52 protein-coding genes and 1 pseudogene are annotated in these 43,344 nt (G+C 31.6%); 51 read left to right on the top strand and 2 right to left on the bottom strand.

Going from position 1 to position 43,344, the window contains the following annotated elements:
- From J2Z80_RS12115 to trpS, 13 genes and pseudogenes are all read left to right on the top strand, one after another.
- Positions 1 to 241 (top strand): annotated as a pseudogene (locus tag J2Z80_RS12115) (hypothetical protein); the annotation flags it as partial.
- A gap of 31 nt (positions 242 to 272) precedes the next feature.
- Positions 273 to 659: an ATP-binding cassette domain-containing protein gene (locus J2Z80_RS12110; protein WP_245301306.1), complete on the top strand. Its 387-nt coding sequence runs from the start codon at positions 273 to 275 to the stop codon at positions 657 to 659.
- A 27-nt stretch (positions 660 to 686) separates the two neighbouring features.
- Positions 687 to 1,433: an endonuclease/exonuclease/phosphatase family protein gene (locus tag J2Z80_RS12105; RefSeq protein ID WP_209454619.1), complete on the top strand. Its 747-nt coding sequence runs from the start codon at positions 687 to 689 to the stop codon at positions 1,431 to 1,433.
- A 200-nt stretch (positions 1,434 to 1,633) separates the two neighbouring features.
- Positions 1,634 to 1,987: a YlxM family DNA-binding protein gene (ylxM, locus tag J2Z80_RS12100; RefSeq protein WP_209454618.1), complete on the top strand. Its 354-nt coding sequence runs from the start codon at positions 1,634 to 1,636 to the stop codon at positions 1,985 to 1,987.
- A 27-nt stretch (positions 1,988 to 2,014) separates the two neighbouring features.
- Positions 2,015 to 3,355, top strand: coding sequence for a signal recognition particle protein (gene ffh / locus J2Z80_RS12095; protein ID WP_209454617.1), 1,341 nt, complete (start codon positions 2,015 to 2,017; stop codon positions 3,353 to 3,355).
- A gap of 29 nt (positions 3,356 to 3,384) precedes the next feature.
- Positions 3,385 to 3,642, top strand: coding sequence for a 30S ribosomal protein S16 (gene rpsP, locus J2Z80_RS12090; protein WP_209454616.1), 258 nt, complete (start codon positions 3,385 to 3,387; stop codon positions 3,640 to 3,642).
- Between the two features lie 27 nt (positions 3,643 to 3,669).
- Positions 3,670 to 3,897 carry a KH domain-containing protein gene (locus J2Z80_RS12085; RefSeq protein ID WP_013297952.1) on the top strand — a complete coding sequence of 76 codons (228 nt, stop codon included), beginning with the start codon at positions 3,670 to 3,672 and terminating at the stop codon, positions 3,895 to 3,897.
- A gap of 9 nt (positions 3,898 to 3,906) precedes the next feature.
- Entirely contained in the window at positions 3,907 to 4,407 is a 501-nt protein-coding gene (rimM, locus tag J2Z80_RS12080) for a ribosome maturation factor RimM (RefSeq protein ID WP_209454615.1), read from the top strand.
- The gene (trmD, locus tag J2Z80_RS12075) at positions 4,407 to 5,135 is read left to right on the top strand and encodes a tRNA (guanosine(37)-N1)-methyltransferase TrmD (RefSeq protein WP_209454614.1); all 729 of its coding nucleotides are present in this window, start codon (positions 4,407 to 4,409) and stop codon (positions 5,133 to 5,135) included. The genes rimM and trmD overlap by 1 nt, the downstream gene beginning before the upstream one ends.
- 14 nt (positions 5,136 to 5,149) lie before the next feature.
- Entirely contained in the window at positions 5,150 to 5,488 is a 339-nt protein-coding gene (gene rplS / locus J2Z80_RS12070) for a 50S ribosomal protein L19 (protein ID WP_209454613.1), read from the top strand.
- A gap of 43 nt (positions 5,489 to 5,531) precedes the next feature.
- Positions 5,532 to 6,368, top strand: a complete 837-nt coding sequence (gene ylqF / locus J2Z80_RS12065) for a ribosome biogenesis GTPase YlqF (RefSeq protein WP_209454612.1) — start codon at positions 5,532 to 5,534, stop codon at positions 6,366 to 6,368.
- Between the two features lie 10 nt (positions 6,369 to 6,378).
- Complete coding sequence (locus tag J2Z80_RS12060; RefSeq protein ID WP_209454611.1) at positions 6,379 to 7,911, top strand: YifB family Mg chelatase-like AAA ATPase; 1,533 nt, start codon at positions 6,379 to 6,381, stop codon at positions 7,909 to 7,911.
- A gap of 18 nt (positions 7,912 to 7,929) precedes the next feature.
- The gene (gene trpS / locus J2Z80_RS12055; RefSeq protein ID WP_209454610.1) at positions 7,930 to 8,913 is read left to right on the top strand and encodes a tryptophan--tRNA ligase; all 984 of its coding nucleotides are present in this window, start codon (positions 7,930 to 7,932) and stop codon (positions 8,911 to 8,913) included.
- On the opposite strand, the gene J2Z80_RS12050 is transcribed toward trpS, so the two are convergent.
- Together J2Z80_RS12050 and rnhB are read right to left on the bottom strand one after the other, a co-directional pair.
- The gene (locus J2Z80_RS12050; protein WP_209454609.1) at positions 8,903 to 9,271 is read right to left on the bottom strand and encodes a YraN family protein; all 369 of its coding nucleotides are present in this window, start codon (positions 9,269 to 9,271) and stop codon (positions 8,903 to 8,905) included. The two genes, trpS and J2Z80_RS12050, sit on opposite strands and share 11 nt — an antisense overlap.
- On the bottom strand, positions 9,268 to 10,005 hold the full coding sequence (gene rnhB / locus J2Z80_RS12045; RefSeq protein WP_209454621.1) for a ribonuclease HII: 738 nt from the start codon (positions 10,003 to 10,005) through the stop codon (positions 9,268 to 9,270). Before rnhB ends, J2Z80_RS12050 begins: the two co-directional genes overlap by 4 nt.
- Positions 10,006 to 10,117: 112 nt before the next feature.
- Between rnhB and dprA the strand changes: the two genes are divergently transcribed.
- The 38 genes from dprA (at position 10,118) to J2Z80_RS11855 (ending at position 43,129) form a co-directional block, all read left to right on the top strand.
- Positions 10,118 to 11,206, top strand: a complete 1,089-nt coding sequence (dprA, locus tag J2Z80_RS12040) for a DNA-processing protein DprA (RefSeq protein WP_209454608.1) — start codon at positions 10,118 to 10,120, stop codon at positions 11,204 to 11,206.
- 45 nt (positions 11,207 to 11,251) lie between these two features.
- Positions 11,252 to 13,312, top strand: a complete 2,061-nt coding sequence (gene topA, locus J2Z80_RS12035) for a type I DNA topoisomerase (RefSeq protein ID WP_209454607.1) — start codon at positions 11,252 to 11,254, stop codon at positions 13,310 to 13,312.
- 84 nt (positions 13,313 to 13,396) lie between these two features.
- Positions 13,397 to 13,927, top strand: coding sequence for an ATP-dependent protease subunit HslV (gene hslV, locus J2Z80_RS12030; RefSeq protein ID WP_209454606.1), 531 nt, complete (start codon positions 13,397 to 13,399; stop codon positions 13,925 to 13,927).
- A 13-nt stretch (positions 13,928 to 13,940) separates the two neighbouring features.
- Positions 13,941 to 15,326 (top strand): ATP-dependent protease ATPase subunit HslU, encoded by a 1,386-nt coding sequence (hslU, locus tag J2Z80_RS12025; protein ID WP_209454605.1) that lies wholly within the window; start codon positions 13,941 to 13,943, stop codon positions 15,324 to 15,326.
- Positions 15,327 to 15,340: 14 nt separating this feature from the next.
- A complete protein-coding gene (gene codY, locus J2Z80_RS12020) occupies positions 15,341 to 16,099 on the top strand; it encodes a GTP-sensing pleiotropic transcriptional regulator CodY (RefSeq protein WP_209454604.1) in 759 nt (252 codons plus the stop codon).
- A gap of 223 nt (positions 16,100 to 16,322) precedes the next feature.
- On the top strand, positions 16,323 to 16,733 hold the full coding sequence (gene flgB / locus J2Z80_RS12015; RefSeq protein WP_132775130.1) for a flagellar basal body rod protein FlgB: 411 nt from the start codon (positions 16,323 to 16,325) through the stop codon (positions 16,731 to 16,733).
- A gap of 2 nt (positions 16,734 to 16,735) precedes the next feature.
- Positions 16,736 to 17,185 (top strand): flagellar basal body rod protein FlgC, encoded by a 450-nt coding sequence (gene flgC / locus J2Z80_RS12010; protein ID WP_209454603.1) that lies wholly within the window; start codon positions 16,736 to 16,738, stop codon positions 17,183 to 17,185.
- 10 nt (positions 17,186 to 17,195) lie between these two features.
- A complete protein-coding gene (gene fliE, locus J2Z80_RS12005; protein ID WP_192402001.1) occupies positions 17,196 to 17,483 on the top strand; it encodes a flagellar hook-basal body complex protein FliE in 288 nt (95 codons plus the stop codon).
- Between the two features lie 24 nt (positions 17,484 to 17,507).
- Positions 17,508 to 19,028, top strand: a complete 1,521-nt coding sequence (gene fliF, locus J2Z80_RS12000) for a flagellar basal-body MS-ring/collar protein FliF (protein ID WP_209454602.1) — start codon at positions 17,508 to 17,510, stop codon at positions 19,026 to 19,028.
- 16 nt (positions 19,029 to 19,044) lie between these two features.
- The gene (gene fliG / locus J2Z80_RS11995) at positions 19,045 to 20,052 is read left to right on the top strand and encodes a flagellar motor switch protein FliG (protein WP_209454601.1); all 1,008 of its coding nucleotides are present in this window, start codon (positions 19,045 to 19,047) and stop codon (positions 20,050 to 20,052) included.
- On the top strand, positions 20,045 to 20,812 hold the full coding sequence (locus tag J2Z80_RS11990; RefSeq protein ID WP_209454600.1) for a FliH/SctL family protein: 768 nt from the start codon (positions 20,045 to 20,047) through the stop codon (positions 20,810 to 20,812). Before fliG ends, J2Z80_RS11990 begins: the two co-directional genes overlap by 8 nt.
- A complete protein-coding gene (fliI, locus tag J2Z80_RS11985) occupies positions 20,802 to 22,118 on the top strand; it encodes a flagellar protein export ATPase FliI (protein ID WP_209454599.1) in 1,317 nt (438 codons plus the stop codon). Before J2Z80_RS11990 ends, fliI begins: the two co-directional genes overlap by 11 nt.
- A gap of 4 nt (positions 22,119 to 22,122) precedes the next feature.
- On the top strand, positions 22,123 to 22,575 hold the full coding sequence (gene fliJ / locus J2Z80_RS11980) for a flagellar export protein FliJ (protein ID WP_209454598.1): 453 nt from the start codon (positions 22,123 to 22,125) through the stop codon (positions 22,573 to 22,575).
- 3 nt (positions 22,576 to 22,578) lie between these two features.
- Positions 22,579 to 23,160 carry a MotE family protein gene (locus J2Z80_RS11975; protein WP_209454597.1) on the top strand — a complete coding sequence of 194 codons (582 nt, stop codon included), beginning with the start codon at positions 22,579 to 22,581 and terminating at the stop codon, positions 23,158 to 23,160.
- A gap of 15 nt (positions 23,161 to 23,175) precedes the next feature.
- Complete coding sequence (locus J2Z80_RS11970) at positions 23,176 to 24,498, top strand: flagellar hook-length control protein FliK (RefSeq protein ID WP_209454596.1); 1,323 nt, start codon at positions 23,176 to 23,178, stop codon at positions 24,496 to 24,498.
- Positions 24,499 to 24,511: 13 nt separating this feature from the next.
- Positions 24,512 to 24,919: a flagellar hook capping FlgD N-terminal domain-containing protein gene (locus tag J2Z80_RS11965; protein WP_209454595.1), complete on the top strand. Its 408-nt coding sequence runs from the start codon at positions 24,512 to 24,514 to the stop codon at positions 24,917 to 24,919.
- A gap of 30 nt (positions 24,920 to 24,949) precedes the next feature.
- Positions 24,950 to 26,212 (top strand): flagellar basal-body rod protein FlgF, encoded by a 1,263-nt coding sequence (flgF, locus tag J2Z80_RS11960; RefSeq protein WP_209454594.1) that lies wholly within the window; start codon positions 24,950 to 24,952, stop codon positions 26,210 to 26,212.
- A 37-nt stretch (positions 26,213 to 26,249) separates the two neighbouring features.
- Positions 26,250 to 26,435 (top strand): flagellar FlbD family protein, encoded by a 186-nt coding sequence (locus J2Z80_RS11955; protein WP_132775122.1) that lies wholly within the window; start codon positions 26,250 to 26,252, stop codon positions 26,433 to 26,435.
- 70 nt (positions 26,436 to 26,505) lie between these two features.
- Positions 26,506 to 26,904: a flagellar basal body-associated FliL family protein gene (locus J2Z80_RS11950; RefSeq protein ID WP_209454593.1), complete on the top strand. Its 399-nt coding sequence runs from the start codon at positions 26,506 to 26,508 to the stop codon at positions 26,902 to 26,904.
- A 14-nt stretch (positions 26,905 to 26,918) separates the two neighbouring features.
- Entirely contained in the window at positions 26,919 to 27,908 is a 990-nt protein-coding gene (gene fliM / locus J2Z80_RS11945; RefSeq protein ID WP_209454592.1) for a flagellar motor switch protein FliM, read from the top strand.
- Positions 27,901 to 29,016 carry a flagellar motor switch phosphatase FliY gene (gene fliY, locus J2Z80_RS11940; RefSeq protein WP_209454591.1) on the top strand — a complete coding sequence of 372 codons (1,116 nt, stop codon included), beginning with the start codon at positions 27,901 to 27,903 and terminating at the stop codon, positions 29,014 to 29,016. Before fliM ends, fliY begins: the two co-directional genes overlap by 8 nt.
- Positions 29,017 to 29,034: 18 nt before the next feature.
- On the top strand, positions 29,035 to 29,394 hold the full coding sequence (locus J2Z80_RS11935) for a response regulator (RefSeq protein ID WP_013297923.1): 360 nt from the start codon (positions 29,035 to 29,037) through the stop codon (positions 29,392 to 29,394).
- 9 nt (positions 29,395 to 29,403) lie between these two features.
- Complete coding sequence (locus J2Z80_RS11930) at positions 29,404 to 29,787, top strand: flagellar biosynthetic protein FliO (protein ID WP_209454590.1); 384 nt, start codon at positions 29,404 to 29,406, stop codon at positions 29,785 to 29,787.
- Positions 29,765 to 30,511, top strand: a complete 747-nt coding sequence (gene fliP, locus J2Z80_RS11925; RefSeq protein ID WP_245301305.1) for a flagellar type III secretion system pore protein FliP — start codon at positions 29,765 to 29,767, stop codon at positions 30,509 to 30,511. Before J2Z80_RS11930 ends, fliP begins: the two co-directional genes overlap by 23 nt.
- 11 nt (positions 30,512 to 30,522) lie before the next feature.
- Entirely contained in the window at positions 30,523 to 30,792 is a 270-nt protein-coding gene (gene fliQ, locus J2Z80_RS11920) for a flagellar biosynthesis protein FliQ (protein ID WP_209454589.1), read from the top strand.
- 5 nt (positions 30,793 to 30,797) lie between these two features.
- On the top strand, positions 30,798 to 31,580 hold the full coding sequence (gene fliR / locus J2Z80_RS11915; protein WP_209454588.1) for a flagellar biosynthetic protein FliR: 783 nt from the start codon (positions 30,798 to 30,800) through the stop codon (positions 31,578 to 31,580).
- A gap of 6 nt (positions 31,581 to 31,586) precedes the next feature.
- On the top strand, positions 31,587 to 32,660 hold the full coding sequence (gene flhB / locus J2Z80_RS11910; protein WP_209454587.1) for a flagellar biosynthesis protein FlhB: 1,074 nt from the start codon (positions 31,587 to 31,589) through the stop codon (positions 32,658 to 32,660).
- A 10-nt stretch (positions 32,661 to 32,670) separates the two neighbouring features.
- Complete coding sequence (gene flhA / locus J2Z80_RS11905; RefSeq protein ID WP_209454586.1) at positions 32,671 to 34,692, top strand: flagellar biosynthesis protein FlhA; 2,022 nt, start codon at positions 32,671 to 32,673, stop codon at positions 34,690 to 34,692.
- Positions 34,682 to 35,695: a flagellar biosynthesis protein FlhF gene (locus J2Z80_RS11900; protein WP_209454585.1), complete on the top strand. Its 1,014-nt coding sequence runs from the start codon at positions 34,682 to 34,684 to the stop codon at positions 35,693 to 35,695. The genes flhA and J2Z80_RS11900 overlap by 11 nt, the downstream gene beginning before the upstream one ends.
- A gap of 1 nt (position 35,696) precedes the next feature.
- Positions 35,697 to 36,575, top strand: coding sequence for a MinD/ParA family ATP-binding protein (locus J2Z80_RS11895; protein ID WP_209454584.1), 879 nt, complete (start codon positions 35,697 to 35,699; stop codon positions 36,573 to 36,575).
- A complete protein-coding gene (locus J2Z80_RS11890; RefSeq protein ID WP_209454583.1) occupies positions 36,544 to 37,173 on the top strand; it encodes a flagellar brake protein in 630 nt (209 codons plus the stop codon). Before J2Z80_RS11895 ends, J2Z80_RS11890 begins: the two co-directional genes overlap by 32 nt.
- Before the next feature lie 21 nt (positions 37,174 to 37,194).
- A complete protein-coding gene (locus J2Z80_RS11885; RefSeq protein ID WP_209454582.1) occupies positions 37,195 to 39,153 on the top strand; it encodes a chemotaxis protein CheA in 1,959 nt (652 codons plus the stop codon).
- 15 nt (positions 39,154 to 39,168) lie between these two features.
- Positions 39,169 to 39,603, top strand: a complete 435-nt coding sequence (locus tag J2Z80_RS11880) for a chemotaxis protein CheW (protein ID WP_209454581.1) — start codon at positions 39,169 to 39,171, stop codon at positions 39,601 to 39,603.
- Positions 39,600 to 40,214, top strand: a complete 615-nt coding sequence (locus tag J2Z80_RS11875; RefSeq protein WP_209454580.1) for a chemotaxis protein CheC — start codon at positions 39,600 to 39,602, stop codon at positions 40,212 to 40,214. Before J2Z80_RS11880 ends, J2Z80_RS11875 begins: the two co-directional genes overlap by 4 nt.
- Positions 40,207 to 40,695 (top strand): chemotaxis protein CheD, encoded by a 489-nt coding sequence (locus J2Z80_RS11870; RefSeq protein ID WP_209454579.1) that lies wholly within the window; start codon positions 40,207 to 40,209, stop codon positions 40,693 to 40,695. Before J2Z80_RS11875 ends, J2Z80_RS11870 begins: the two co-directional genes overlap by 8 nt.
- A 22-nt stretch (positions 40,696 to 40,717) precedes the next feature.
- On the top strand, positions 40,718 to 41,452 hold the full coding sequence (locus J2Z80_RS11865; protein WP_209454578.1) for a sigma-70 family RNA polymerase sigma factor: 735 nt from the start codon (positions 40,718 to 40,720) through the stop codon (positions 41,450 to 41,452).
- Between the two features lie 25 nt (positions 41,453 to 41,477).
- Positions 41,478 to 42,842 (top strand): flagellar assembly protein A, encoded by a 1,365-nt coding sequence (locus J2Z80_RS11860; protein WP_209454577.1) that lies wholly within the window; start codon positions 41,478 to 41,480, stop codon positions 42,840 to 42,842.
- A 14-nt stretch (positions 42,843 to 42,856) separates the two neighbouring features.
- The gene (locus tag J2Z80_RS11855) at positions 42,857 to 43,129 is read left to right on the top strand and encodes a hypothetical protein (protein ID WP_209454576.1); all 273 of its coding nucleotides are present in this window, start codon (positions 42,857 to 42,859) and stop codon (positions 43,127 to 43,129) included.
- The last annotated feature ends 215 nt before the right edge of the window (positions 43,130 to 43,344 follow it).

Below are 43,344 nucleotides of genomic sequence, written 5' to 3'. Positions count from 1 at the left end.
AAATGATTTCAGAATGAAATTTTGGGGGATAAATTTAAAAATATATCTCCTGAAATTCAGTTATATCAGGCAACAGAAGTTGCCGAGAATACTCAGTAAAACAGCGGAGGAAGTGATGAAATTCTTTAAACTCTGTGTAGAAAAATTTGGACAGACTTTGATTATGGTAACTCATAATAAAGATATAGCAGCATCAGCAGATGTATGCATAACAATACAAGATGGCAAGATTCTAAGCTAAATGATGACATTTATAATATATGTATTCTAAAATGAAAAAGAGAGTTTCGATTAATTTGAAAATAAAATTATTGAAGCATATACCAAAATTATCAGGCAGACAAAAGCAAAGGATAGCCATCGCCAGAGCAATCTTAAGTGATTCGAAAATTGTAATTTTCGATGAAGCAACATCTGCTTTGGATAGCTTATCGCAGAAGCATATATCGGAAAATATAGACAAATATTTGAAAGATAAAACTGTTGTTAAAATAGCTCATAGGTTATCGACAATAAAAGATGCAGACACAATATATGTAATTGATAAGTGGAAAGTTGTAGAAAAGGGAAACTTCGAAGAACTGGTGGAAAAAGGAGGGTGTTTTTACAGCTTTATAAAAGAGCAGAATATGGAAGCAGATATCGATTCTATTGCATAAAATTAAAAAAGTATAGGTGGAATAATTATGACAATAAATATTCTTACGTGGAATATTAAGGCTGGACAAAACAAGGATGGCGATTATCCAGATCCGAAAACGGAAAATCTGGATAAAATCGCGGATGAAATTAAAACTTCGGGAGCTTCAATTGTCTGTCTTCAAGAAGTAGATGCATATACTATACGATCTGGCACAAATATTCATCAGGCAGAGTATATTTCTAATAAACTTACCGCAATTACTGGGACGACTTGGAATTATAAATATATTACATCTATTAATATGAATCCAGGTTATTATGGTAATGCAATTATAAGTAGTTGCTCTTTGACAACGGCTTTAAGAGTTTACTTGTCTAAGGTAAATAGTTCAGAAAATCGCAGCTTTCTTCTTGTACGTGTTGATTTTGGCAGTTCTTACTTTTATGTAGGAACTGCCCATCTAGGCTTAAACGGTGATCAAGTGATTCAAGCACAAAAGATTAAAGATGAATTAAATAATAATGGATTTTCAAATGAAAGATTGATTATTGGTTGTGATTTGAACGATGGAGAAAACTCAGATACCTATAATATAATGCTCAATAATGTTTTTTCTATTGTTGATAGCGGACCTGCAGGTATATGCACACTGGAATGCTATAATAATTCTAATAATCCAAAGATTGATTTTTTATTTAACTGTGGAACTTCGATTGATGCAACAAAAAGCAAAGTATTGCAAGTGGATATTTCAGATCACCGCCCAGTGATGGCTTATATAAATGATTAAAAAAATCAAGAAAGATATTTTTAAATCTTTTTTTATGAAAAATATTTGGAAATTAATAAGGACAAAAATAATATACTCCAATTTTGAGTATATTATTTTTTGTATCAGGTTAACCACAATGTAGAATAAAAAACTTGACAAATTCATTTTTCTTGTATAAAATTTATCTGTAAAGGCTAGTACCTTAACAGGTGGTATTTATGAATACAGATTTTGTGGAAATGAATGTTTTATTTGATTTTTACGGTTCGTTACTTACAGGTAAACAGATGGATATATTTAAAATGTATTATATGGAAGACTATTCATTAGGGGAAATATCGCAGGAGCTTAATATTTCAAGGCAAGGTGTTTACGATTCTCTCAAAAGGGCTGAAAGTGTATTAAAATACTATGAAGAAAAGTTGGGTCTTGTCAAGAAATATAATTCTAATATTGCGAAAATTAATAATATAAAACGCATTATAGATGATGCAAAAATAAATATTTCTGATAAGAGTGCTTTAAGGGTATTGGATGAGATACAAAAAGAACTTGATGAGATTGAATTATAAATATAAGATATTTTAGGAGGTTTTTTAATGGCTTTTGAGAGTCTTACTGGAAAGCTTCAGGATATATTTAAAAAGCTTAGAGGCAAGGGGAAGTTAAGTGAAAAAGATGTAAAAGAAGCGATGAAAGAAGTCAAAATAGCACTTCTAGAAGCTGATGTCAATTTTAAAGTTGTTAAAGAATTTATAAATACTGTTACTGAAAAGTCTTTAGGACAAGAAGTAATGGAAAGCCTTACACCTGCGCAGCATGTCATAAAGATTGTCAATGATGAATTGACAGCTTTGATGGGCTCTAAAGAAAGCAAGATTAATTTCAGCGATAAGCCTCCGACAATTATTATGATGGTTGGGTTGCAAGGTTCCGGTAAGACGACGACAAGTGGCAAACTTGCTAATTATTTAAAATCGAAAGGTAAAAATCCCATTCTTGTTGCATGTGATGTATATAGACCGGCAGCCATTAAACAGCTTCAAGTTGTCGGATCATCTATCAATGTACCGGTGTTTTCTATGGGTGACAAAACGACACCTGTTGATATTGCAAAAGGTGCTGTTGATTTTGCCAAAAACAACAATTATAATGTTGTAATAATTGATACGGCTGGAAGGCTTCATATCGATGAAGAGCTTATGGATGAGCTTAAAAATATAAAAGATGCTGTAAATCCAAATGAGATACTTCTGGTTGTGGATGCGATGACTGGCCAAGATGTCGTCAATGTGGCAGAGTCATTTAACGAAAAGCTTGATATAGATGGCGTTATATTGACAAAACTGGATGGCGATACGAGAGGTGGTGCAGCATTATCAGTAAAGGCTGTTACACATAAGCCTATTAAATTTATAGCATCAGGGGAGAAATTAACTGATATAGAAGTATTTCATCCCGACAGAATGGCATCAAGGATTCTGGGCATGGGCGATGTCCTGAGTTTAATTGAAAAAGCTCAGTCTCAAATAGATGAAAAAAAGGCATTAGAGCTTCAAAAAAAGATTTTAGATCAGCAGTTTTCTTTCGATGATTTCCTTGAGCAGTTGCAAGGGCTGAAAAATATGGGTCCGATAGATCAACTGTTTTCTATGATACCTGGTGTAAATATGTCAAAATTAAAGGGTGTAAATGTAAGTGATAAGGATATAAAAAGAATTGAAGCAATAATTCAATCAATGACTAAGGAAGAAAGGCAAAATCCTTCTATCATCAATGGCAGCAGAAAAAAAAGAATAGCTGCTGGTAGTGGCACATCAATTCAACAAGTAAATAGTCTGATAAAGCAGTTTGAACAGACTAAAAAAATGATGAAGCAGTTTACTGATTTAGGCAAAAGCACGAAAATTGGCAAAAGAAGAATGCCATTTTTTAGATAAATATTTTCACATAAGAAGGAGGTGATAAAGTGGCAGTTAGGATTAGGTTAAAAAGAATGGGAGCTAAAAAATCTCCATTTTATAGATTTGTTGTGGCTGATTCAAGGTCTCCACGTGATGGTAGATTTATAGACGAAATTGGCTATTATAATCCAGTATCAAATCCAAAAGAAATAAAAATTGATTCAGAAAAAGCTATAAAATGGTTAAAAGTTGGAGCACAGCCATCTGATACGGTTAGGGCTCTATTCAAAAAAGAAGGTATATTTGATAAAATCAATAATTAAAATCTCTGTTTTAGGAAGGGATAATCTATGGGTGAGTTGGTAAAGTTCATTGCAAAATCTCTTGTTGACAATCCTGATGCAGTGCAGATTAATGAAATCGAAGGAGAGCAGTCGATTATCATAGAGCTAAAAGTTGCACCAGAGGACATGGGAAAAGTTATTGGAAAACAAGGGCGAATTGCAAAAGCCATTAGAACAGTTGTTAAAGCGGCTGCGACAAAGGAAAAGAAGCGGGTTGTTGTAGAAATAATTTAGGTGATTTTCATGGATGATTATTTATCCGTAGGTAAGATAACATCTGCATACGGTGTAAATGGGGAAGTAAAAGTTTTTCCTCTTACAGATCATTTAGATAGATTTTATGATTTGGACTATGTATATATATTTGAGGAAACAGGTAAAGCTTCTTTAAACATCGAATCAGTCAGGTTTATAAAAAATCTTGTGGTTGTGAAATTTAAAGAAATAAATGATAGAAATGAAGCAGAAAAATTAAGAGGCAAGTTGATAAAGATAACAAGAGACAATGCTGTAAAGCTGGATGATGATGAATATTTTATCAAAGACTTGCTAAACATGAAAGTATATACAGATGATCAAAAAGAGCTAGGCATATTAAAGGATGTATTAAAAACCGGTGCAAATGATGTATATGTTGTAAAAACCGATGATAGAGACATTTTGATACCTGCCATAAAAGATGTAATAAAAAAGGTTGACATTAAAGAACGTAAAATGACAGTCCACCTTTTGGAGGGACTATAATGATATTCAATGTTTTGACGATTTTCCCTGATATGTTTGAAGGAATACTTAGGAATAGCATTTTAAAAAAGGCTATTGAAAGAGATTTGATTAAAGTAAATTTGGTTAATATCAGGGACTATTCAAAAGATAAACATAAAAAAACAGATGATTACCCATATGGTGGCGGGTATGGCATGGTTATGATGGTTCAACCAATATACGATGCAATTAGTGCTGTCAAATCATCAAAAGATATACCGGTTTATTATATGGGACCTAAGGGAAAAAAATTTGATCAGAGAAAAGCTGTAGAACTTTCAAAATATAATGAAGTAATACTATTGTGTGGACATTATGAAGGAATTGATGAGAGGGCGTACTCAGTGATAGATGAGGAGATATCTATAGGGGATTTCATCATGACTGGTGGCGAAATAGCTGCAATGGCAGTTATTGATTCTGTATCAAGGTTGATACACGGTGTTTTGCCACAAGACGAAAGCTTTATGGATGAGTCTTTTTATAACGGTTTGCTAGAATATCCTCAGTATACGAGGCCAGAAAATTTTAACGGTATGGAAGTACCTAAAGTGTTACTGTCTGGTAATCATGCGGAAATAGCTAAATGGAGAAGGCAGAAGTCTTTAGAACTTACGTTAAATTTGCGCCCTGATCTCTTGGATAAGAAATATTTAACCAAACAAGATATAGATTATCTTATGCAAATAGGGTATTCAGATATTTGAAAGGAGGGGAAAAAATGAATTTGATTGATATTGTTGAAAAAGAACAATTGAGAGAAGTACCTCAGTTTAATGTAGGAGATACTGTAAGAGTACATTATAAAGTTATTGAAGGTGACAAAGAAAGGATACAGGTCTTTGAAGGTGTTGTAATTAAAAGAAGCGGTGGTTCACTGAGAGAGAATTTTACTGTAAGACGTATTTCTTATGGTGTTGGTGTAGAAAGAACATTTCCACTTCACTCGCCTAGAATTGAAAAGATAGAAGTAGTAAGAAAAGGTAAAGTAAGAAGAGCTAAACTTTATTATGTGAGAGACAGAGTTGGTAAAGCTGCTAAAATTAAAGAGAAAAAGTAAAGGGGGACTTGATTAGTCCCTTTTTCAATATATGGAGGAACTTATGTATCAATGGTATCCAGGCCATATGGCAAAAACGAAGCGTTTAATTGAAGAAAATTTAAAAATAGTCGATATTGTGTATGAATTAGTTGATGCGAGAATTCCTAAAAGTAGCAGAAACCCACTTATAGATGAATTGGTTAAAAATAAAAAGCGAATTATTCTGCTTAATAAATCCGACTTATCTGATTCTGCTGCTAATAAAATGTGGAATGAATATTTTAAAAAGTTAGGTATTGCAAGTCTTAATATAAATTCATTGAATAGCAGCAGTATTAAAGAAATATATGAATTGACTTTAAAAGAATGTAGCAATATAATAGATAGAAAAAGACAAAAAGGGATAAAGGCCAAATTAAGGGCAATGATAGTGGGTATACCTAATGTGGGCAAATCAACACTTATAAATTCACTATCAAAAACAAAAAGTGCAAAGACAGGAAATAAACCAGGGGTGACAAAAGCAAAACAGTGGATACGGACTCCTTATTTTGATTTGTTGGACACGCCTGGGATACTGTGGCCAAAATTTGAAGATGAGCATGTTGGAATCATGTTGGCCTTGACAGCTGCAATTAAAGATGAACTGTTAAACCATGAAGAATTGGCATTTACTTTACTAAAAATTTTAAAACAAGAGTATCCAGATCTTTTGATGCAAAGATATAAGATTCAAAATATTGACATTGATTTGTATGACTTATTAAGAGAAATAGGCAAAATGAGAGGCTGTTTGTCGTCTGGTGGTCATATTGATACTGAGCGTACATCAAAAATTATTGTAGAAGATTTTCGCACAGGCAAACTTGGGAAGATATCTCTTGAAAGGCCTGATTAGGGGGATTTTGATGCTATCTATAACAAAAAGCATGGCAATCATGGGCATCGATGGATATATAGTAGATGTAGAAGTTGATACATCCAATGGACTTCCGTCATTTGATATTGTTGGACTGGGAGATACAGAAATAAAAGAATCAAGAGATAGGGTAAGAGCTGCCATAAAAAATAGCGGTTATGAATTTCCAGTAGAAAAAATCACTGTTAACTTAGCGCCTGCAAACACAAAAAAAGAAGGTACATCATTTGATTTGCCTATTGCTGTAGGTATACTTACCTGTACAGGGCAAGTGAAACCTGTTGGTAGTGATACGGTTTTGCTGGGAGAGCTATCACTTGATGGCTCTTTAAGACCTATAAAAGGTGCTTTACCTATGGCAATGGATGCAAGGTTATATGGAGTAAAAAGGATAATCTTGCCTTGTAACAATGCAAAAGAAGCTGCTGTAACAAAAGAAATTCAGGTGATACCAGTAAAATCATTAAATGATGTAGTTGAATACATTAATGGTACAAAATCAATTGATCAAGTTAGAATAGATGTTGAAGAATACTTTAAAAGAGAAAAGTATGATATAGATTTTTCTGACGTAAAGGGGCAGGAAAATGTAAAAAGAGCTTTTGAAATAGCTGCTGCTGGTGGGCACAATATAATGTTGGTAGGACCTCCAGGCTCAGGAAAGACTATGCTGGCAAGAAGATTTCCAACAATACTACCTGAAATGACTTTAGAAGAGGCTTTAGAGGTGACAAAGATACATAGTATAGCAGGGACACTACCTGAAAATGCATCATTAATAACAAATAGGGTTTTCCGTGCTCCTCACCATACGATTTCAACTGTTTCGTTAATTGGTGGTGGTAGGATTCCAAAACCTGGTGAAGTTTCATTGGCCCATTATGGCGTTTTATTTCTTGATGAATTTCCTGAGTTTAGGAGGGATGCTATAGAAGCACTTAGACAGCCGCTAGAAGATGAGTTTGTAACAATATCAAGAGTAAATGCAACTTTTACATACCCTGCTAAGGTAATTCTAATTATCGCATTAAATCCATGTCCCTGTGGCTATCTAGGTGATTCAACGCACGAGTGTAGGTGCACGCCAAATGAAATAAGGCGCTATCAAAATAAGATTTCAGGTCCACTTCTTGATAGGATTGATTTACATGTTGAAGTGAACCGCGTCGACAAACAGAAGTATTTTGAAGATGATAAAAGCATTGAAACATCAGAAGTAATAAGAGATAGAGTAAAAAAAGCAAGGGAGATACAATTGCAAAGATATCGTGGAAGTGGTATATTTTTCAATTCTCAGTTAAAGAATAATATGGTAAAAAAGTATATAAAGCTTGATGAAAAGACGACTGAGATGATTAAAGATTACTTTGACAAGCTCGGTCTAAGTGCCAGAGCATATAATAAAATAATAAAAGTTGCCAGAACAATTGCGGATCTGGATGGAAGTACTGATGTTAAATATGAACATGTGGCAGAAGCATTTCAATACAGGAATTTAAGCAATAAATATATAAGCAATTAAAACGAAGAGGTGTGATATATGCAGAGAGTTTTTTCAGGTGTACAACCAACAGGTGATATCCATATAGGTAATTACCTCGGTGCAATGAGGCAATTTGTAAAGCTTCAAAATGATTATAGCTGTTTATTTTGCATTGTTGATCTACATGCATTAACCGTTCCGCAGGATCCAGAAACTTTAAGAAAAAAATCTATAGAATTAGCAGGTCTTTATCTTGCTATAGGTCTTGATCCTAAAAAAGTAATCATATTTGTACAATCACATGTTCCAGAACATCCAGAGCTTGCATGGTTGCTTCAATGTATGACTTATTTTGGTGAATTAGGTAGAATGACACAATTTAAAGATAAAAGTAAAGGAAAAGAGGCCGTTTCAGTTGGCTTATTCACATATCCAGATTTGATGGCTGCTGATATATTGTTATATGATACAAATTTTGTGCCTGTCGGCAATGACCAAAAACAGCATTTGGAGCTAACTAGAGATATAGCTATAAGGTTTAATAACAGATTTGGCGAAACTTTTGTAGTGCCAGAGCCGATGATTTTGAAGACAGGTTCAAGAATAATGAGCTTGACTGAACCTGATAAAAAGATGAGCAAAAGCAGTGAAAATCAATACAGCAAAATAAACCTATTAGATGAACCTTCTCAAATCAAGAAAAAGATTATGAGGGCAGTAACTGATTCAGAAAATGTAATAAGATATGACCCGGAAAATAAGCCTGGCTTAAGCAACTTATTAACGTTGTACAGCTCATTTACAGATATAAGCATTGAAGATGCGGAAGCGAGATTTAAAGGACAGGGATATGGTACATTAAAAAAAGAACTGGCAGACGTAATAGTAGAGAGGCTTTCTGAAATTCAGAATAATTACAAGAATTTAGATTTAAATTATATTAACGAAGTTTTAAAAGAAGGAGCTGAAAAAGCCAGCAGTATAGCAAAGGTTACTATAGAAAAAGTCAAAGATAAAATGGGATTATTGCCTATAAAGTAAAAGCATTCTTGATATGGTTTAAGTTATCTAGTTTGAATGTTTTTGGATCGATTAATATTTCAATGACATCAAATCTAGCTAAATAATTTGTGTACTTTTTATTATATGATAAAAAAGTTTCTGCTACTTTTATTATTTTATTTTTTTTGTAGTAATTTACTGCTTCTTTTGGGTAGCCAAATTTTGTAGAAGTTCTAGTCTTAACTTCTACAAAGATGAGGCTATTTTTATTAAGAGCTATTATATCGATCTCTCCAATAGGACATCTAAAATTTTTACTTACAACGGCATATCCAGATTTCAACAGATATTTTTCTGCAATGCTCTCTCCTAGATTACCTAATATTTTGTTATTCATATATTCGATTCTCCTATTATCTTTTTTAAAAATGTTTTTCTATGTATTGGGCACGGACCGTATTTTTTTATCGCTTCAATATGTTCCTTTGTTCCATATCCCTTATTTTTTCCAAAACCATATTGTGGATATAATTCGTCATATTTTTTCATTAAGTTATCTCTTTCTACTTTCGCTATAATAGATGCTGCAGCGATAGAAATACTTTTTATATCACCCTTTATAATAGGCTTTTGCATTATTTCTATATTTGGTATTTTTACAGCATCAATTAATAAGCAGTCAATTTTTACATCAATTTTTGAGATAGCGATTCTCATGGCTTCATAAGTTGAATTCAATATATTGACGCTGTCTATGTATTCATTATTGATTATTCCTATTCCATAAGCGATGGCATTTCTTTTAATAACTTCTGACAATAATTCTCTTTTTTCTTCTCTCAATTTTTTTGAATCATTAATATCCGGTATAAATACGTCTTTAGGAAGTACAACACATCCAGCAACGACAGGTCCAGCTAATGGTCCTCTGCCAACCTCGTCTACACCACCTATTACTTTACAATTTGACTTGTAAAGTTCTCTTTCATATTGTGTCAAATTCTCTATCCTTAACATTTCTTTATTAAACCATTTTAAAGCATTATCATTTAATTTTAAACCATCAATGTTCAAACCGTGATTGTATATATGTTCTTTTAAGTTTTTTATGTTTAATGACTGTTGAGACATTTTATCACCCAACTTATTTTTATTCGACAAAAATATATAAAATACCTTCTTTTATTTTTTGTTTTTTATTATTATAATGATAATGTTTAAATATTTAATTTGGGGTGTAATAATGGATAAAAACAAAATCTACTCTATATGGCTTAGTTCAGTCAACAGTGTAGGTACAAAGACTTATAAGAAGCTGATAGATTACTTTGAAAGCGCAGAAAATGTCTATAAATCTGATAATGAAGAGCTGAAAAATGTCGTTAATAATATCAGGGTGTATAAAAACATATTAGATGCAAAGAAAATAAACCCTTATGCATACGCTGAAAGATTAAATAAAGAAAAAGTAAAAGCTTTATTGATAGATGACAATGAATATCCTAAATTATTAAGAGAGATATATGATGCTCCGCAAGTTTTATATGTAAAAGGTGATATTAGAGAATCTGATGATATATCAATGGCAATAGTTGGCTCTAGAAATGCCACATCATATGGAAGATCAGTATCAGAAAAATTTTCTTATGAATTATCGAAACATGGATTTACAATAGTAAGTGGAATGGCTAGAGGAATTGACAGTCTAGCACATAAAGGAGCAATCAAAGCAGGTGGTAGAACTATAGCTGTACTAGGATGTGGAGTAAATATAGTATATCCAGAAGAAAATAAAAGATTGATGGAATATATAATTTCAAATGGAGCAGTCGTGTCGGAATATCCACTTGATTATCTTCCTATTGCCGGGAATTTTCCTGCAAGAAACAGGATAATAAGCGGATTGTCTTTAGGAGTTGTAGTAGTTGAAGCAGGGGTTAAAAGCGGCTCGCTGATTACTGCAAAATTTGCTTTAGAACAAGGAAGAGACGTATTTGCAGTACCCGGTTTTATTACCAGTGCTTATAGCAAAGGAACAAACGAATTAATCAAACAGGGTGCAAAACTGGTGACGAGTAGCAGTGACATACTTGAGGAATATAATTTTAGAGAAGATATAAAAGTGAGAATAAATGATCAATTGATTAATACACTAAGCAGTGAAGAGAAAAAATTATACATGGCTATTGCAGAATGCCCAAGGGATATAGAAGAATTAGTTGAAATAATGAAATTTCCTGTATCTAAAGTAAATTATCTTTTATCATCATTGTTGTTTAAAGGACTTATAGTTAGATTACCTGGTAACAAATATGAAAAAAGTTTTGATTAATCCTTCAAGTTTGATATAATAAATTAATGTTTTGGAGGTATCGAAATGAAAAAATCATTAGTAATAGTTGAATCACCCTCAAAAGCTAAAACAATACATAAATATTTAGGAAAAAATTATAAAGTTGAAGCCTCTATGGGGCATATAAGGGACTTGCCGAAAAGTCAGCTTGGCATAGATATTGAGAAAAATTTTGAGCCAAAATATATAACGATTCGCGGAAAAGGGCCAATAATAGAAAAATTGAAGAAAGAAGCAAAAAATGTTTCAAAAGTTTATCTTGCAACAGACCCTGATAGGGAAGGAGAAGCTATATCATGGCATCTTGCTAATCTTTTAAATATAGATGTAAATGATAAATGCAGAATAGAGTTTCATGAAATAACAAAAAATGCGATACAAAATGCTATTAAAAATCCTCGAAAGATAAACATGAATTTAGTTGATGCACAACAAGCCAGAAGAATACTTGACAGGCTTGTAGGCTACAATATTAGCCCATTGCTGTGGAAAAAAATAAAAAGAGGTCTAAGCGCTGGAAGAGTTCAATCAGTTGCCACAAGATTAATTTGTGATAGGGAAAAAGAAATAGAAGAATTTAAGCCTGAAGAATATTGGAGCTTATCTGCTTTTTTGTATAAGGAAAAGAAAACGCAGTATTTTGAAGCAAAGTTTTATGGAACAAAAGATGGGAAAATAGATTTAAAAAATGAAAATGATGTAAACAACATTATAAAAAATTTGGCAGATGATTACATCGTAGACAATGTTAAAACAGGCACTAAAAAGAGAAATCCTTCTCCACCATTTATAACAAGTACGATGCAACAAGAAGCTTCTAAAAAGCTTGGATTTACTGCAAAAAAGACGATGATGATTGCGCAACAATTATATGAAGGAGTGGAAATAAAAGGGGAAGGAAGTCTAGGCTTAATAACTTATATGAGAACAGATTCTACAAGAGTATCTGAAGAGGCTAAAAAAGCTGCATATGAATACATACTGCAAAAATATGGGAAAGAATATGCAAATCCTAATGCAACATATACAAAGAAAGGAGGAAATATTCAGGATGCACATGAAGCTATACGGCCTACATACATAAACTTAGATCCGGAACAGATTAAGGATTCATTAAAACCAGATCAGTATAAACTGTACAAATTAATATGGAGCCGGTTTCTAGCAAGCCAGATGTCACAAGCTATATATGATACGATAGCTATGGATATTATTAATAAAAATTATATCTTTAAAACAAGCGGCTCTAAACTAAAATTTGCGGGATTTATGACGGTATATACGGAGGAATCGGATAGTGAAAATGTTGAAGAAAAGACATTGCCATTACTTGAAAAAGGAGATCATTTAAAATTAAAGGAGTTAAAACCAGAACAGCATTTTACACAACCTCCTGCTAGATATACTGAAGCTACTTTGATAAAAGAACTAGAAGAAAAAGGAATAGGAAGGCCCAGCACGTATGCTCCTATAATATCTACACTGCTTGAAAGAGGATATGTAATAAAAGAAAAGAAAAATTTAAAGCCAACTGAATTGGGCTTTATCGTAACAGATGTGATGAAAGAATTTTTCCCAGATATTGTGGATGTGAAATTTACTGCCGAGATGGAAGAACAACTTGATAAAATAGAAGAAGGCATAGAAAAATGGTGTGATGTAATTGATGAATTTTACAATAATTTTAATGATTCCTTAAAGATTGCAGAAGAGCAGATGAAAGACATTGAAATAAAAGATGAAGTAACAGATATAAAATGTGAATTTTGTGGTAGAAATATGGTTATAAAATATGGGCGATATGGTAAATTTTTGGCTTGTCCAGGATTTCCAGAATGCAAAAACACTAAACCGCTATATGAAGAAACAGGAATAATATGCCCTAAATGTGGAGGGAAAATAGTTGTTAAGAAAAGTAAAAGAGGAAAGACATATTATGCTTGCGAAAATTCATCTCAGTGCGGTACTATGTTTTGGGATAAGCCAATAAATGAAATATGCCCTAAGTGTGGAAGCTTGCTTGTAGAGAAATATATAAAAGGAATCAAGACAATTAAATGTAGCAATTGTGATTATGTGAAGTAATTTAAATATATAAAAAATTTTGAAATATTATTGAAACATTATAAATTTTGTGTTAATATTATATTGTTTTTGGGGGGTGAAAACTTGTTTAAAGGTACTACAATTGTAGCTGTTAGAAGAAATAATAAAGTTTCTATAGCTGGTGATGGACAGGTTACATTTGGTGAGAATACAATTTTGAAACATGGAGCAAAAAAGATAAGAAGATTGTACAATGACGAAGTTTTGATAGGTTTTGCAGGTTCTGTTGCTGATGCATTTACGTTGTCTGAAATGTTTGAAGAAAAACTGGAGCAGTATGGTGGTAATCTAAAAAGAGCTGCTGTGGAACTTGCACAGGAATGGAGAAAAGATAAGGTTTTAAAGAAATTAGAAGCACTTTTAATTGCTGCGGATAAAAATGTAACGTTAGTCATATCTGGTAATGGTGAAGTGATTGAGCCAGATAACGATGTGATAGCAATAGGCTCAGGTGGCAATTTTGCAATGTCTGCAGCACTTGCTTTAAGGTATAATACTGATTTATCTGTAGAAGAGATTGCCAGAAAGTCCCTTGAGATAGCATCGCAAATCTGTGTGTATACAAACGATCATATAACAGTAGAAAGTTTATAAGGAGGGACTTATTGTGAAGAATTATACTCCAAAAGAAATTGTAGATGCGCTTGATAAGTATATAGTAGGCCAAGATTTAGCTAAACGTTCTGTAGCTGTTGCACTTAGAAATAGATTTCGCAGAAATTTATTACCTGATGAAATTAAAGACGAAGTTACTCCAAAAAACATTTTGATGATAGGTCCTACAGGTGTAGGTAAGACAGAAATTGCGAGAAGGATCGCAAAACTTATTGAAGCGCCGTTTGTAAAAGTAGAGGCTACTAAATTTACTGAAGTGGGATACGTAGGTCGAGATGTTGAGTCAATGATTAGAGATTTGCTTGAATCAGCCATTCGCATGGTTAAACAAGAAAAAATGCAGAATGTTATGATGCGGGCAAAAGAATTAGCAGAAGAAAAGATAGTAGATTATTTAATAAATGGTAGAAAAAGCAGACGCCAAAAAAATCCTTTTGAATTTTTGTTTAATAATCCAAATGATAATAATGAAGTTCATGATGATGATCAACAAGAAGTCAAACTAAAAAGAGAACAATTAAAAGAAAAGATAAGAAGTGGAGAATTAAATGATACAATCATCGAAATTGAGATAACAGATTCTGCTGCACCAATACTTGAAATGTATTCAAATATAGGCTCTGAAGAGATGAATATCAATTTGCAAGATATGTTTTCTGATATTTTACCTAAAAAGAAAAAATATAAAAAAGTTTCAATTGGGGAAGCTAAAAAGATATTAGAGTCTGAAGAAGCACAAAATTTAATCGATATGGATGAAGTAATCGATGAAGCTATAAAAAGAGCCGAACAAGATGGTATAATTTTTATTGATGAAATTGATAAAATTGCCGCAAGTGGATATACTAATGGACCTGATGTATCAAGAGAAGGGGTTCAAAGAGACATATTGCCAATAGTAGAAGGTAGTACAGTTATGACAAAGTATGGTCCTGTAAAAACTGATTATATACTTTTTATAGCAGCAGGTGCTTTTAATATTGCAAAAGTAAGTGATTTAATACCTGAACTGCAAGGAAGATTCCCAGTTAGAGTAGAGCTAAAGCCGTTGACAAAAGAAGATTTTGTAAGGATCTTAAAAGAACCTAAAAATGCATTAACAAAACAATATGCCGCTCTTTTAAAAACTGAAGGTGTAGACGTAGAATATTCTGATGATGCTATAGACAGAATAGCAGAGATTGCTTATCTTATAAATCAGCAATCAGAAGATATAGGTGCAAGACGTCTACATACAGTGATGGAAAAATTGTTTGAAAAATTATCATTTGAAGCTCCTGAGATAACAGGTAAAAAAGTAATCATCGACAGAAGTTATATAGATGAGCAATTAAAAGATAATTTAAGCAAATTTGATGTTAATAAGTATATACTTTAATGAGGAGGATAATAATGGAATTACTTCTGGAAAAGATTAGAAAGGTAAATAAGGTACTTCAGAAAACCGGTGTTCAGCCAGTTGATTTTAATGAATTGTCTGAGATACTAAAAGATGTTATAAATTGCGATGTTTTTATTGTAAGCAGAAGAGGGAAGCTTTTGGGGCGCAACTTAAATAAATATAGTGGAGAGTTAGATGAGTCAATTATAAAAAGCATGCAGCTTCCTGAAGATTATAATGATGAGCTTTTAAAAGTATCAGAGACTTCTGTAAATCTTACTAAAGAAAGTAAAGCGAAGCTTATAAAAGATGATAATTTATTTGAGACAATTGTTCCCGTATTTGGAGGGGGAAATAGGCTTGGAACGTTAATGCTTTTAAGATATGGAGACAAGTTTACTGATGATGATATTATATTGGCTGAATACGGTGCAACAGTTATAGGTTTAGAAATACTTAGGTCCAAAAATGATGAAATGGAAGAAGATGAAAGAAAACGTACAGTTGTGCAGATGGCTTTAGCAACTCTTTCTTATTCAGAATTAGAGGCTGTTATGCATATTTTTGAAGAATTAGGAGGAAATGAAGGGCTTCTTGTAGCCAGCAAGATAGCTGATAAAGTTGGAATAACAAGATCAGTTATAGTAAATGCTTTAAGAAAATTTGAAAGCGCTGGTGTTATAGAATCAAGATCCCTTGGTATGAAAGGAACACATATTAAGATTCTAAATGACAAATTAATTGAAGAGCTTAAAAAATTAAAACGGTAAGATTAAAAAGTCCTAAAGAAATTTAGGACTTTTTTCTTATGGTCTTTAAATTTGTTGAGTGATATAATATATTTTGACAAAATTTGATAAATACTGACAATATATTTCTTTACAATATATATAATACGCCATTAATGCTAAAATATTCTACATATATGAATAATTTTTGAAGGAAAATGTAATTTTGTGTCGAATATTAGTATTATTGATTGGAGGAGTGTAAATGCTGGGGATAAATTTTAATACAGTAGATCTTATGAGTAAAGCATTAGATGCATCAGAACTGAGAAATGAAGTCATTTCTAATAATATAGCAAATGTCGATACGCCAGGTTTCAAAAGATCAGACGTCAATTTCGAAAGTATTTTAAATGATACAGTAAATTCTAATAAATTAGCTGGTTTTGTAACAGATAAAAATCATATACCTATTAATTCAACGTCACTTGATAATATTGAGCCACAGATTGTGCAAGATAATAGTACTTCAATGAGATTAGATGGTAACAATGTTGATATTGATGTAGAAATGTCGAATTTGGCAAAAAATCAGCTTTATTATAGTGCATTAGCGCAAAGAGTTAGTGGTGAATTAAATTCTATTCTTACAGCAATAAAAGATGGAGGTAATTAATAATGAGCTTCCTAAATTCTATTGATATAAGTGCTACGGGTCTTACAGCCGAAAGATTGAGGATGGATGTCATTTCTCAAAACATTGCAAATGTTGATACAACAAGGACATCTAGTGGTGGACCGTACAGGAGAAAACTTGTTGTATTGAAAGAGATTAATAATCAAAACAGCTTTAGCGATATGCTTAATAAAGCAAAGGGAATACAAGCAACTGGAAATGGTGTTGAAGTTGTATCTATTGTAGATGACAATAATACTCCACTAAATCGTGTGTATGATCCTGGAAATCCTGATGCAGATAATACCGGTTATGTAAATTACCCTAATGTCAATATTGTTTCTGAAATGGTTGATATGATATCAGCAACAAGAGCATATGAGGCCAATGTTACAGCCGTTAATTCTGCAAAGTCAATGATAGAAAAAGCATTAGAAATCGGAAAGGCATAGGTGAGAAACAATGATAAATCCTATTTCACAAATAAACTCAGTAGGAGGCGTTAGCGCTTCTAGCACAACAAACAATTCTACTTCTTTTGGAGATATTCTTAAAACTGCAATTACTGATGTAAATAATTTACAACTCAAATCACAGCAAGATGATCAGATGCTGGTTACTGGCGATATCAACGATATACATAATGTAATGATTGATGCGACAAAAGCAGACATTGCATTGGAGCTTACAATACAAATAAAAAATAAAGTACTTGATGCATATCAGGAGATAATGAGGATGCCGGTTTAATACCTTTTGAGATGAGGTGAATTGATGCCTGCTTTTATAAACAATATAAGAAGCCAAATCAATAATTTTTGGAACAAATTTGATAAAAAACAAAAAATACAGATTGGAATAATATCATTATTATTAATTAGTAGTATAGCATTATTAGTATATATTATTAATAAACCTAACTACGAAGTTTTATACTCTGATTTAAGTGTTAAAGATGCCGGCGCAGTGGTTGATAAGTTAAAAAATGAATTGAAAATTCCATACAAAATCGAAGGAAACGGAAGCACAATATTAGTTCCTGCTCAATATAAAGACGAAGCGCGAATGCAACTTGCAACAGAGGGAATTCCGCAAGATGGTTTTAGTTTTAGCGATGCAATGAATAATTCGTTGGCTACAACGGATCAGGAGAGAAAAGAAAAATACATTTATTTTGTACAAAATGAAATACAGAATACATTAAAGACAATTGATGGTGTCCAAGATGCAAAAGTAAATATAGTAGTTCCAGATGAAAACAATTTTGTATTGTCGAATAATGATAATTCATCAACAGCGGCTGTAATGTTACAGTTAAAGCCGGGTGTTACATTAACAAATCAGCAAATCACTGGAATAACAAACTTTGTATCAAAAAGTGTTGAAGGACTAAAGCCAGACAAAGTAACTATTATTGATGGGAACGGAAAAGTTTTAGTGGCTCAAAATGATAATTCACTTGATGGTGCAAGTTCTCAATACGCTCTTCAGATAAAGGTTCAAAATGATTTGCAGAATAATATTCAATCGCTTTTGGAACAAGTTTTTGGCCCCGGAAATGTAATCGTAAGAGCCAGTGTTAATTTGAATTTTGATAAACAAGTGCAAGACAAAGTAGAATGGCAGCCAGTAATTGATAACAATGGAATCATAAGAAGCACACAGACTATAAAAGAGATAGCTAATGGTTCCAGCAATGGTGCACCGGCTGGTACGGCAACTAATAATCCTCCTGGTAATACAACATACACGACTCAAAACAATGGTAATTCAAATTATAGCAAAACAGATACAACAATAAATTACGAGATTAATCAAATAAAAACTACTCTTACGTCAGCTCAAGGGAAAATACAGAATATATCATTGAGTGTAGTAGTAAACAACAATAATTTAAGCCCTACAATGAAACAGCAGCTTACAGATCTTGTATCAAATGCTGCTGGAGGCAAGAACGTATCTGTTTCCGTCATGGGGATAAAATTTAATAACGATTTATTGAATCAGATGAAAAATACTCAAAAGCAATCATTCCCATACGTATGGTTAATAATATTAGGTGCGTTGCTTTTAGCAGGAGGTGCTTTCTATGTTATGAAAAAGAGAAACAAAGAGACAATTTCTAATGGCAAATTAGAAGAAGCTTTATCGATGGCAGAACCTATAGAAAATATAGAAGATATAGAAATACATACTGATGAAAGAGATGAAAAGAGGAAACAAATAGAAAAATTTATAAAGCAAAAGCCAGATATAGTTGCACAATTAATCAGAACTTGGCTCAACGAAGAATAGGATGGTGGTGTCTACTTTGGCAAGAAGTTCTATCACAGGTAAACAGAAATGTGCTATGCTTTTAATTGCTTTAGGACCAGCTACAGCAGCACAAATATATAAACATTTAAAAGAAGAGGAAATAGAACAGTTAACATTGGAGATTGCTAATATCAGGAACATATCTCCTGAAGAAAAAGATAGGATTTTGGATGACTTTTATAATATGTGTATAGCACAGGAGTATATTATAGAAGGTGGCATAGACTATGCTAAAGAAATTTTAGAGAAAGCATTGGGATCTCAACAGGCTTTAGAAATTATTAATAAGCTTACTTCGACATTGAAGGTTAGACCTTTTGATTTTGTGAGACGTGCAGATCCATCTCAAATATTAAGTTTTATACAAAACGAACATCCGCAGACAATAGCGATGATACTATCATATCTAAAACCTCAACAGGCTGGTGTTATATTATCATCGCTTCCTGAAAATATTCAGTCTGATGTGGCTATGAGAATTGCAAAAATGGAAGCTACATCGCCTGAAATTGTAAAGGAAGTTGAACGAATTTTAGAAAAGAAATTGTCATCTTTAGTCACACAAGATTACACATCAACAGGTGGCATACAGACGATAGTGGATATTTTAAATGCGGTTGATCGCTCTACAGAGAAAAATATTATTGATACACTTGAAACTAAAGACATTGAGCTTGTAGAAGAAATTAAAAAGCGCATGTTTGTATTTGAAGATATTATAACGTTAGATAATCGTTCAATACAGAGAGTCTTGAGAGAAGTAGACAATCACAATATTGCACTGGCACTTAAAGGATCTAACGAAGAAGTTCAAAGGGTTATTTACAGCAACATGTCAAAGAGATTGGCAGACATGATTAAAGAGGACATTCAATACATGGGCCCAGTTAGATTAAAAGATGTTGAAGAAGCACAGCAAAAAGTTGTAAATATCATAAGACGATTAGAAGAAGCAGGGGAAATAGTTATATCTAGAGGCGGAGGCGATGAAATAATTGTATAGGATATTAAAGAATAAGGATTGTATAAATTCATCACCTGTTGTTATTGAAAAGCCTCATATTAAAAAATTAAATAATTTATCAAATGATAAGATTAATGATAATGACTCTATACAATATATAGAATTTAAGAAGAAACTTGAGAAGATTAGCATTATTCAGGATGATATTATTAAATCTGCTAAGGATGAGGCAGAAAAGCTGATAAATAATGCAAAAAATATAGCAGAAGAAATAAAGGAAAATGCAAAGCGAGTTGGTTATAAAGAAGGGTTTGATAGGGGCTATAAAGAAGGCCTAAATAAAGGGATAGATGAAGGCAAAGATAGAACTTCTTCTATACTTAAGGAAGCAAGAGAGATAAAAGAAATGATATTAGATGAGAAAAAAAATTTACAAAAAGAAGTAGAGAGTGATATTGTTTCAACTATAATTTATTGTGTGAAAAAGATAATTGATATAAATATGGAAGAAAATAGAGATTTAGTCATTAACCTTGTGAAAAAGGGATTGGAAAATTACGAAGCCTCAAGTACAGTAACAGTCAGAGTAAGTGAGGAAGATTACGAATTCCTGATTAAAAATAAAGACAAAGTATTAAAAAATTTAAAATTCATTGATGATATTAATATAGTAAGAGATGTATCGTTAGATAAGTTCGATTGTATTATTCAGACTCCGTCAGGAATGATTGACTCAGGTTTAAAGACGCAATTAGAAAGTTTAAAAGATGCACTAAAAGGTGTTTTAAATGATCAGTAATAATTTTTTTGAAAGATATAAGACGGTTTTACGAGACAAAAGCTTTATAAAGTATTATGGAAAAGTAAGTCAGGTTGTTGGTTTGACGATAGAAAGTATTGGTCCAATATCTAATGTTGGAGATGTTTGTGAAATAAAGTCTATAAACGGAAATACAATTTATGCTGAAGTGATGGGATTTAAAGATGATAAAGTTTATTTGATGCCTTTAGGAGATATGGATGGCATAGGGCCTGGAAATAGCGTTATATCTACAGGACAAAAATTAAAGATAGGTGTTGGAGAAGAGTTGCTGGGAAGAGTTATAGATGCATTAGGCAATCCAATTGATGGGAAAGGGCCTATAAAATTTAAGAAACTTGTAAGTACTAATAATGTTCCACCGAATCCCATTGAGAGAAAGAGAATAAGAGAAGTGATGCCTCTTGGCATAAAAGCGATAGATGGTTTGCTTACATGTGGTAAAGGACAGAGAATAGGTATTTTTGCTGGTAGTGGCGTAGGAAAAAGTACTCTACTTGGAATGATAGCCAGGAATGCCAAATCTGATATTAATGTAATTGCTTTAATTGGTGAAAGAGGAAGAGAAGTAAATGAGTTTATTGAGAAAGACTTAGGTGAAGACGGTTTAAAAAGATCGATTTTAGTAGTATCGACATCTGATACACCAGCATTAATGAGGGTTAAAGGTGCAATGACTGCCACATCTATTGCAGAATATTTCAGAGACCAAGGGCTTGATGTTTTATTTATGATGGATTCTGTTACTAGATTTGCTATGGCACAGAGAGAAATAGGGTTGTCTATCGGTGAAGCTCCTGTTTCAAGAGGTTATACACCTTCAGTTTTTTCAGTTCTTCCTAAGTTATTAGAAAGGGCAGGCTCTGCAAAAAATGGCTCTATAACAGCCCTGTATACAGTTTTGGTAGACGGCGATGATTTAAATGAACCAATAACAGATGCTGTCAGAGGCATATTAGATGGACATGTAGTTTTGTCAAGAAAACTTGCAAATAAAGGGCAATATCCTGCAATTGATATTTTAGCAAGTATTAGCAGAGTTATGAATGATATTGTATCAGACGAACACAAAAATTTGTCTTCGAAATTTAAAAGTATATTATCAGTTTATGAGGAATCAGAAGATTTAATTAATATAGGTGCTTATGCAAAGGGGAGTAATCCCAAAATAGATGAAGCAATTTCATTACACGACGATATGATAAATTATATAAAACAGAATACAGACGAAAATTATAACTTTGAAGATGAACTTAATATGCTAAAAAATATTTTAAACAGGTGATAACGTGAAAAAATTTAGATATTCATTGGAAACTGTACTTAATATCAAAGAGCAAAAGCAAAAGATGGAAAAAGAAAAATTGGCACTGTTAATTTCAAAATATGAATTACAAAAAAATAAACTCAATGAAATTCTTATTAAAATAAATGAGACACTTGAGAAAAATGAAATGAATGCTGTGATGGGCATATCTATAATGAATTTAAAACAATTTAATTTATATTTGGAGACATTGTACGAAAAATATAATGAGCAAAATGAAATTTTGAAAGCTTTAGAGAATGAAATCGAGAAAGAAAGACGAAAGCTAAGTGATGTTAGTAAGGAAAAAGAAGCACTTGAAAATTTAAAAGAAAAAAAATATGAAGAGTATAAATATCAGTCATTGTTAGAGCAAAATTCAATTATCGATGAACAAATATCATATAAAGTTGCTAGGTCTACTTTAGGAGGTTAATCGATGGAAAAAGAAGAAACTGGAAATGAGAAAAGACCGCTAAGATTAAGTATAATTATTTTTATTGCAATTTTTATAATTCTAGTTGTTGGCTTGTTATTCTATTTTAATATTGGTGGAATCAGCAGTCATACTTTAAAATATTTAAGCAATATACCGATATTAAAAGGCTTAATACAGGTTAAACCAACAACTAATTATGCTGATGAGCTGAAAAAGTTGACTAGTGAACTTAATACAAAACAAAAAGAATTACAAAATGCGGAAGCGAGTTTAAGTGATAAACAAAAACAGATTGATGCATTGAAATCACAGCTTCAAAAACAGCAAGATGAGATAAATAGTTTAAAAGTGCAGTCAAATGCGAAAAAGACTGATTTAAAGACTTTGGCTACTTATTATGAGAATATGGACCCACAAAATGCAGCAAATATATTGAACCAAATAACGGACAACAATGTTTTAATAGGTATTTTAAGCAATATGAATAAGGACAATGCATCTAAAATACTTGAACAGTTAGATCCCAAAAAAGCTGCAGATATAACGAAGATACTTTATACAAATGCTTCTACTACGCCATAGAAAGGAGATGATCAAGTGATACGAGTTATGAACATTTTAAATGGAATTATGCCATCAAAAAGTAATGATAAATCTATGAACAAAAAAGTCTCAGATTTTAAAAGCTTTATTAAAGTCGTTCAAAATAGAAGTAAAGATGAAAATAAAAGTTTTAATAGCAATGAAAAAGAAACAATAAACATCAAACAATTATCCGATATAATAAATATGATTTTGAATTTAATAAACAATAATTTAACTATCGACAAAGCTATAACTCAATCGAATTTGCAACCATTAGAAGAAAGCATTATAAACCAATTGTGTAGTGCAATTCAGAACAGTCAAACCAAAGATGAAATCAGTATGCAATACTTGGTAAATACGATTACTAAAATATTGAATGAAAAGTTTGGTTTAAATATTGATTCAAAAGATATTTTAAGTTTATTAAAAAATAGCAATATGGAGAATATGACAATTACAGTTGATTCCAATGATGCAGATAAAGACGATAATATCAACTTGAAGTTAAGCGCGAATAGTGATGATTTAAAACAGCAAATTGTAGCTGGCAGTGATAGTAAGAATACAAATACAGAGGCAAACAATAATGAAAAAAATGCAAATATAAATGGCCTAACTGCAAAAACCGACAATAATTTAAAAGATGAAAATTTAAATCAAAAAGGAGACCAGAGTAAAAATCAAAATGATAATAATGGTGAAAATGTTGATAACCTTGTAACTGATAAAAATCAAAATATATCCAAAAAACTCGATAGCAAAATTGATCTGGCAAAAGACAGTAAAATAATTGATTTAAAACCTGACAACATTATTGTTTTAAGTGATAATCAAAATAAGCAACTAACTGTAAACACTGAAAAGATTTTAGATGCTAAAAGTCCTATACAAACAACGGACATAATTGACCAAATTGTGAAAAATGTTAACATAACAAAATCAGATACCGAGTCAAACATAAAGATTCAACTTAAACCTGATTTTTTAGGTAATATGGAGATCGACATAAAATCTGTGAATGGAAGTTTAACGGCAAATATTTTAACCGACAATGAAAAAGTTAAGCATCAAATTGAAGCAAATTTAAATGTACTTAATAGTCAGTTGGAGTCAAAAGGTATAAAAATTGACAGCTTTAATGTATCTATCGATAGAAATATGCAATTTACATCACAGTACAGCGGACAGGAAAATAGCGGCGAAAAATACAAAAATCAAAATAACAATAGAATAAGGATTAATTATGACGATTATGAAACTACAGAGCTGGAATCAGGTAGCTTTTCAATAGTCAATACTGTATCCAACGGTCACGTAGATGTGGTTGTATAAAGGAGGTGATAGAATGGCAATAAATACGAATTACGATAATAGCTACATAAATACATATACTGATGGAACAAAGGTTACAAATCCAAGTTCAGAATTAGGTAAAGATGAATATTTACAGCTTCTTGTCACTCAGCTGGAAAATCAAGATCCGTTAAATCCTATGGACGATAAAGAATTTATTGCGCAGATGGCACAATTTTCAGCTTTAGAGCAGATGCTAAACTTAAATAGCAGCTTTAATGCGGTTAAAGCCTATAGTTTATTGGGTAAAACAATTTCTGCAAATATAGATACAGATGGAAATAGTTCAACTATCACTGGAAAAGTTGATGTAGTTAAATTTGATGGAAGTAATTATTATTTAGAAGTTCAGGGATCATATATCCCATTAGATTCAGTCACTTCCGTGTCAGAACAATAAAATTGAAATATAGAGATAGGAGGAATAATCATGTTAAGGTCAATGTACTCAGCAGTGTCCGGTTTAAAAGCGCATCAAGCTGAAATGGATGTTATAGGCAACAATATTGCTAATGTAAATACTGTTGGTTATAAGGCAAGCAGAATGACATTTAAAGAGATATTCAGTCAAACAATAAAAGGAGCATCAGCACCACAAGATAACGGAGGAGGTACAAATCCTCAGCAAGTTGGTCTTGGTGTTGCTATAGCATCGATAGATACTTTGTTTACAAATGGTGGTGCACAAAGAACAGACAATCCAACAGATTTATCAATAGATGGCAATGGATTTTTTATAGTCAATAATGGTGGTGCAAATTTATATACAAGAGCAGGAAATTTTTTCTTTGACTCAAATGGTGATCTTGTGACACCAGATGGATATAAAGTAATGGGTTGGATTTCTCAAGATGGAAAAACGGTAAATACAGACACTGGCAATTTGTCACCAATAAGCATTAAAAATTGGTCAAGTACATCACCTTCGTCTACTAAATCAATCCAATTAGGTGGAAATCTCAATGCAAGTACAAGTATTGGAAGCTCAGTAAGCTATAATGTCACTATATATGATTCACAAGGCGGAAGCCATGTAGCAACGATTCAATTTACTAAACAAGATAATGCAGGAAATTGGAGCGCTGAAATAACAAACTTTGATGGCAATGACTTGTCATCATCTCCAGTTGCTATAGGGACAATACAATTTGATTCAAATGGATTGATAATAGATCCAGCAGCAAGTATTTTCTCGGTTAATGTATCATCATTACCGATTAGCAATACAAATGCGACTTTAGGAGATGGAACGAATATAACAATAGATCTTTCAAATCTTACCATGTATTCTGATTCAACAAATATACAAGAATTAAGTAAAGATGGAAATGAAGCCGGTTCAATAGAAAGTATAAATATAGACCAGTATGGAGTGGTAAGCGGGATTTACTCAAATGGCAGAAGACAAGTGATTGGTCAAATAGCACTGGCTGATTTCCAAAATACGCAAGGTTTAGAAAAGGTAGGCAATACAATGTTTATAAACACGGTAAATTCTGGCGATCCCATGATTGGCGCTGCAAATACTGGAACTAGAGGCACTATAAATCCTGGAACACTTGAAATGTCAAATGTTGATCTTGCTAATGAATTTGCTAATATGATTACAACACAAAGAGGCTTTGAGGCAAATGCAAAGGTAATAACTACATCTGACGAGATATTGCAAGATCTGGTTAACTTAAAAAGATAATTAAACTAATATTTAATTGATTAAGAAGGTTTTTTAAGTGATAAATGTAACAAAATTAAATGGTGACGAATTTACAGTAAATGCTGATATGATTGAATTTATTGAAGAAACTCCTGATACGGTTATAAGTTTGATTAGCGGCAAGAAGGTAGTTGTAAAGGAAAGAAAAGATGAGATTATTGAAAAAGTCATTGATTATAAACGAAAAATTTTTATTAAATAATTTCAGTCATTTAAAAGGAGAGGCCCAAAATAGTAAGAATTAATTTCTTAAATATAGTAGGGGTGTTGTCATGAAAAATAACATCATAATAATAGTTTTGCTAGTAATAATCATAGCATTTGGTGGTGCATTTTTCTATTTCAATTATAATTCAAAACCGGCTAAAATAGTATATTATAATTATTCTCCGGGAGATGAATTTGTTACAAATTTAAAAGATGATGATAAATTTATCAAAGCAGGTGTTGAACTAGAGGTTTACGACAAAAATGTATTAAATGAATTGAAAGATCAAAATCCAAAAATAAGAGATGCGATACTTCAAATACTAAGAAATAAAACTGCTCAAGACTTGGAAGGTTCAGCTGGACAAGCTAAACTTCAAAACGAAATAAAAAATGAAATTAATAAGATTTTAGGCGCAGATAAAATAACAAATGTTTATTTTGATGATTTTATTGTTCAATAGGAAGGAGAGTTCTCATGGCAGACATATTATCGCAGAATGAGATTGATGAATTATTAAAAGCAATGAATTCTGGTGAGTTTGACATTAAAGATATTAAGGAAAGCCAGCAGGAGACAAAAATTAAACCATATGATTTCAGAAGACCGAATAAATTTTCAAAAGAACAATTGAGAACTCTCCAAATGATATTTGAAAATATGTCAAGAAGTTTTACAACATTTTTATCAGGATATTTAAGAACACTTGTTCAGGTTTCAATAGTATCAGTTGAGCAAATAACATATTACGAGTTTAGCAATTCGTTGAATAATCCTGTCTTTATCGCAGTAATTGATGCAAAACCTTTAGATGGGCCGATTATACTTGAATTTAATAATAATACTACTTTTACTATAATTGATAAAATATTAGGTGGGATTGGAACTGCTGATACTGTAGAGAGAGATTACACCGAAATTGAAATGGGACTTTTAAGCCGAATTACAACACAGCTTTTGCCTTTGATTAAAGACGCTTGGATTAATGTTATAGAACTTAATCCTGAAATAACAAGGATAGAGACAAATTCACAATTTACGCAGATTATCTCTCCTAATGAAACTATTGCATTATGTACAATGTCTTTAAAAATAAACGATAATGAGGGACTGATAAATTTTTGTCTGCCACATATAACGATTGTCCCAATATTACCGCTCCTTACAACTAAAACTTGGTTTTCAAATGCAGAAAAGCATGCGTGCGATATTGGAATTATAAAAGATAGAATAAGCAATACATACATCCCATTAAAGGCAGTTATTGGCACATCAAAGATAACAGTAAGGGATTTATTAAACTTTAATAAAGGCGATATTTTAGAAATAAATAAAAAATACAAAGATCCAATTGAAATAAAAATTAACGATGAAACAAAGTTTTTTGGTGTTCCAGGCATTAAAAATAAAAAATATTGCGTTCAGATAACTGAGATTTGCAGCGAAGGAGATGATGCTGATGAGTGATATATTATCACAAGATGAAATCAACGCATTACTAAAGGGTATGGATAACAACGATAATAATGACAATGATGTGACGCTAACTGAAGAAGAACAAGATGTTTTAGGAGAGATAGGAAATATTAGTTTTGGGACTTCTGCGACGACTTTGTTTACACTTTTGAGAAATAAAGTGACTATTACGACACCTAAAGTAAGCATAGTTAACTGGGAAAATCTGAAAAAGGAATTTAATATACCATATGTAGGTGTTGAAGTAGAATATACGGAGGGAATTAAAGGCAATAATCTCTTAATATTAAAAGAACAAGATGTACTCCGCATTACTGATTTAATGATGGGTGGCGATGGAAATGTTACTGAAGGTGAAATAACGGAATTGCATTTAAGTGCAATTGGTGAAGCTATGAACCAAATGATAGGCTCTGCATCTACTTCATTATCAACTTTAATTGGTGAAAGTATCAATATATCACCTCCCAGGGCTTTTATTGTAGACTTTAATAAGGGTTTACCCGAAAATATTTCTTTTCCAGATGGTTATGTAGTAAAGATTGCATTTAAAATGGTGGTTGGAGAAATAATAGACAGCGAAATTATGCAGTTGATTCCAATTGCATTTGCAAAACGGCTTGTTGATCAAGTTATGTCGAAAAATGTAGAAAATTCTCCTAAGGAATCTTTTCAAGATGTACAAAACGATGATATAATAAATACTGGTACTAAAGGAATAAATAACGAATCTAGCGATGAAATTAAGTCTACAGTTAAACATAAAGATGAAAAAGTTGATGTAAAACCCGTTATCTTTAGGGACTTTGACGACGATGAAGATGAACCTACATCCGCAGAAAAAGAAAATATAAATTTAATTATGGATATCCCTTTAGATGTGACTGTGGAATTAGGCAGGACAAAAAAATTGATTAAAGATATACTTGAACTCAATGAAGGTTCAATAATAGAGCTTGATAAATTGGCAGGTGAGCCTGTAGATATATTAGTTAATGGGAAATTTATTGCCAAGGGAGAGGTTGTCGTTATTGATGAAAACTTTGGTGTGAGAATATTAGATATTGTAAAGCAAAGCAAAAGAATTAATTCATTATAATTTAAGGAGGAATTGATTATGAGCAAAATTATGATAGTAGATGACGCAGCTTTCATGAGAATGATGATAAAGGATATAATCACAAAAAATAATCTCGGCAGTGTTATAGAAGCTGAAGATGGTTCAGTAGCCGTAGAAAAGTACAATCAAGAAAAACCGGATTTGGTATTGATGGACATTACAATGCCAGAAATGGATGGCATCCAAGCAGTAAGACAAATAGTAAAAAAAGATCCTAATGCTAAGATAGTTATGTGCTCAGCCATGGGACAACAGGCTATGGTTATTGAAGCAATACAGGCAGGTGCTAAGGATTTTATAGTAAAGCCATTTCAACCTGACAGAGTAATTGAAGCTGTCAAAAAAATGTTGAAATGAGGAATTTTGATGTCTAGCGATAGCGTGATTTTTCAAACCGTTACATTTCTTTTAATATTTGTATTCGTAGTTTTTTTGGCATATTATGTAACGGTATTTATCAATAAAAAGGCTTTGAATATATATAAAGGAAATAATTTTGACATTGTAGATCATTTAAATTTAGGCAAAGATAAAAATCTGTATATAATCAAAGTTTGCAATGAATACTTGCTATTTAGTGTCACGAACAATTCTATTGTATATATAAAGACTTTAACTGCTGATGATGTCAAAATGAAGGATAAAGGCAGCAGTTTTAAGCAGAGTTTAAATATTTCATTAAACAATTTAAAGAAATTGTCAATCAGAAATCTAGGTGGTAATGAAAATGATAAATATGAAAAAAATTAGTGGGGCTGTATTATTATTAACTTTATTGACAGAAGTTGCATATGCGGCACCGAGTTCTGCTTCACCACTGATTACAATAAATGCACCATCAGGTCCGAATGACATAGCATCGAGTATTCAGATAGTTCTTCTTTTAACTGTATTAACTTTAGCACCTTCAATACTTATAATGATGACTTCTTTTACAAGAATTATTGTTGTCTTATCGTTTTTGAGGAATGCTTTGGGTTTACAACAAATGCCACCTAATCAAGTTTTAATTGGATTGTCCTTATTTTTGACGTTTTTTATAATGGCACCTGTTGGTGCGCAAATAAACAATGATTCAATACAACCATACATGCAGGGAAAAATAACTCCACAAGTAGCCTATGTCAAAGCAAGAGATCCTTTAAAAAATTTTATGTTAAAACAGACTAGAAAAAATGATTTGAATTTATTTATAAATCTGGCTAAAATTAAAGTAAAGAGTGTAAATGATGTACCATTAAGAGTTGTTATTCCCTCGTTTATTATTAGTGAGCTTAAGACGGCGTTTGAAATTGGTTTTATTATATACATACCATTTTTGATTATAGACATGGTTGTTGCCAGTGTATTGATGTCCATGGGAATGTTTATGTTACCACCTGTGCTTATTTCGTTGCCATTTAAACTTTTGCTGTTTATTTTAGTAGATGGATGGAATATATTAGCAAAATCATTGGTAATAGGTTTTAGATAAGGAGGATAATAATGGATCCTGGAGTAGTTCTCGATATTGGAAGGGAAGCATTAATGGTGACAATGATTGTATCCGCACCGCTTTTAATTGTATCGCTATTGGTAGGACTTATTATAAGTATATTTCAGGCGACAACACAGATTCAGGAGCAGACTTTGACATTTGTACCTAAAATTTTAGCTATTTTTGCTTCTATAATGTTATTTGGACCATGGATGCTTACAACATTGATTAATTACACACAAAAATTAATATTGAATATTAACAATTTTATTAAGTAGATAAAATGGAACTAAGTTATTACATTTTAAACAATGTACAATACTTTTTAATAGTCTTTGTGCGAATGCTTGGTATTTTTATACTGACACCACTATTTGGAACAAGATCGTTGCCTCCGATGTTTAAAATTGGCCTTGCCTTTTTTACATCGATAATTATGTTTGATTTAGTGAAGGTAAACATCGATGCAAGTAATTTATATCAATACGTTGTAATTGTGTTTAATGAGTTTTTGGTTGGCTTATTGATTGGCTTAGCTTCCATGGTTTCATTTAGCGCTATTTACTTGGCTGGACAAATAATAGATTATCAATTAGGTTTTAGCATTGTCAATGTTCTTGCTGCAGGTGAAGAGACACAGGTGCCTTTGATTGGAAACTTTGTATACATACTTACGCTTCTATTATTCCTGCTGATAAACGGACACCACAAATTGTTTGTAATGCTGTTTCAAAGCTACAGTATGATACCTGTTGGTACTGCATTTTTGCATTCAGAAAGTATCAATGTTGTTTTTACGAAGATTGTATCAGATATGTTTGTTTTAGGTTTCAGAATCAGTGCACCAATCGTTCTTTCAACATTGCTTACTGATATAACATTAAGCATAATTTCAAGAACGATTCCACAGCTAAATGTATTTATGATTGGCATGCCTGTTAAAATATTTATCGGCATATTCACATTGTTTATAATGTTGCCAATGTATTTAGCCATCATAGATGTTTTATTCAACGGGATGTACTCTGATATATATTTGCTTTTAAAATCTATGGTAAAAGGATGACGCAGATTGAAGTTACAACTTTTTGCCGGTGAAAAGACAGAACCAGCAACACCTAAAAAAAGACAAGATGCTAGAAAAAAAGGACAAGTATTTCAGAGTAGGGAAGTAACGTCAGCAATAATAACAATAGCTGGATTTTTGGTTATATATTTCACTGTGCAAAATAATATTGAAGAGATTATGAATCTCATCAAATACTTATTTCTAAATTATGGAGGCGCTAGCGACAATACATTTACAATTAATGGATTATATAAATTGTTTGAGATTATTTTAACTGTTTTTCTGAAATTGATACTGCCTACAGTTGCAACTGTCTTTTTAGTTGCACTCGTATCGACTTATGCACAGGTTGGATTTGTATTTACTTCGGAATCATTAAATATAAAGTTAGAAAGACTAAATCCATTAGAAGGCATTAAACGAATGTTTTCAAGAAGAACCATACTTGAGCTGTTTAAAGCAATTGTAAAGATAGGAATACTAGGCTATGTTATGTACTCATTTTTAATAGGGCAGTATAAAGGTATACCTCAGCTATTAGATATGTCAGTTCAAGATCTTATTAAGTACAGTTTAAATATATTTGGTGGTATATTATTGAGAATTTCTATCGTATTAATAGTTCTTGGAATAGTTGATTATATATTCCAGTGGAGAGATTATGAGTCAAATTTGAGAATGAGCAAGGAAGATATCAAAGAAGAATTTAAAGAAACTGAAGGCAATCCGCAAATAAAATCAGAAATTAAAAAGAAACAAAGACAAATTTCTATGAGGAGAATGATGCAAAACATCAAAAAAGCAGATGTTGTTATTACAAATCCAACCCATATAGCTGTTGCTTTAATGTATGACAATGAAATTAATGATGCTCCTGTAGTTGTTGCGAAAGGTCAAGACTATATTGCTCAGAGAATAAAAGAAGAAGCAATTAAATATTCAATTGTTATTGTAGAAAATAAGCCACTTGCTCAATCATTGTACAAAACGACTGATATAGGGGACAGCATACCGCCTGAATTATATAAAGCAGTAGCAGAGGTTTTGGCATATGTTTATAGTTTAAGAGGTGAGTAGGAGGGATATTTTGAAGTTTTCAGATTTAATTGCAGCAGTGTTTGTCGTAGGGATTGTGTTAATTATAATCATTCCAGTTCCATCGATTTTATTAGACTTTTTGCTGATCTTAAATATTTCGCTATCAATAATTATATTGCTTACGACAATGTATGTTAAAGATGCAATGGATTTTTCTATATTTCCCTCTATATTGCTTATCACGACTTTGATGAGATTATCCTTGAATATTTCCTCTACAAGGTTAATTTTAACGTCTGGATTTGCAGGAAATGTGATACATGCTTTTGGCAGTTTCGTTATTGGTAATAATCCCATAGTTGGTTTTATAGTATTTATAATTATAGCAATTGTTCAATTTATTGTAATTACAAAAGGAGCTGAAAGAGTATCTGAAGTTTCAGCAAGGTTTACATTAGATGCAATGCCAGGCAAACAAATGTCGATTGATGCTGATTTAAATGCAGGAATTATAAATGATAAAGAAGCAAGAGAAAGAAGAAAAAAGATTCAAGAAGAAGCTAAATTTTTTGGCTCAATGGATGGTGCAAGCAAATTTGTAAAAGGCGATGCAATTGTTGGAATCATAATAGTGATTATAAATATAATAGCTGGTTTAATAATAGGAATGACTATGAAGGGGATGGACATAAACCAAGCAATAAATACATATACGATTTTAACAGTTGGTGATGGATTAGTTAGTCAAATACCTGCTTTACTTATATCAACAGCCACCGGCATTATAGTAACAAGAACAGCATCGGAAACAAATATGGGTAACGATGTGATAAAACAGCTTTTGAGAGAGCCGAGAGTGCTGCAAATTACAGGTGTATTACTTATTTTAATGGCATTTATACCTATGCTTCCCGCTGTTCCCTTGCTTATCATTGGTTCGTTATTTACATATTTAGGATTTTCTAATAGAAAGAAAAACAAAGAAAGTGAGCAAGCCAAAAACGAAGATTTAAAGGAATTAGAGGAAATTAGAGATCCAAAACGGGCATACGATCTTTTGCAAGTTGATCCTATTGAATTGGAATTTGGATATGAATTGATTCCTATAGCAAGCAACGAGTTATTGGACAGAATCGTAATGATTAGAAGACAAATAGCATTAGATTTAGGCCTGGTTGTGCCGATGGTGAGATTGAGAGATAATATTCAACTTAAGCCAAATGAATACATAATAAAAATTAGAGGCAATGAAGTCGGAAGAGGTAATGTATACGTAAATAAATATCTATGCATGCAAGTCGGTGAAATGAATAGTGATATAAAAGGCATCAGCACTAGAGAGCCTGCATTTGGACTGCCGGCGTTATGGATTGATGACAGTGAAAAATCAAAAGCTGAAATGCTGGGATGTACAGTTGTAGATGTTCCATCTGTAATATCAACGCATTTGACTAGTGTAATCAAAAAATATTCAGATGAGCTTTTGGGAAGACAGGAAGTTAAAGAATTGCTGGATAACATAAAATTGACAAATCCAGCACTTGTTGATGAGATTGTTCCGAAATTATTGAGTTTAGGTGATATAGAAAAAGTATTGTGTAATTTATTACGTGAAGAAATTTCAATACGTGATATGGTTACTATATTGGAAACACTTGCTGATTATGCACCAAGTACAAAAGATACTGATGTTTTAACAGAGTATGTAAGGCAATCATTAAAAAGAGCTATTACAAACAAATATGCAAAAGATGGAAAGCTTCAAGTTATAACACTAGATCCAGAAATTGAGAAATCTATCCAAAATGCAATTAACCAGACTGACCATGGTTCGTATTTGGCTCTTTCACCCGATACTATGCAAAAAATATTAAAATCAATTCACAACATTATAAAAAAACTGACAATTAAAGGTGAACAGCCTATTATACTGACTGCACCAATCATTAGATTTTATTTAAGAAAATTGGTTGAACAGATATCGAAAGATATAGTCGTTTTATCCTATAATGAGCTTTTACCAAATATAGAGGTATTTTCTGTAGGGACGGTGAAATTAAGTGAAAGTTAAACGCTATATAGCGGATAATTATCAAGATGCATTAAGAATGATAAAAACAGAAATGGGTAGTGATGCTATTATTCTACAACAAAATAGTTATAAAGAAAAGGGATTTAAAGGGCTATTCAAAAAGAAGAAAGTTGAAGTACTGGCAGCAGTTGAAGAAAATAAAATTGATGAAAGAGATATCTTTTATAAAGATTTGTATGAAATTAAATCTCTCTTAAGAGAATTTAAAAAAAGTGAAAATAGAGAAACTGACAAAAAAGATTTAAGAGATAAGCTAATTTACATAGGTGTTGATGAAGATTTAACAAAAATCTTAACCGAAGGAATAAGCGAAATAACCGAAGACAATATAAAAATATTGCAAAAGAGAATTGCTAACTTTATTGGACCACCAAAAAAGATAAACTGTTTAAATGAGAAAAAACGTGTTGTTTTTATCGGTCCTACAGGTGTAGGTAAAACGACGACTATTGCAAAAATAGCTTCTCAATTAATATTAAAGGAAAAGAAAAATGTATTGCTGATAACTGCAGACATTTTTAGAATCGCTGGTGCAGAACAGCTAAAGATATATGGTGAAATTTTAGGGGTGCCAGTAAAAGTTGTTAACAACATTTTTGATTTAAATAGATTGGAAAGTGAAATAAGCAAATACGATGTAGTATTAATTGATACTGCAGGAAGAAGTCATACTGATTCTAGAAAAATGCAAGAGCTGAAGACTTTTTTACAGTATGGTTCATACGATGATATATATTTGTGCTTAAGTGCAACAACGAAAACCAGTGATGCTAAAAAAATTATTAAGTCGTACGATTTTATCAATGACTACAATTTGCTTTTTACAAAATTAGATGAAACAGACAATTACAGTGTTATTTTAAATTCTATATATTATTCGAAAAAGCCTATATCATATGTAACAACAGGACAGATAGTTCCTGATGATATTTGTTTAGCTGATAGCAAAATGATAGCACAAAATATTTTGAAGGGGAATTAACATGGATCAAGCTGAGAGGCTAAGATATTTATTCCAACAAAGCAATAAAAGATGTAGAGTAATAACGATAACTGGTGGCAAAGGTGGAACAGGCAAAACTTGTATATCAGTCAATTTATCTATAGCATTGAGAAAGCTTGGATATAATGTGTTGATTATTGATGCAGACATAGGCTTTTCAAATGCAGAGATAGAATTAGGCGTTATATCTAAATTTACTTTGTACGATGTGTTATATGGTAACAAAAAAATAATAGATGTTATCAATGATGGTCCCGTTGGAGTAAAATTCATATCAACAGGTGGAAACTTTGACCTTATAAATGATAATATTGATTTAAATGTTTTTTTTAACAACATCAATATCCTTGATAATTGCTTTGATTATATAATCGTGGATACTGGTGCAGGAGTCAATAAAACAGTTAAAAGTTTTATCGATATGTCAGACGATGTAGTTGTTGTTACGACGCCGGAACCGACTGCTATAATGGATGCTTATATTTTAATAAAATCAATACAAGAATTAAGCGATAAAAATCTATATTTAATAGTTAATAAAGTTGCAAATCAAAGCGAATATGTATCTGTTTATGAGAGGTTAAATAATGCACTGATAAACTTTTTAGGTACCACAATTAACGATTTAGGCTACATTCATGAGGATGCGAGAATAAGTGAGTGCATAAAAGCGCAAAATCCTATAATTTTGAAGTACCAGTCAAGCAAGTCTTCAAAAGACATTACAAGAATTGCAGAAAACCTCACGAACCATAAAACCGCTAAAAAGAAAGAAGGTCTTCTTGGAATATTTAAAAAAATGCTTTTAAATAGCGGAGGTATTTACAATGGAGAACATAAAACCAGGGCAAAAGATTGAAATAAGTATAGGCAAAAGTAATAACAAATATCCATCGAAAATTGATGATATCTCGGCTGATGGTACTCTATTGATTGAGGCTCCAATACACAATGGACACTTTGTTCCAGTAAGAATCGGCGCAAAATTAAACATTACTTTTTTTAATAAAAACGGTATATATACGTTTGATGGCATTGTAATAAATAGATTTTTAGGCAATATTTCGTTTATACAATTAAAAAGAACAACTGATATTGAGAAGTTGCAAAGAAGGCAATTCTTTAGATTAGAAAAGATAATGGAATTTAAGTATATGGTGTCTGACGACAGTGAAATAATGGAAAATGGAATCATAAAAGATATTAGCGGAGGAGGTTTCCGGGCAAAAGTAAAGAAAAAAATAGAAGTTGGAACTGAAATAATTTGTTTTTTAAATTTAGACGATGAGCTTGAAGAAATTGTACTAAAATGTAAAGTTATCAGATGTATTTTTTTTGAAGATGGGTATGAAATAGCTGTAAAATATGCCGATATAGAAGATAGAATAAGAGAAAAGATAATATCTTTTATTTTTAAAGAACAAAGAAAATTAAAAAGGCGACACATAAATTTGTAAAAACGAAAAGGAGGAAAAGAAATGGATACAAATCAATACTTAGAGATATTTTTGGAAGAATCTGAAGAACATATTGAAAGTTTAAATGAAAATCTTCTTCAACTTGAAAAAAATCCAGAAGATTCACATATTATTGATGAAATATTTAGATCTGCTCATACACTAAAAGGAATGGCTGCTACAATGGGCTTTGAAAACATGACTAGATTGACACACAAAATGGAAGATGTTTTGCAAGAAATAAGAAGCAATTCCATAAAAGTTACCAGCAACCTCATGGATGTATTATTTAAATGCATTGATGCATTAAGTTCAATGACAGGAATTATATCTGAAAGTGGAAACGATTCATATGACATTGAAAATTTAATTGAATTATTAGGAACAAATAATACAAAAGAAGAAGTGGCAGCGACGAATATCGAAAACTCCAAATCTCTAGACAACAACAATATAAATGTATATGAAAAAGACATAATAGAAAAAGCTGCATCTCAAGGCTATAAAACTTACAGCATAGAAGTGGTCATAGATAAAAATTGTGTAATGAAGTCTGCAAGAGCTTTTATTGTATTTAATACTTTAGATAATCTAGGAGATATTGTTGATTCTACACCTTCAGTGGAAGACATAGAAGATGAAAAGTTTGATGATAGATTTACGGTTCATTTAATCAGTAAACATGAAAAAGATGATATAAAATCTAAGCTAATTTCAATATCTGAAATAAAAAATATAAATATCGAGGAATTGTTGTATTCAAAAGAAATTAAAGATAATAAGAGACTTGAACCAGCAAATAATCTAAGCTCAGATGATCGAATAAAACACAGTAAGACTAATAAAAGCGTTAGAGTTGATATTGAAAGATTGGATAATTTAATGAACTTAGTCAGCGAGTTGATAATAATTAAAACTCGCCTTGAAGGTCTTGAGTCGAATGAAAAAAATCCTGACACAATTTCAACGATTGAGTATTTAGAAAGAATAACGACAAACCTTCATGATGCGGTAATGAAAGTCAGAATGGTTCCAGTTGAAAGAGTGTTTAACCGTTTTCCCCGTATGGTCAGAGATTTATCTAGGGAATTAAATAAAAAAATTACGCTTAATATGTATGGCCAAGATACAGAAGTTGATCGTACCGTAATTGATGAAATAGGTGATCCACTTGTACATCTAATGAGAAATTCTATAGATCATGGGATAGAAACACCAGATGTCCGTGTAAAAAAAGGTAAACCTGAGACAGGTGTTATTAATCTCAAAGCATATCATGAAGGCAATAATGTAATAATCGAAGTGAGTGATGATGGTTCTGGAATTAACTTTGAAAAAGTAAAAAATAAAGCTTATGAAAAAGGAATGCTATCTGCTGATGAAGTTGAAGAACTATCAAATGAAAAATTGGTAAAGTTGCTTTTTGAACCTGGATTTAGCACATCTGATACGATATCTGACATTTCAGGCAGAGGTGTTGGACTAGATGTAGTAAAAAATAAAATAGAATCTTTGAATGGATCTATTGAAGTTAAAACAGAAGTAGACAAAGGTACAAAATTTATAATAAAACTGCCATTAACTTTAGCAATAATTCAAGCCTTGTTAGTCATGGTAGGCAATGAAAAATATGCTTTTCCATTAAACTCAATATCGGAAATTGTAAACAAGAATAAAAATGAAATACATTTAGTGCAAGGCAAAGAAGTAGTTATGTACAGAGGTAAGGTCATTCCTCTTATAAGGTTGCATAATGTTCTCGATCTTAAGTTGGATGAAGAAAGTGATAATTTTATCTGCGTAATAATAAAAAAAGGTGATAATCTTGCAGCATGTAGTGTTGATGAACTTATTGGACAGCAAGAAATAGTAATAAAGCCTTTGGGAAAATATTTAAGCAATGTAAAAATAATTGCCGGTGCAACGATACTTGGCGATGGACAAGTTGCACTTATCATAGATTCAAATAATTTATTTTAAAAGGAGGCGTTGACCATGAGCATGTTTGTCGTAACGAGATTAGGAAGTGAAGAATATGGGATAGAAATAGACAAAGTACAATCTATTGAAAAAATTACGAAAATAACAAGGGTTCCAAAGGCGCCTTCTTTCGTAAAAGGTGTTATTAACTTAAGAGGTGAAATAATACCAGTAATTTCTCTTAGAATGTTGTTGAAATTAAGCGAAGTTGAATTTGATGATGATACAAGAATCGTAATAATAAAAAACAATGATATTATCATTGGAATCATCGTAGATAATGCAAATGAAGTTGTAGAAATTCATGATGATAATATAGATTCAATAGATGTAAACAGCAATTTGTACAAAAAAGAAAGCTTTATCGGTAAAATAGGCAAAATTGGCAATAGAATATTAATGATATTCGATATAGACAAATTGACTACTCAACAGGAAGTGAAGTTATGAATATAGATAAACTTAATGAAACGTGTATCGATATACTTAAAGAGCTTGGTAATATAGGTTCAGGGAACGCGATAACTGCTTTAGCTTCAATTATAGGGAAAAAAATAGACATGAAAATACCATCAGTTAAATTAATGGATTTTAATGAAGTTCAAGATATATTTGGATTGGCTGATGCAATCATTGTTGGCATATATTTTGATCTTGAAGGTAGTGTGAAAGGAAATATTCTATTTTCCCTTGATATTGAAAGTGCTTCATATTTGATAGAATATTTGATGGGGGTCAGCGTAGGAGAAGAATTTAGTGATATTGAGAAATCTGCATTGCAAGAGATAGGAAATATAATGGCAGGAAGCTATGTTTCATCACTATCTACATTAACAAACTTAGATATGAAGATATCACCGCCAGCAATAAGCATTGATATGGCTGGTGCCATATTGAGTGTGCCCGCAATAAAATTCAGTGAATTATCAGATAAAATTTTATTTATTGAAACAGAGTTTTTTGAAGGCAGCAAACTAATCAAAGGTGACTTCTTTCTTATACCAGATATAGAATCTTTCGATAAAATACTTAATGCACTTGGAGTTGAATTAGATGGATAATTTTACTTTTCGAGTAGGGATGGCTGACGCAAAAATTACTAAATGCCCAGGCAAATTGATAACTGTCGGTCTTGGATCATGCGTGGGGATTGTTCTCTATGATAAAATGACTAAAATATCGGGACTTGTACATATTATGCTGCCATACAGTACCCAAAGTAAAAACAATACGAACAAATTAAAATTTGCTGATACAGGAATCAGTACACTGATAGATATGATGCTAGAAGCAGGTGTTGATAAAAGATATATAGTTAGTAAAATTGCAGGTGGTGCTCAAATGTTTGCGACAAAAGCAAATTTAGATATCATGAATATAGGTAGCCGCAACGTAATTGCCACTAAAGATGTTTTAGCTTCTTTGAATATACCATTAATATCTGAAGACACAGGTGGAAACTATGGTAGAACAATTGAATTCGACTCAAAAAATGGGAAATTGTTAATTAAAACGATTGGACATGGAATAAAATTTATTTAGGGTAGGAAAGGAATGTATAAAAATGTCACTACTCGAACAAGATTTATGGGATAAGTATGAAAAAGATGGTAGTTCTAAAGAAGACATAATTATAAAATATATGCCACTTGTAAAACACATAGTAAAAAGAATTTGTTTATCTGAAATAAGCAAAGAAGATGTGGATGATCTTATTAGCCAAGGCATGATTGGCTTAATTGATGCAGTAAATAAATATGATATATCAAAAGGAGTAAAATTCGAAACATATGCGTCAATAAGAATAAAAGGAGAAATAATAGATTATCTTAGGAAAAAAGACTGGATTCCAAGAAGCCTAAAAAAGAGATATAAAAGTATTGAAAAAACAATAGAGCAATTAGAACAGGAATACAAAAGAGAGCCAACAATCGAAGAAATTATGGAGGCAACAAAGCTGTCAAAAAATGATGTTTTAAAAACGTTAAGCTATATGAATGCTGGATATATAAGTTCTTTGGATGAAGTAATTGAAAATAACCTAAAAGTTTCTCCACTTACAGAAAGTGAAAGTACAAATCCAGAAAATGAGGTTTTGATGTATGATTTAAAACAAAATATTTCAAAAGCCATAGATATGCTGCAAGAAAAAGAAAGATTAATAATTTCATTATACTATTATGAAGATTTAAACTACAAAGAAATCAGTAAAATAATGGGTTTGACAGAATCGCGAATATCACAGATTCATTCTAAAGCTATAAAAAAATTAAGAGAAAAATTAAATGATTTGATATAATTTTAAAAAAATTGGGGGCATTTAAGTGAGTGATTTAAGATATTCTTGTAAACTAGAAATAACATCTGATAATATGGCGGCTTATTTATTAATAGAAAATATTTCAGATGATGGAATTGATTTAGATGAAAATAGTCTTTTAGAATTATTAAAATCACACAATATCACTTTCGGAATAATTGACAGTACAATTAAAAAAATATGCAAATCCCCCAATCTAAATGAACGATATTTAATAGCACAGGGGAAAAAGCCTGTAAGTGGTAAAGATGGCTACGTAGAATTCTTAATTGACTTTGATAATAACTTTGAACCAAAAGTGCTTGATGATGGAAGAGTCGATTACAAAGAGCTGCAGATTTTTAAAAGCGTCAAAAAGGACGAAATCATAGCCAAAAAAATAGAACCTGAAGATGGCATTGATGGAATGAACATATTTGGCAAAGTGATTAAAGCAAATAAAGGAAAAGATGCAAAATTACCATTGGGAAAAAACACGTACATAAAAGATAATTGTCTTTTTTCCTCTATTGATGGACACATTTTTAAAAAAAATCAAAAAGTAAATGTAAATCCTTTGATTGAATTGAATGAGGTTAATGCCTCAACTGGAAACATTAGAACTTTTGCAAGCATAAAAATTTATAATAATATAAGTTCAGGCTATAAAATTGAAAGTGATGGAGATATAGAAATATATGGTGTCGTTGAAAGTTCCACTATAATAGCAAAAGGTAATATCATTATTCATAAAGGTGTACAAGGAAGTGGAAAAGCAAAAATAATTTCTGGTGGGAAAATTGTTTCAAAATATTTGCAAAACTGTGATATAACAGCTGAAGGAGATGTTATTAGTGAAGCGATAATGTATAGTAATGTCAAAAGCAACAGTTCCGTTAAATTGATTGGTAACAAAGGTTTGATTGTAGGCAGTATCGTAATTGCGGCAAAGGAAATCGAAGCAATTAACGTAGGTTCAAAGATGTATGTTCAAACAGAGTTGATAGTTGGTGAATCTCCGGAAAAAAGAAAAAGGAAAGAAGAAATAATCAACAAAATTGCGGAAAATGAAAAATCTATCGACGGATTAAATAAAATAATATTATATCTTAATAAAATAGGTATACCAGAAGATAAAAAAGTTATTTACGAGAAAACATTAAAATCATTACTGCAATTAGAAAAAGAAAATAAACTTTTATATGATGAGTATAAAGAATTAAATTCAGAAGAAAATAAAGAATCGTATGGTATAATTAAAGTACATGATACGGTTTATCCCGGAACTAAAATAATGATCGATGATGTGTCAAGAAAAATTAAAGACCCTGTCAAATATGTTGTATTTATCAGAAATGGTGCAGATATAGATATTTTACCTATAGGGTAAAGGAGGTAAGATGAATGTCAGTAAATCCAATAGATTTACAAGTTGCAATACCTAAAATGGTAGATATAAGTAATATAAAACAAGTTGAAATACAAAGGCCTGATGTATTTGTAGGACAATTTATGGAAATGATAAATAACGAAAATGAGATAAAAAAAAGCAGGACAAATAAAATCAGTGAATTAAATAAATTGTCAACAAAAAAAGATAAAAATAAAATGGATGAAAAAAACTTGCCAAAAGATAGAAAAAAATTTTTGTTAGGCCATATGGATATTAAAATATAACAGAGATTTCGCATCTAAGAATTTTTAGAACCATAAATCAACTGATTTCTATAGTTTAACGAAGTATAACTAGAAATATGATATTTTCCGTTTTTTACTGGAAATTGAAAGAAAAAAATTTGCAAAATAAACATCATGCTTTGACAGCATCACGATAAACGAAAACTATCACGATAGACAGTAGGAATCGTGGTATAATTAGAGTGTACGGCACA

The organism is Thermoanaerobacterium butyriciformans (assembly GCF_017874545.1).
Taxonomy (GTDB): Bacteria; Bacillota; Thermoanaerobacteria; order Thermoanaerobacterales; family Thermoanaerobacteraceae; genus Thermoanaerobacterium; species Thermoanaerobacterium butyriciformans.
The sequence above is the reverse complement of the archived record's forward strand: the minus strand, read 5'-3'. Positions and strand labels throughout refer to the sequence as shown.

Excerpts from the sequence above, each read along its gene's own strand:
- J2Z80_RS12110 (WP_245301306.1), top strand. The coding sequence starts at position 273 with ATGAAAAAGAGAGTTTCGATTAATTTGAAAATAAAATTATTGAAGCAT.
- J2Z80_RS12105 (WP_209454619.1), top strand. The coding sequence starts at position 687 with ATGACAATAAATATTCTTACGTGGAATATTAAGGCTGGACAAAACAAG.
- ylxM (WP_209454618.1), top strand. The coding sequence starts at position 1,634 with ATGAATACAGATTTTGTGGAAATGAATGTTTTATTTGATTTTTACGGT.
- ffh (WP_209454617.1), top strand. The coding sequence starts at position 2,015 with ATGGCTTTTGAGAGTCTTACTGGAAAGCTTCAGGATATATTTAAAAAG.
- J2Z80_RS12085 (WP_013297952.1), top strand. The coding sequence starts at position 3,670 with ATGGGTGAGTTGGTAAAGTTCATTGCAAAATCTCTTGTTGACAATCCT.
- rimM (WP_209454615.1), top strand. The coding sequence starts at position 3,907 with ATGGATGATTATTTATCCGTAGGTAAGATAACATCTGCATACGGTGTA.
- trmD (WP_209454614.1), top strand. The coding sequence starts at position 4,407 with ATGATATTCAATGTTTTGACGATTTTCCCTGATATGTTTGAAGGAATA.
- rplS (WP_209454613.1), top strand. The coding sequence starts at position 5,150 with ATGAATTTGATTGATATTGTTGAAAAAGAACAATTGAGAGAAGTACCT.
- ylqF (WP_209454612.1), top strand. The coding sequence starts at position 5,532 with ATGTATCAATGGTATCCAGGCCATATGGCAAAAACGAAGCGTTTAATT.
- J2Z80_RS12060 (WP_209454611.1), top strand. The coding sequence starts at position 6,379 with ATGCTATCTATAACAAAAAGCATGGCAATCATGGGCATCGATGGATAT.
- trpS (WP_209454610.1), top strand. The coding sequence starts at position 7,930 with ATGCAGAGAGTTTTTTCAGGTGTACAACCAACAGGTGATATCCATATA.
- J2Z80_RS12050 (WP_209454609.1), bottom strand. The coding sequence starts at position 9,271 with ATGAATAACAAAATATTAGGTAATCTAGGAGAGAGCATTGCAGAAAAA.
- rnhB (WP_209454621.1), bottom strand. The coding sequence starts at position 10,005 with ATGTCTCAACAGTCATTAAACATAAAAAACTTAAAAGAACATATATAC.
- dprA (WP_209454608.1), top strand. The coding sequence starts at position 10,118 with ATGGATAAAAACAAAATCTACTCTATATGGCTTAGTTCAGTCAACAGT.
- topA (WP_209454607.1), top strand. The coding sequence starts at position 11,252 with ATGAAAAAATCATTAGTAATAGTTGAATCACCCTCAAAAGCTAAAACA.
- codY (WP_209454604.1), top strand. The coding sequence starts at position 15,341 with ATGGAATTACTTCTGGAAAAGATTAGAAAGGTAAATAAGGTACTTCAG.
- flgB (WP_132775130.1), top strand. The coding sequence starts at position 16,323 with ATGCTGGGGATAAATTTTAATACAGTAGATCTTATGAGTAAAGCATTA.
- flgC (WP_209454603.1), top strand. The coding sequence starts at position 16,736 with ATGAGCTTCCTAAATTCTATTGATATAAGTGCTACGGGTCTTACAGCC.
- fliE (WP_192402001.1), top strand. The coding sequence starts at position 17,196 with ATGATAAATCCTATTTCACAAATAAACTCAGTAGGAGGCGTTAGCGCT.
- fliF (WP_209454602.1), top strand. The coding sequence starts at position 17,508 with ATGCCTGCTTTTATAAACAATATAAGAAGCCAAATCAATAATTTTTGG.
- fliI (WP_209454599.1), top strand. The coding sequence starts at position 20,802 with ATGATCAGTAATAATTTTTTTGAAAGATATAAGACGGTTTTACGAGAC.
- J2Z80_RS11975 (WP_209454597.1), top strand. The coding sequence starts at position 22,579 with ATGGAAAAAGAAGAAACTGGAAATGAGAAAAGACCGCTAAGATTAAGT.
- J2Z80_RS11965 (WP_209454595.1), top strand. The coding sequence starts at position 24,512 with ATGGCAATAAATACGAATTACGATAATAGCTACATAAATACATATACT.
- flgF (WP_209454594.1), top strand. The coding sequence starts at position 24,950 with ATGTTAAGGTCAATGTACTCAGCAGTGTCCGGTTTAAAAGCGCATCAA.
- J2Z80_RS11950 (WP_209454593.1), top strand. The coding sequence starts at position 26,506 with ATGAAAAATAACATCATAATAATAGTTTTGCTAGTAATAATCATAGCA.
- fliM (WP_209454592.1), top strand. The coding sequence starts at position 26,919 with ATGGCAGACATATTATCGCAGAATGAGATTGATGAATTATTAAAAGCA.
- fliY (WP_209454591.1), top strand. The coding sequence starts at position 27,901 with ATGAGTGATATATTATCACAAGATGAAATCAACGCATTACTAAAGGGT.
- J2Z80_RS11935 (WP_013297923.1), top strand. The coding sequence starts at position 29,035 with ATGAGCAAAATTATGATAGTAGATGACGCAGCTTTCATGAGAATGATG.
- J2Z80_RS11930 (WP_209454590.1), top strand. The coding sequence starts at position 29,404 with ATGTCTAGCGATAGCGTGATTTTTCAAACCGTTACATTTCTTTTAATA.
- fliP (WP_245301305.1), top strand. The coding sequence starts at position 29,765 with ATGATAAATATGAAAAAAATTAGTGGGGCTGTATTATTATTAACTTTA.
- fliQ (WP_209454589.1), top strand. The coding sequence starts at position 30,523 with ATGGATCCTGGAGTAGTTCTCGATATTGGAAGGGAAGCATTAATGGTG.
- fliR (WP_209454588.1), top strand. The coding sequence starts at position 30,798 with ATGGAACTAAGTTATTACATTTTAAACAATGTACAATACTTTTTAATA.
- J2Z80_RS11895 (WP_209454584.1), top strand. The coding sequence starts at position 35,697 with ATGGATCAAGCTGAGAGGCTAAGATATTTATTCCAACAAAGCAATAAA.
- J2Z80_RS11890 (WP_209454583.1), top strand. The coding sequence starts at position 36,544 with ATGGAGAACATAAAACCAGGGCAAAAGATTGAAATAAGTATAGGCAAA.
- J2Z80_RS11885 (WP_209454582.1), top strand. The coding sequence starts at position 37,195 with ATGGATACAAATCAATACTTAGAGATATTTTTGGAAGAATCTGAAGAA.
- J2Z80_RS11880 (WP_209454581.1), top strand. The coding sequence starts at position 39,169 with ATGAGCATGTTTGTCGTAACGAGATTAGGAAGTGAAGAATATGGGATA.
- J2Z80_RS11875 (WP_209454580.1), top strand. The coding sequence starts at position 39,600 with ATGAATATAGATAAACTTAATGAAACGTGTATCGATATACTTAAAGAG.
- J2Z80_RS11870 (WP_209454579.1), top strand. The coding sequence starts at position 40,207 with ATGGATAATTTTACTTTTCGAGTAGGGATGGCTGACGCAAAAATTACT.
- J2Z80_RS11865 (WP_209454578.1), top strand. The coding sequence starts at position 40,718 with ATGTCACTACTCGAACAAGATTTATGGGATAAGTATGAAAAAGATGGT.
- J2Z80_RS11855 (WP_209454576.1), top strand. The coding sequence starts at position 42,857 with ATGTCAGTAAATCCAATAGATTTACAAGTTGCAATACCTAAAATGGTA.